Raw genomic sequence first — 56,519 nt, 5'->3', positions numbered from 1 at the left:
CCGGCCGCAGGCAGACCACGCCCACGCTGGCGCCGCCGTAGTCCAGCGTCTTGCCATCGGGCAGATCGACCTGGAAGGCCGAGGCATCCGACAGGCGCTGCTGCAGTTCACGCGCCACGGCATCGGCCTCGCTGCCGAACAAGGGCCCCACGCCGATGAAGACGAACTCGTCCCCGCCAAAGCGAGCCAGCATGTCGGCGCTGCGCAGGTGGGCGGACAGGCGTTCGCCCATGGCACGCAGCAGCGCGTCGCCGGCCTCGTGGCCGTACTCGTCGTTGACGTTCTTGAAGCGGTCCAGGTCGATGAAGCCGACCACCACGCATTCCTGGCTGCGTGCGCAGCGCGCAATGAGCCGGCCCAGCTCATCGGTGAGGCAGCGCCGGTTGGGCAGGCCGGTCAGCGGGTCCAGCAAGGCCAGCGCCGCCAGCTCCCGGTTGGTCCGGTTCAGGCTGGCGATGAGCTGCTCGCGCTCCACGCGCTCGGCAATCAGGTTGGCGAACAGGCGCAGCATGCCTTCGGCCTCGCTGCTCAGGGCCTGCGAGGATTTGCTGGCCGCGCACAGCGTGCCATAGAGCTGGCCATCCGAAAAACGCACGGGCGCGCTGGCGTAGGTGCGTATGCCCAGTTCACGCGCGGCCTCGGAGTCTCCCCAGCAGTCGCCCACATCGGGCGTGTACATGCGGCCCTCGTCCAGGGCGCGCTTGCACAGCGTGTCGCCCCAGGGAACGACCAGGCCCTCGGGAATCTGCATCTCGCTGGCGTTACGTGCGTAGAGCACGCGCTGCTGGCCCTGTTCTTCGTTGATGGTGGTGAGATAGGTGGACTCCAGATGCGTGCTCTCTTCGAGCATTTGCAGCAGGGGCCGCGTCAACTCTTCCAACGAATGCGCCTGGGTCACGGACTGGGACAGGCGCTGGACAAGGGACTCCATGAAATACCTCTCGAAATAACTACGGATGCAGACTGCCCGCGCGCCTGATGAGGGAATGGGAAGGCAGGCGGGCCGGCACCAATTTGGGGATTGTGACCCGGCCGGACGCAAGCGGGAAGCATTCCCGCCGCGCGCTACATGCTGATACGTCTGCGCGCCACGGCCGCTGTCAGCGGCCCGACACGGGCGGCCACATCACCTGCACGCGCAGGCCGCCCAGCGTGGGCGAGCGGTCCAGCACCAGGCGAGCACCGTGGCGCTCGGCAATGGTCTGCACAATGGCCAGGCCCAGGCCGCTGCCCTGCGCCTGCTGGCCCGCTGAAGCCGCTGAAGCCGCTGAAGGTCCACGCACAAAGCGCCGCAGCACCAGTTCGCGCTCGCTTTCGGCAATGCCGGGGCCCGAGTCCTCGACCACCAGGGCGCGGCCCTGGGCATCGCTGCGCCAGCCGACATCGACGCGGCCGCCTTGCGGAACGTACTTGACGGCGTTGTCCAGCAGGTTGCGCACCAGCATCTGCAAGGACTGTGCGTCGCCCGCCACGGCAAAGGACTGCCGCAGTTGCGGGGACTCGCTCAGGCCCATGTCCAGGCCGTGCTGCTGGGCGGCCACGGCCTGGTCTGCCAGGGCCTGCTCCACCACTTCGCGCAGGTCCACGTCGGCAGGTGCGGCCGCGGCAGCGTCGTGCTGCCCCTGCATGCCTTGCACGCCTTGTGCCGTGCCTTGTACCGTGCCTTGGGCTTCCTGCCGCGCCAATGTCAACAATTGTTCGACGAGCCGTGTGGCCCGGTCTATGCCGGCCGAAAGACGCTGCACGGCCTCGTCATGCGCGGCCGCATCGGGCGCGCGCTGCAAGGCCACCAGTTGCAGCTTGAGCGCGGCCAGCGGAGAGCGCAGCTCGTGCGCGGCGTCGGCCACGAAGTGCTGCTGCGCCTCGAAGGCCTGGCCCACGCGCTGCAGCAGCGCGTTGAGCTCGGCCACCAGGGGCCGCACCTCGTCGGGCAGGCCCTCGGCAGGCACGGGGGCCAGGTCCTGCGGGCGGCGCGTGGCCAGCTCGCGGCGCACGCGCTGCACGGGCGCCAGCGAACTGCGCACCACCCACCACACGGCCAGCGCCAGCACGGGCGCCAGCAAGGCGATGGGCAGCAGACTTTGCCAGGCGGCATCGCGCGCCAGGGTGCGGCGCACGCGCATGTCCTGCGCCACCTGGATCACCTGCGAGCGCGTCTGCAGCGAGAACACGCGGTAGACGGTGCCGCGCGCAGGCACATCGGCAAAGCCCAGCACGGCCATCTGCGGCAGCGCGGCGCCCAGGGCGGATTCAAAAATACGCAGGCCTTCGTTGGTCCAGACCTGGACGATGAATTCGTGGTTCTCATCCTCGGGCGGCGTGCCCTGGGGCCTGCCGCGCGCATCCACCGGCAGGCCGGCGCGCAGCGCAAAGGCGGTCTGCTGCATCTGGTAGTCGAACAGGGTGTCGGTCTGCAGCAGCGCATTGCGGTAGGCCAGCAGGCCCTGCAGCAGCGCCGTGAGCACGATGGCCGCCCCCAGGAACAGGAGCAGCCGCGTGCCCAGTGCGCCGGGCAGGCGGCCGCGCGCCCGGGCGATAAGGGAGGAAACAAGGGAGGAAGCCGGCGCCTTCATGGCTTGGGCACCATGTAGCCCACGCCGCGCACATTGAGGATCAGCCCCGCACCCAGCTTCTTGCGCAGGCCGTGGATGTAGACCTCGATGGCGTTGCTGCTGACCTCGTCGCCCCAGCCGTAGAGCTTGTCCTCGATCTGCTGGCGCGACAGCGTGCTGCCCGGGCGCGCCAGCAGCGTCTCCAGCACCGCCCATTCGCGGCCGGAGAGCACCACGTCGCGGCCATCGACGCTGGCCTCGCGCGTGGCGGGATTGAGCCGCACGCCTTCGCGCTCGTACAGCGGATCAACTGCGCCCGACGCCCGGCGCGCCAGCGCGCGCAGGCGCGCGAGCAGCTCGTCCAGGTCATAGGGCTTGACCACGTAGTCATCGGCCCCCGCATCCAGCCCGGCAATGCGGTCGCGCACGGCATCGCGCGCCGTGGCCACCAGCACCGGCGTGCGGTCGCGGCGCCCGCGCAGGCGGCGCAGCACCTGCAGGCCATCCTGCCCCGGCAGGCCCAGGTCCAGCAGCACCATGTCATAGCCATGGCCGCCACCCGGGCCGGGGCACAGGGCCGCATCGGCCTGCAGGCCGTCACGGACCCAGTCCACCGCATGGCCCTCGCCGCGCAGCAGGGTCTGCACGGCCTCGCCGATCATGGCGTCATCTTCAACAAGCAGTAAGCGCATGGTTGAAGAATAGCTCCCTGGAAGGCTGGCTCAGTTGGCGACTCAGGGGGTGAGCGGCGGCTACACCGCCGCTTCAATCTTCGGCATGGCCATCCGGGCCTTGGTCAAGGCCATGCCCAGATTGGCGGTGCGGCGGCAGACGAAGACGGCCACGTAGTCGGGCATGAGCTTGCCGCGCAGGAAGACGTGGATGAGGTTGTCGCTGTTGACGATGAGCTCCTGGAAGTAGTGGTGGCCGTCGTCCTTGAGACCGCGCGACTTCTTGAACAGGCTCTCGATCATCGAGACATTGGGGCCGTTGAACAGGTCGGCCGTGGCCGCGGCCACGAGGTCGATGACTTCGCGCGGATGCGAGTCCACCGTGCGGATGGCCAGCAGCATGCCGGAGGCGGCATCCACGTAGCCGATGGCCAGGCACTCGGGCACGGACCCGGCCACCTCGCTCAAAACGTTATCCAGGCTCATTGCAGCTTTCCTTTTATTGTGAATGGATGTGATCGGTCAGCCCATCTTCAGCAGCAGTGCCACTTCGTACGCGTAGAGCAGGTCCTCCTGGGCCTGGGACTGCACGTACTGGGCGTCGATGAGGCGCACGCGGCGCAGCGCCTCGTCGGCGGTGAGGCCCTCGCGCACCAGCCATGCGGCCAGCACCGTGCCCGTGCGGCCCAGGCCGGCCAGGCAGTGCACGGCCAGCACCTCGCCCGCGCGCAGCATGGCCGACATGCGCGCCAGCAGCATCTGGATCTGGGCCACCGTGGGTGATTCGTGGTCGCGCACCGGCAGGTGCAGGTTGCGCAGGCCGTGCTGCTGCAGCGGCTCTTGCGGCAGGTCGTTTTCGGTCAGCGTGATCAGCACGGTGACGCCGCAGCCGCGCAGGGCCTTCAGGTCAAAGTCCATGGACTGCACCACGCCGGGCTGCGGCGCACCGGCCAGCCGGCCCGGCACCAGCCAGGCAAAACCGTTGGGGCCGCGGCTGGCGGGCACGGCCTGCGGGTCGGCGGCCAACGGCTGCCAGTCCACCAGCACGGCGGGATTGACGGCGCGCGGCCGGGCAGCGGCAGCGGGTGTCGGTGCGGGTGCGGGTACCGGCGCAGGCACGGGCACGGGCTCAGGTGCAGGCATGGGCTCGGATGCAGGCTCGGCGGCCACTGCATCCGACAGAAACTCGGAGATCGCGGCCACGGCCGCTGCAGGCAGGGGTGGCGGCAGAGGCACGCCCTCCTCCAGGTCTTCGGCCCGCGCATCGGGAGAGGCCACGGCACAGCTGCCGGTGCGCAAGAACTGCTGGCCCGCCAGCGACAGCGGCGCACGCTGAAAGGCTTCCATGGATTGCGCCTCGGCGATGCGGCCGCCGGCCAGCAGCAGCATGTCCTGCGCCACGGCCTGTGCGTGCTGCTGCTGGTGCGTGCTCATCAGCACGGCGGTGCGCTGACCCACCTGGCGCAGCAGTTCCAGCAGCACGAAGGCCTCGTAGCCCTCCAGCTCGGCCGTGGGCTCGTCCACCATCAGCAGCGCCGGCTCGGCCAGCGCCTCGCGCAGGATGGCCACGGCCCGCTGCTGCACGGGGGACAGCTGCAGCGCCGGCTGGTCGAACATCAGCGCAAGCTCGGGGAAGCCGAAGGCCTGCACCTGGGCGCGGCACCAGTCGCGCAGCTCATGCGGCACCAGCTTGAGACGGGGGCGCGCCAGCTCCACGATGGCATCGAAGGTGCTGGCCATCATCAGCCTGGCCTGCTGCTGCACCAGGCGCGGCGCCTGCATGCCGCTGCTCCATGGCTGGCCCGCGTAGCGCGTGCTGCCCCAGCGGCGAAAACGCGGATTGGCGGCATTGAGATCGGCCAGCGTGCGCAGCAGGGTGGATTTGCCCGATCCCGAAGGCCCCAGCAGAACGGTGACGCCCCGGGCGGGCAGTGCGAAGTCCACCTCAGCCAGGATGACGCGCGCACCGAACGATGCGCCCAAACCCGCCACCTGCAAGCTGTAGTCCTGATTCAAAGCCGTGCCTTTCCTGTGATGCGTTGCGCCCCCAGGGGCCGTATTCCGTGAATCAAGACGGTCAGCGCACGCCTCGATGGGCCGGCAGTCTAAGCGGTTTCCCTTACATCAATCCGTCACAAAAAGAAACATTACTAACGCAAACGGGCGTTATTTCACACGATACAACCATCACATTGGCGTACCGATCCTTGGACCGCTGGCATTTTTCTCTGGGTTTTCCCAAAGCGATAGCCCCGGCGCATTCACGCCGGGGCCGTGCGATCAATCAAGTGTGTGGATACTTCTGGTCCCTTACCTCCTTTCACTTACCCGAGACGTACGGGGACAAAGATCCTGTTGCCATCGCGCCAGATCAGCACGGCCACGGTCTTGCCGGCCTTGGCCATGGCGGCACGCACGGCCTCGATATCACCGGCAGGCGAGCCGTTGATGGACAGCAGCACATCGCCCTGCGTGATGCCGGCCTCGGCCGCCGGGCCTGCGGCGTCGGCCACGACCAGGCCGTCCTTCACGCCGATCTGCTGCTTTTCCTCGGGCTGCAGCGGGCGCAGGGCCAGGCCCAGCTTGCCCTTGCCGGCGTCGGGCTTGTCCTTGGCCACCTTGGCGGCCTTGTCGCTGGCATCGCCCAGCACGGCGCTGAGCGTGCGGGCCTCGCCGTTGCGCCAGATCTCCAGCGTGACCTTCTGGCCCGGCAGCGCCTGGCCCACAAAGGCCGGCAGATCGCCCGATCCCACGATGGGCTGGCCATCGATCTTGCGCACCACGTCGCCGGGCTCCAGGCCCGCCTTGGCGGCGGGGCCGCTCTTGTCCACGCTGGACACCAGGGCGCCTTCGGGACGGTCGAGCTTGAAGGAGTCGGCAAAGGCCTGGTTCACCTCCTGCACGGCCACGCCCAGCCGCGCATGCTGCACCTTGCCCGTGGCCACGATCTGCTGCTGCACGCGCGTGGCCACCTCGATGGGAATGGCGAAGGACACGCCCTGGTAGCCGCCCGAGCGCGAGTAGATCTGGCTGTTGATGCCCACCACCTCGCCGCGCGCATTGAACAGCGGGCCGCCCGAGTTGCCGGGGTTGATGGCCACGTCGGTCTGCAGGAAGGGCACGAAGGAGTCATCAGGCAGAGTGCGGCCCTTGGCGCTGACCACGCCGGCCGTCACGCTGCTCTCGAAGCCGAAGGGCGAGCCGATGGCCAGGACCCAGTCGCCCACGCGCAGATCGGCCGTCTTGCCCAGCGAGACGGTGGGCAGGTTCTTCGCCTCGATGCGCAGCACGGCCACGTCGGTCTTGGGATCGGCGCCCAGCACCTTGGCGCTGAACTCGCGCCGGTCGGTGAGCTTGACGGTCACTTCCTTGGCGCCACGCACCACGTGGGCGTTGGTCAGGATCAGGCCGTCGCTGGAGACGATGAAGCCCGAGCCTTCGCCGCGCGTGGGCACATCGCGCTGCGGCTGGCCCTGGCCCATGCCCGGCATGCCGGGCACGCCGAAGCGGCGGAAGAATTCAAAGAACGGATCGTTGGGGTCCATGCCCTGCAGGCCCTGACCTTGGCCCTGGCCCTGCCGTGCAGCGGCCTCGTCGCCATCCTCGCCCATGGCACGCGAGCTGCCGACCACGCTGATATTGACCACGGCCGCGCCGTTGCGCGCCGTGATGTCGGCAAAGTTGGGCGCCACCACGGCGGCGGCGGGAGAAGCTGGAGAAGCGGTAGAAGCAGGCTGTGCTGCGGGCGCAAACAGCGACGTGGCGGCACGCGCATCGCCATGCACCACACCAACCAGACCGGCGCCCGTGGCGCCCAGGGCGCCGATGGCACCTGCGGCCACCAGGGCCAGCACCAGACGGCGGGGAGTGGACAGAATCTTGTTCATCGCAGACCTTTCCTCAAAAGCAGCGTTCCTTGCTGCGTTGAGGAGAAGTCTGAAGGGGCAGACTTAGGCGAGGCTTAGAACCCTCGCCGTGCATCTCAGATCAGCGCCAGCACCTTCTCCGGCGGACGGCACAGCGCTGCGCCCTTAGGGGTGACGACGATGGGGCGGTTGAGCAGCACCGGGTGCTCGGCCACGGCGGCGATGAGCTGCTCATCGCTGACGGATGCATCGCCCAGGCCCAGCTCGGCGAAGACGGCTTCCTTGCTGCGCAGCAGCTCGCGCACGGGCACGCCCAGCCGCCGGACCAGGGCCTGCAGTTGCGCAGCGTCCAGGGGCTGGGCGATGTAGTCGACGATGGTCGGCTCTATGCCGTTGTCGCGCAGCAGGGCCAGCGCGCCGCGCGAGTTGCTGCAGCGGTTGTTGTGGTAGATGGTGATGTCGGTGCGGGGTGCGGTGGTGTTCATGGGCCGCAGTGTAGGCCCATGAAAATGCGCATCAGGCCACGGCTTCCTCGGGATGGGCATCGACCTCGCGGCCGGGCAGCAGCAGGTTCAGCCCCACCGCGACCAGGGCGCCGACGGTAATGCCCGAGCCGAAGACTTCGCGCACGAAGGCAGGCATGCGGGCCAGCAGATCCGGGCGCACCGTGACCGCCAGGCCGCAGCCCAGCGAGACCGCGATGATCAGGCTGGCGCGCCGCGAGTGCTCGGCGCCGCTGAGCATGCGGATGCCGGCCGAAATGATCATGGCAAACATCATCAGCCCCGCGCCGCCGAGCACGGGCTGCGGAATCGTCACCACCAGTGCGCCCAGCACTGGAAAGAGGCCGGCCAGCAGCAGCATGACGCCTGTCAGCATGACCACGTGGCGGCTGGCCACGCCGGTCAGCGAGACCACGCCCACGTTCTGGGCGAAGGTGGACAGCGGAGGGCTGGACATCACGGCGGCAAAGGCCGAGCCCACGCCGTCGCACAGCATGCCGCTGGACAGGCGCTTGCCGTCGATGCGCGTCTGCGTGGCCGCGCCCAGGGCCATGAAGGTGCCCGTGGTCTCGACGATGGTCACCAGAAAGGCGATGGACATGGCGACGATGCCGGCCACCGGGAACGTCATGCCGAAGGTCAGCGGCTGCGGGATGGCGAAGACCGCGGCCTCGCTCACCTGGGTGAAGTCGATCAGGCCCAGCGCCAAGCACAGCACATAGCCGCAGGCGATGCCCAGCACCACGGCCGAGGCAGAGACGATGCCCCTGCCCCACTGCACGAAGCCGATCACCAGCACCAGCACGAAGCCGGCGATGGCCAGGTGGCCGATCGCGCCGTAGTCGCTGCGGCCCACGCCGCCCGCAGCCCAGTCCACGGCGACGGGGGTCAGCGACAGGCCGATCATGGTCACGACCACGCTGGTCACGGTGTGCGGAAAGAAGCGGCGGATCACGGGCATGAAGTAGCTGCCCACGATCATCACCAGCGACCCTACCAGCGAGGAGCCCAGGATGCCGGCCACGCCATGCTCCAGCCCCACGCTGATGCCCGCGCCCACGAAGGCGAAGCTTGTGCCCATGACGCAGGGCAGCCGTATGCCCACGGGCCCCACCCCCCTGCACTGGACGATGGTGACCACGCCCGAGCCCAGCAGCGCTGCATTCACCAGGGCCACGATCTGGTCGGCCGGCAGCTTGAGCGCCCCGCCGAAGACCAGGGGCACGGCGATGATGCCGCCCAGCGCCGCCAGCAGGTGCTGCAGCGACAGAAGGACCGTGGTGATGAGCATCGGCGGTCGGTCTTCCACCTTGTAAAGCAGTTGTTCCATTGTCTTGTCTCCTTGTGTCCTGGCCGTCGGCCTCTTCAGAGGCACTTGTATGTATGTCGGGGCAGTGGTGCCGGAAAAGGGTGGGGGTCCTGAAAGTGCTGCCTGGGTCTTCGAGCCTCCTGGAGATGCTTCGGGGCAATGGCGCAGGGCGGCAGACCGGCACCCGCGATGGCCTGGGTGCCGGCCTGCCGCGCTGCAGGGAGATGTCAGTGGCCCGCTGCGCGCTCGAACAGCGTGCGGGCCAGCTCGCGGTGGCGGGTCAGCACGCGCGGCAGGTCGGCCGTGAGCAGGTGGCCGTCACGGACCACGACGCGGCCGTTGATGACGCTGGTGGACACGTCGGTAGGCGTGCAGAACACCAGCGCGGCCACGGGGTCATGGCCTGCGCCCGCGTAGCCCACGCCCGACATGTCGAAAGCCACGAAGTCGGCCGACATGCCCGGCGCCAGCGCGCCGATGTCGTCGCGCCCCAGCACGCGCGCGCCGCCCAGCGTGGCGATCTCCAGCGCCTCGCGCGCGCCCATGGCGGCAGGGCCGTGGCCCACGCGCTGCAGCAGCAGGGCCTGGCGCGCCTCGCCCAGCATGTGGGCGCCGTCGTTGGAGGCACTGCCGTCCACGCCCAGGCCCACGGGCACGCCCGCATCGCGCATGGTGCGCACGGGCGCAATGCCCGAGGCCAGGCGCATGTTGGAGCACGGGCAATGCGCCACGCCCGTGCCCGTGCGCGCGAACAGCGCAATGCCCTCGGCATCGAGCTTGACGCAGTGGGCATGCCAGACATCGGGGCCGACCCAGCCCAGGCTTTCGGCGTACTGCGCGGGGGTGAGGCCGAATTTCTCGCGCGAGAAGGCGACGTCGTTGTCGTTCTCGGCCAGATGGGTGTGCAGCGACACGCCGTGCGCACGCGCCAGCACGGCGGACTCGCGCATCAGCTCGCGCGTCACCGAGAACGGCGAGCACGGCGCCAGCACCACGCGCAGCATGGAGTGGCGTGCGCTGTCGTGGTACTGCTGGATCAGGCGCAGGCTGTCGCGCAGGATGGCTTCCTCTTCCTCCACCACCGCGTCAGGCGGCAGGCCGCCCTTGCTGCGGCCCAGGCTCATGGAGCCGCGCGCCGCATGAAAGCGCATGCCCATCTGCTGCGCCGCGGCGATGGAGTCATCCAGCCGAGCGCCATTCGGATACAGGTACAGGTGGTCGCTGGTGGTGGTGCAGCCCGACAGCATCAGCTCGGCCATGGCGGTCTGGGTGGAGACGTGGATCATCTCCGGCGTGAGGTGCGACCACAGCATGTACAGGTTGGTCAGCCACGAGAACAGCTCCGCATCCTGCGCGGCCGGCACGGCGCGCGTGAGGCTCTGGTACATGTGGTGGTGCGTATTGACCAGGCCCGGCATCACCACGCGGCCGCGCATGTCCAGCACCTGGGCCGTGCCGTCGTCCACCATGCGGCGGTACTGCGGCGGCAGATCGGCCGTGGCGCCCACCCATTGCACGGCCGGGCCGTCGGCCACCAGGGCGCCGTCGCGGATCTCGCGGCGCTGCGCATCCATGGTGACGAGTACATCGGCGTTCAGTGCGATCAAGGTCATGGCGTTCTCTTCTTCGAAATGGAAAAGCCGCCAGTCTAGGAAGGACAAGCCATTGCCGATAGCGCTGAATTCCGCCCGATGTGTCCACAAAAAGTGGACAGTGCCAAAGACTCACCGCCCCCCGGCAAACAGCCTTGCCAGCGCCTGGCCGATGGACTGGGCCATCAGCTCCCCCGCCGCGCTCAACTGCCCCCTGGCCCGGCCGGTCAGCACCAGCGTCTGCCGCCGCAGATGCGCATCGCGCAAAGGCACGAAGACCAGGGCATTGCGGCTGCGCTCCTCCATCACGTCCAGCGGGTTGAGCAGGGCAATGCCCTCGCCCAGCATGACCAGGCGCTGGATCAGCGCCATGGAGGTGGACTCGGCCACGGGCGTGACCTCGATGGCGTTGCGCGCAAAGGCTTCGTCCAGCAAGCTGCGGATGGACAGCGGCGGCGCGGGCAGGATGAGCGGATGGCCTATGCATTCGCTGAGCAGCACGGACGATTGGCGCGCCAGCGCATGCCGGGGCGGCACGATGGCGCCGATCTGCCATTCGCTGGTGGCCAGCGCGCGCAGCGCGGGGCGTTCGGACAGGTCGTAGGCCAGGCCCAGGTCGGCGTCGCCGCCTTCCACGGCGGCCGCGATGTCGCTCAGGGGCAGGTCGATGATGCGCACCACGATGCCCGGGTGGCGCTGGCGGAATTCATGCACCAGCGAGGGCAGCAGCGAGCCGGCCAGCCCCGTGGTCGCGGCCACGGTGATCTCGCCGCTGCGCGCGCCCTGCAGCTCGGCAATGCGCTCGCGCAGCGCAGCATGCTCGCGCAGCGTGGCGCGCACATGGGCCAGCACCATCTCGCCCGTCGGGGTGAGGCGCAGGCGCTTGTGGATGCGCTCGAACAGGGGCGTGCCCAGCTCGGCCTCCAGGTCGAGGATCTGGCGGTTGACGGCCGTGGGGGCCACGTGCAGATGTTCGGCCGCCTTGCGGATGGAACCGCGGCGGACCACTTCGTCGAGATAGCGCAGGACTCTGGCGTGCATGGCGCGAGCGTAGCGGGGTTTGCCGGGCCGCGCTTTGCAGCACCCGGCAGCCCAGGCTCAGCGGGCCGTGCCCGGGCGCTCGGCGCGCAGCGTGCGGCTGAGCATGATCACGGGGATCAGGCCCACCAGCACCAGGGCCAGCGACGGCAGGGCGGCCTCGCCCAGGCGTTCGTCGCGCGCGAGCTGGTAGGCCACGACGGCCAGGGTGTCGCTGTTGAAGGGGCGCAGCACCATGGTGGCAGGCAGCTCCTTCATCACATCGACGAAGACCAGCAGCGCCGCCGCCGCCGTGGAGCGCCTGAGCAGCGGCCAGTGCACGCGCGACAGCATGCCCCAGGCACCCGTGCCCAGCATGCGGGCCGAGTCGTCCAGGCTGGGTGCGATGCGCGCATAGCCGCTTTGCATGGACTGCAGGGCCACGGCGCAAAAGCGCACCAGGTAGGCCCAGACAATGCCCACGGCGGTGGCCGTGACCAGGCCGGCAAAGCCCCATTCGGGCCGCACCTGCTGCACCCAGCCCACGGGCAGCAGCAGGCCGACGACGACGACGGCGCCCGGCACCGCATAGCCCAGGCTGGCCAGTTGCACCACGCCGCGCGTGACGGCCGACTCCTTGTGGCGGCGCACGGCAAACGCCAGGGCCACGGCGATGATCACGGCCAGCACCGAGGTGATGGTGCCCAGGCGCACGCTGTTGAGCGCCCAGTCGAGGAAGCGGTCCCAGGGCAGCACCGACCAGTCGGCTGCCAGCGGGCGCAGCATGAAGAACACGGGCGCGACAAAGCCCATGAGCACGGGCAGCAGGCACGCCAGCCAGGCCAGCGCGCAGCGCCAGCCGCGCAGGCGCAGCGGCTGCGCCTCGGCAGAGCTGGCGCGGCCCGTGCTGCCGGTGACGAAGCGCATGCGCCGCTGGGCGCGCAGCTCCAGCTGCAGCAGCAGCACCACCAGCACCAGCAGGAAGGTGGCCAGCTGCGCGGCGGCAATGCGGTTGTCCATGGACAGCCAGGCCTTGTAGATGCCCGTGGTGAAGGTCTGTATGCCGAAGTAGCTGACCACGCCGAAGTCGGCCAGCGTCTCCATCACCACCAGGGCCACGCCAGCGGCCACGGCCGGGCGCGCCAGCGGCAGCGCCACCGACCAGATGCGCCGCGATAGCGGCGCGCCCATCAGGCGCGCGGCCTCCATCAGGTGCGCGGCGCGCTCGCCCAGCGCGGTGCGCGCCAGCAGGTAGACATACGGGTAGAGCGAGAAGATGAAGACCCAGACCGCGCCGCCGAGGCTGCGCACCTCGGGCAGGAGCCGGCCTTCCAGGCCATAGGTGTCGCGCAGCCAGGTCTGCAGCGGGCCGCTGAACTGCAGGAAGTCGGTATAGGCATAGGCCGTGACATAGGCCGGCATGGCCAGCGGCAGCAGCAGCAGCCATTCGAGCTGGCGCCGGCCCCGGAAGTCGAACAGCGTCACGGCCGCCGCCGTGCCCGTGCCCACGATGGCCGCGCCCAACGCCACCAGCAGGCCCAGCCAGACCGTGGTCCACAGGTAGCCGGGCAGCACGGTAGCCGCCATCTCGCGCAGGATGGAGCCGGCCAGGGCATCGCCCTGCCCCACGGGCAGCCAGGAGCCGAGCACGGCCAGCACGGGCAGCATCAGCACCAGGGCCAGCAGGAGCAGGGGAAGGGAGCGGAGTACGGACGACAGACGGCGCAAAGCGGAGGTCTCGGCTAGAGGATGAGGGGGAGGATCTGGCTGCCGGGCTATGGAACGGGCCGGGATCTGCGGCTGCCACCGGCCTGTGGGCCGATGTGCCGCCGAGACCGGACGTGCCTGCAGGCTGCTGGAGTCGGCGGGCTCCGGGCATGCCCCTGGCCCGCCAATGCAAATGCGAATTCTATTCATTTGCGCGGTTCTACAATCGCCGCATGTTTTTGACCGTCTCCCAACTCGAGGTGCGCTACCCGGGCCGCGACAGGCCTGCCGTGCAGGGCGTCACGCTGAATCTGGCCGCTGGCGACATCGGCGTGCTCATCGGCCCCTCGGGCTGCGGCAAGACCACGCTGCTGCGTGCCGTGGCGGGCCTGGAGCCCGTGAGCGGCGGCGAGATCCGCATCGACGGCCAGCTCGTGGGCAGCGCGGATTTCTCGCTCCCTCCCGAGCAGCGGCGCATCGGCATGGTGTTCCAGGACTATGCGCTGTTCCCCCATCTGAACGTGGGCCGCAACGTGGCCTTCGGCATCCACCATCTGCCCAAGGCGCGCCAGGCCGAGCGCGTGGCCGAGGTGCTGGAGCTGGTGGGCCTGGCCGGCAGTGCAGGGAGGTTTCCGCATGAGCTGTCAGGGGGCCAGCAGCAGCGCGTGGCGCTGGCCCGCGCACTGGCGCCCAGCCCGCAGCTGATGCTGCTGGACGAGCCCTTCTCCAACCTCGACGTGGACCTGCGCGAGCGCCTGGCGCACGAGGTGCGCGGCATCCTCAAGGCTGCAGGTGCCACGGCCCTGTTCGTCACGCACGACCAGCTGGAGGCCTTTGCCATCGGCGACATGATCGGCGTGGTCCACCAGGGGCAGCTTCAGCAGTGGGACGATGCCTATTCGCTCTACCACCGCCCTGCCACGCGCTTCGTGGCGGACTTCATCGGCCACGGCGTCTTCGTGCCGGCCACGCTGGCGCAGTCGGGTGCCGGCGGCGTGGTGGCGCGCACGGCGCTGGGCGATCTGGTCGATCCGGCCACCTGCCCGCTGCCCGCGCAGTTTCCGGGCGGCGAGTGCGATGTGCTGCTGCGCGCCGACGATGTGGTGCACGACGATGCCTCGCCCGTGCAGGCACGCATCCTGCGCAAGGCGTTTCGCGGCTCGGAGTTCCTCTATACGCTGGAGCTGGCCAGCGGCCACAGCGTGATGGCCCATGTGCCCAGCCACCACGACCATGCGGTGGGCGAATGGGTGGGAATCCGGCTCGACATGAATCACGTGGTCGCCTTCCCGCGAGAAACACAGGGCGCCCCGCAGTCCGCTGCAGCCTGAACCAGCGGCGTCCGCCGCGCCGTCCGGGCTTTGTCATTCGACGGTCACGGGTGGAACCCAGAATCAGTCACATCTTGTGACAATTCAAGGCCACCCATGTTTGCTCTGGACCCCTCCTCCACGCAGCACCCCGCAGCGGATCAGCTACCTGACCCTGCACCCGTTCCCGCGCTGGCCCCGGCGCCCGCCGCACCGCGCCTTGTGGCCCGTGCGGGCCAGCTCAGCCAGCCCACGGCACCGATCGCGCCCGAGGCCAGCAACGAGGATGTGCACCGGCTGTTCAGCGAGCAGCCCCTGCTCGAAACCCTGGCCGTGGTGGGCGATGACCGGCCGCTGGGCCTGATCAACCGCCAGCGCTTCATGGAGCAGTACGCGCGGCCCTTTGCGCGCGACGTGTTCGGCCGCCGCAGTTGCCTGGTCTTCACCGACACCGCGCCCATGGTGGTGGCGGCCGGCCTGCCCATCGACCAGCTGGTGCAGCAGGCGCTGGCCAGCGGCAGCCGCGTGCTCAAGGACGGCTTCATCACCGTGGAGGAAGGCCGCTACGCAGGCATAGGCACGGGCCACGCGCTGATGGCCGCCATGTCCGACATCGAGGCCGACAAGACGCGCCAGCTCATGGCCAGCATCGACTACGCCAGCCTGATCCAGCGCTCGCACCTGGTCGAATCCGACCGCGTGCTCGCCAGCCAGCTTGCAGACCACGGCCTGCTCTGGGAGCCGCGCGACGTGGTGGGCGGCGATGCGTATTTCTTCCGCGCCACACCGCAGGGCCTGCTGGGCTGCATGTTCGACTGCACGGGCCACGGCGTGCCGGGCGCCTTCATGACGCTGATTGCGCTGTCCTTTCTCGAACAGGCCGTGGCGCCTGCAGGTATCGGCACCAGCGCCGCCATCGACCCCGGCACCCTGCTGGGCCAGATGAACCGCTACATCAAGCGCGTGCTGCAGCAGCGCAGCCGCGACGTCCAGCCCGCCTGGGGCGCACCGGCAGCGCCCGCCGATGGCCTGCCCGCCGAAAAAGCCTCCAGCGACGGCCTGGACGCCGCGCTGTTCCTGCAGTCGCCCTGCGGCACGCAACTGCGCTTTGCCTCGGCCCGGCTGGACCTGCTGGTGGCGCCACCCGGCGTGCAGGAGGCGGCCCAGGTACAGATCCATGCCGGCGACAAGCTGGGCGTAGGCTATGCGACCACGCCCGACGACGCAGCCTGGAGCACGCAGGAGCTGGAGGTCGCGCCCGGCTCGCTGCTGATGGTGGCCACCGATGGCGTCATCGACCAATTGGGCGGCCCGCGCCAGATCGCCCACGGCAGAAAGCGCCTGGCGCGCTTCCTGCACGAGCAGCACGACCGCCCCGCCGCCCAGGCCTGCGCCGAATTCCGGCAGGCCTTTGCCCAGTGGCAGGGCACGCAGCGCCGCCGCGACGATGTCTCGCTGCTGGTGTGGCGCAACCAGGCCCTGCAGCCATGAGCCCGTCCGAATTCGCGCACCTGCGCGCCCAGGCCGAGCACAACGGCCTGCTGCTGTACTACGCGGGCACCTTCAACCCCAATGTGATCCAGGCGGCAGCCGACACGCTCAAGTGCCGGCTGGCCAGCGAGGACGGATCGAGCAGCGCCAAGCGCAAGCTGTTTTCCACCTTCATCGAGATGGCGCAGAACGTGCTGCACTACGCGGCGCCGCTGCCTGCCTCTGACGCCGGAGCCAGCCAGGCACTCGGTGAACCCGTGGCACAGGGCGCCATCGGCGTGGGCCGCATCGATGCACCGGCCGGTGCCCCGGACGCGGGGGCCGATCAGGCACAGGCGCGCTTCTGGATTGCCTGCAGCAACGCCGTGCGCCGCGAACATGTGCCGCGCCTGGCCGCCAAGCTGGATGCCGTGCGCGCCATGAGCCACCCCGAAATCAAGGCCGCCTACAAGGCCCAGCTGCACAACACCGACCACAGCGCCAGCGATGACATCAGCCGCGGCGCGGGCCTGGGCTGGCTGACCATTGCGCGCGACGCCTCGGCACCGCTGCAGTACCACATCGCCACGGGAGAGGACGCCGCAGATACCGCGCCCCATGCCGTGTTCCACGTCAAGGCGCTGATCTGAGCGCCGGGACCCCTTCCCGAATCCGAATGACGCCGCCATGCAAGCACTGAAATCCGAACGCACTTCCGTCACGCCCGAAGTGGTCTTCTCGCCGGCCGAGCAGCTTTTGCGCATCGAAGGCGAGTGCTATCCCGAAAACCCGCTGCCCTTCTTCAACTCCCTGCTGGCCATGCTGGGCCAGTACTTCGAGGCCAGCCAGCCCGCACGCTTCGTGGCCGAGGTGAAGCTGCAGTACATCAACAGCGCATCGACCATGGGGCTGCGCTCGCTGTTCGAGCTGCTCGACCATGCAGGCAGCAAGGGCACGGACATCCGCGTGATCTGGGCCTTCGACGAGGAAGACGACGCCATCGAGGAACTGGGCGCCGACCTGGTGGAGGACTTCGCCAACCTGGTGCTGGAGCGACAGCCCTACAGCAACTGAGGGCGGGCCTGCTTCGCGCCGGCCTTCAGGCCAGCGGCTTGCCCATGAGCACCGTGGTCAGGCCGCAATCCCATTCCTCGTCGGGATAGGTGTCCAGCGTGGCATAGCCCTGCGCCGTGTAAAAGCCCAGGGCCTGGGTGTTGAAGCTGTCGGTCTCCAGGCGCACCTGGGCGTGGCCGGCGGCGCGCAGAGCCTGCTCGGCATGGGCCAGCAGGGCACGGCCCACGCCGCGCCCCTGCCAGGCCGGCAGCACATGCAGGGCGCCGATGAAGTCATCCACCCAGTCCACGAAGCCGGCGACTACGCCGTCGCACTCGGCCACCCAGAACAGGTGGCCGCGCGACTGCACGTACTGCCCGGTCTTGCCGGAGGCGCAGAACTGCGCATGCTTGTCCGCCGTCAGCTGGGGCTTCCAGGTGCTCTCGTAGGTGGCCCAGAGCACGGCGTTCAGGGCGGGAAGGTCATCAGGCCGCGAGGGCCGGAGCGTGAGAGTGTCAGTCATGTCGCTGGCAGCGTTCAGGCCTGGCGCAGCCGGTCCACCTCGGCATGCAGGTCCTGCGACCAGACGCGGCGGTCGCGGCCTTCGGCCGTCTGCGGCTGGCCATAGTGGACGACGGCCACCAGGTCGTCGGCGCACAGCGTGCGCCAGATGGAGCCCAGCAGGGTTTCATCGCCCTCGTAGCTGGGCGCGTGGCTGATCTGGCCGGTGGCGCCGTCGATGAAGCGCAGGCCCACGGGCAGCACGGGCGCATCGATCTGCACGGCCGCTTGCAGCAGGTTGGCATGGAAGGGCAGCAGCTTGCGGCCGTCGCCCGTCGTGCCTTCCGGGAAGATGGCTAGGATCTCGCGGCGCTGCAGGGATTCCTCCATGCTCTGCACCATGCGCCGGGCATCGCGGCGCGAGGTGCGCTCGATGTACAGCGTGCCCGCCGCCGTGGCCAGCGTGCCGATCAGCGGCCAGCCCTTGACGTCGGACTTGGAGATGAAGCGGCAGTGCCGCGCCGCATGCAACACGGGAATGTCGAGCCAGGAAATATGGTTGCTGACCATGAGCATGGGGCCCTGGCGCGGCGGCTCGCCCTGGATCTCCAGGCGCACGCCCGCATGGGCCAGCAACTGCAGGGCCCAGGCCTGCACATGGGCGTGCTGGCGCGCCTCGGGCAGCTGCGGAAAGCGCAGGGCCACGATCCACAGCCCCTTGCACACATGGCCGAACAGGCGCGCTGCGCGCAGCGTGGCGCGCCCTCCCCTGCGCAGACGGCTCATGTTCAGCGGCGTTCGAATGCCACGCGGCCGTCGACCAGCGTGCAGCGCACGCGGGCTGGCAGCTCGTAGCCGCCGAAGGGCGTGCTCTTGCCCTGGCTGGCCAGTTCCTGGGGCTTCACGGTCCAGGCCGCCTGCGGATCGACGATGCACAGGTCGGCCACGCCGCCCTCGGCCAGACGGCCCAGTTGCTCCTGCAGCTCGCCCAGCGCCGATCCCAGCACCTGCACGGGCGATGCCGTGATGGCGGCCAGTGCGCGGCTCAGGGGCACACCGCTTTCCTGCGACCACTTGACGGCCAGCGACAGCAGCAGCTCCACGCCCGTGGCGCCGGGCTCGGCCTCGGCAAAGGGCAGGACCTTGGCGTCTTCATCGACGGGCGTGTGGTCGGAGACCAGGGCGTCGATGGTGCCATCGGCCAGCGCGGCAGACAGCGCATCGCGGTCGCGCTGCTGGCGCAGCGGGGGCGTGACGCGCGCGCTGCTGTCGAAGTAGCCGATATCGGTGTCGGTCAGGTGCAGCGAGTTGATGGACACGTCGGCCGTGACCTGCAGGCCTTCGGCCTTGGCACGGCGCACCAGTTCCACGCCTGCGGCGCTGGACAGGCGGCACAGGTGCACGCGCGCCTGGGTGCCGCGCATCAGCTCGAAGATGGTGTGCAGGGCAATCGTCTCGGCCGCCACGGGCACGCCGGACAGGCCCATGCGCGTGGCCAGCGGGCCGCTGGCGGCCACGCCCTTGCCCAGGTACAGCTCCTGCGGGCGCAGCCACACGGTGTAGCCGTAGGTGGCCGCATACGCCAGCGCGCGCTGCAGGGTCTGGGTGCTGGTCATGGGCACTTCGGCCTGGCTGAAGCCGATGCAGCCGGACTCGGTCAGCTCGGCCATCTCGGTCAGCACTTCGCCCTTGAGGCCCAGCGTCAGCGCGCCCAGCGGGAACAGGCGCGACTGGTGCAGCTTCTCGGCGCGGAACTTGAGCATCTCCACCAGGCCCTGCTCGTCGAGCACGGGATCGGTATCAGGCGGGCAGACCAGGCTGGTCACGCCACCGGCCACCGATGCAGCCATCTCGGACTGCAGCATGCCTTCGTGCTCGTGGCCGGGCTCGCGCAGGCGCACGGCCAGATCGACCAGGCCCGGCAGCACCCAGCAGCCGGCGGCATCGATCTCGCGTTCTGCGGCAAATCCCTCGGGCGCCTTGCCGATGGCCAGCACCTTGCCGCCGTCGATGGCCACGTCGGCCTGCTGGTCCAGGCCCCGTGCCGGGTCCATCACTCGGCCGTTGCGGATGAGTATCTTCATGGTTTGCTACCCCGTAGACCGCAGGCGGCGCATGGGCTGCGGCCTGCGGCGATCAAAAACATATGAGTGTGTGCAGGCTCAGGCTTCGTTGCCGGCCACTATCGACATGACGGCCATGCGCACGGCGATGCCGAACGAGACCTGCGACAGGATCACGGCCTGCGGGCCATCGACCACTTCGGAGTCGATCTCCACGCCGCGGTTGATGGGTCCCGGGTGCATGACGATGGCGTCCGGCTTGGCCAGGCGCAGCTTCTCGGCCGTGAGGCCGAAGCTCTTGAAGTATTCCTGGCTGGACGGCAGCAGGGCGCCGCTCATGCGCTCGTTCTGCAGGCGCAGCATGATGATCACGTCGCAGTCCCGGATGCCCTCTTCCAGCGTGTGGAAGACGCGCACCCCCATCTGCGACAGGTCCGGCGGCACCAGGGTGCGCGGGCCGACGACGCGCACTTCGGCCGCGCCCAGCGTGGTCAGCGCATGGATGTCGGAGCGCGCCACGCGCGAGTGCAGCACATCGCCCACGATGGCCACGCGCAGATTGGCGAAGTCCTTCTTGTAGTGGCGGATGGTGTACATGTCCAGCAGCCCCTGCGTGGGGTGGGCGTGGCGGCCGTCGCCGGCATTGACCACGTGGACATGGGGCGCCACATGCTGGGCGATGAGGTAGGGCGCGCCCGACTCGCTGTGGCGCACGACGAAGATGTCGGCGGCCATGGCCGAGAGGTTGGCGATGGTGTCCAGCAGCGACTCGCCCTTGCTGGCCGAGCTGCGCGCGATGTCCAGGTTGAACACGTCGGCCGACAGGCGCTTGGCCGCGATCTCGAACGTGGTGCGCGTGCGCGTGCTGTTCTCGAAGAACAGGTTGAACACGCTCTTGCCGCGCAGCAGCGGCACCTTCTTGACCTCGCGGTCATTGACGCTGACGAAGTTGGCCGCCGTGTCCAGGATGTGGGTGAGGATGTCCTTGGACAGTCCTTCGGTGGACAGCAGGTGGATCAGTTCGCCGTTCTTGTTGAGCTGGGGATTGCGCTTGTACAGCACGGTCAGGCCTCTTGGATGCGGAATTGGAAGACGCCGGCGTCATCGCGCGCCAGCGACAGCAGGCGGTCGGCCGGCAGCGCGATGCGCGCGGCGGCAAAGTCGGCCTGGAAGGGCAACTCGCGCCCGCCCCGGTCCACCAGCACCGCCAGGCGCACGCAGGCCGGGCGGCCGTAGTCATAGAGTTCGTTGAGCACGGCGCGCACGGTGCGGCCGGTGTAGAGCACGTCGTCCAGCACCAGGATGTCGGCGCCGTTGACGTCAAAGTCGATCTGCGTCTGGGCGCTGGTGGCCATGCCGCGCTGCGCGAAGTCGTCGCGGTGCAGGGCCGAGGACAGCACGCTGGGGTTGCCGGGCAGGTTCAGGTCCTTGTGCAGGCGCTCCACCAGCCAGGCGCCGCCCGAGGTGATGCCAGCCAGGCGGGTTTCAGGCCCCATGAGGCTGCGCACGCCGCGCAGCAGTTCGCGGTACAGGGCCTCGGCGTCCAGCACCAGGCTGCCGGCTCCCGCAATGGATTCACTCATGGAAGACTCCTCAAAAACTGTTCAAGAATGATGCAGGCCGAGGCCGCATCGGCATCCCTTGCGCCACCGGCCAGGGCCTCGGTGGTGCTATAGCGCTCGTCCACCTCGTAGACAGGCAGGCCGAAGCGGCTCTTGAGCTGGCGGCCGAATTTCTTCGCCCGCGCCGTGTTCTCGTGCGCATTGCCGTCGGGGTGGTAGGGAACGCCGATGACCAGCGCATCGGGCTGCCACTCCTTGATGCGCTCGCCGGCCTGGGCCAGGCGGGCCTCGCCTGCCTCGGCGCGGATGGTAGGCAGCGGGTTGGCCGAGCGCAGCAGGCGCGTGCCCACGGCGCAGCCCGTGCGCTTGGCCCCGAAGTCGAAGGCCACGAAACTCTGGAAATGGGAGGGAACGGTGGGCGGCACGGCCGTGCCGGCTGCCGCTGCTGCCTGGGACTCGGGAGCGGGCAGGCTCATGCGCGCCCCGCCTCGGGCGAGATCATCCAGCGCTGCAGGCCCAGCAGGCCCAGGGCGCGGTCATAGCGGTCGTCGACCGGGGTATCGAAGATGACGTTGGCGTCGGCGCCCACCGTGAGCCAGGCGTTTTCGGCCAGCTCCGACTCCAGTTGTCCCTCGCCCCAGGACGCATAGCCCAGGGTGACCAGCAAGCGCTTGGGGCCTGCGCCGTCGGACAGAGCTTCGAGCACGTCCTTGGAGGTGGTCATCTCCAGGCCGCCGGGAATGGTCATGGTCGAGGCGTAGGCGGACTCGTCGTCGGGCGCGCCTTCGATGACCATGGGATCGTGCAGCACAAAGCCGCGATCGGTCTGCACGGGCCCGCCGTTGAAGACACGGTTGCCGCGAAGGTCCTCGCGGCCCAGGGCCAGATCCACCTTTTCCAGCAAGCCTTCCAGCGTAAGCTGCGAGGGCTTGTTGATAATCAGACCGAGCGCACCGCGCTCGCTGTGTTCGCACAGGTAGATCACACTGCGCGAGAACGCTTCGTCTTCCAGGCCAGGCATGGCAATCAGGAAGTGGTGCGTCAGATTGATAGGCGCAGTTTCAGCAGACATAACCACGGATTTTACCGGCGATCCATGCCACCTTCTTACCCTGTGGGCTTGGTCTGGCTGCGGCGCGACCTGCGCCTGGCCGACCATGCTGCCCTCTACCATGCGCTGCGCCAATGTCGGCAGGTGCATTGCGTGTTCGTGTTCGACGACGACATCCTCGCCCCCCTGCCCCGTGCAGACCGGCGCGTGGAGTTCATCTGCCAGAGCCTGAGCGGGCTGGACGATGCGCTGCGCGAGGCCTCGGGCCGCGCCGACACCGGCCTCATCGTGCGCCGCGGCCAGCCCGCAGAGCAGATCCCGGACCTGGCCCGGCAGCTCGGCGCCCAGGCCGTGTTCTGCAACTGGGACGACGAGCCCGACGCCCTGGCCCGCGACGCCCGCGTGCGCCAGGCCCTGGCCTCCGAGGGCGTGGCCCTGCACAGCTTCAAGGACCACATGGTCTTTGCGCGCGACGAGGTGCTGACCCAGGCCGGCGCGCCGTTCTCGGTGTTCACCCCGTACAAGAACGCCTGGCTGCGCCAGATCACGCCCTTCTTCCTGTCCGCCTATCCCAGCGAGCGCGACCTGCCCGAGCGCCTGGCCCCGCGCCCCGAAGGCGAGCGCCGCCCCGTGCCCACCGCGACCGACCTGGGCTTTGAGGCCGGCACGCTGGACGGCCTGCGCCTGCCCACGGGCTGCGCTGGCGCCGAGGAACTGCTGGCCGACTTTCTGCCGCGCCTGCCGCGCTACAAGCAGGCGCGCGACTTTCCCGCCGTCAAGGGCCCCAGCTACCTGAGCGTGCACCTGCGCTTTGGCACGGTCTCCATCCGCCGCCTGGCAAGGCTGGCCTGGGAGCAGACGCAGAGCCAGCCCCATGATGCCGAGGGCGCCGCCACCTGGCTGTCCGAGCTGATCTGGCGCGACTTCTATTTCCAGATCCTGGCCCACCATCCGCACGTGGTGCACGCCAGCTTCAAGCCCGCCTACGACGCCATCGTGTGGGATACCGGCCCTGAGGCCGATGCGCTGTACGCCGCCTGGTGCGAGGGCCGCACCGGCTATCCGCTGGTCGATGCCGCCATGCGCCAGCTCAACACCACGGGCTACATGCACAACCGGCTGCGCATGGTGGCGGCCAGCTTCCTGGTCAAGGATCTGGGCATAGACTGGCGCCGGGGCGAAGCCTGGTTTGCGCGCCAGCTCAACGACTTCGACCTGGCGGCCAACAACGGCGGCTGGCAGTGGGCGGCCTCCACGGGCTGCGACGCCCAGCCCTGGTTCCGCATCTTCAACCCCATCACGCAAAGCCAGAAGTTCGATGCCGACGCGCGCTTCATCGAGCGCTACGTGCCCGAGCTTGCCCGCCTGCCCGCCGCGCTGCGCCACGCGCCCTGGCAGGCCCGGCCGCTGGAGCTGGCCGAGGCTGGCGTGGTGCTGGGCACGGACTACCCCCATCCCGTGGTGGACCACGCAGCCGCGCGCGAGCGCACGCTGGCCCGCTACGGCGTGGTCAAGCAGGCCAGCTGAAAAACCTGCTGGAGTAAAAAAAGAGCAGCGGATGCTGCTCTTTTTTGTTCAGGCCACCAGCCTTCAGGCCCCTTCGCCCAGGGGCTCGCTGTCCGCCTGCTGCGCCTGCAGCGACTGCGGCGCCAGCGGGCCGCCGCTGATGCTGCCGCCCTGCAGGGAGTAGTGCTGGATCAGGCCCAGCAGTTCCTCGTCCGAGTAGGGCTTGCCCAGGTAGTGGTTGGCGCCCAGCTGGCGCGCCATCTCGCGGTGCTTCTGGGCGATGCGCGAGGTGATCATGACCACGGGCAGGTCGCGCAGGGCCTCGTCGGCGCGGATGTTGCGCAGCAGGTCGAAGCCATCCATGCGCGGCATCTCGATGTCGGACAGCACCAGGGTCGGGCGCTCCTCGGCCAGGCGTTCCATGGCCTGCAGGCCGTCGGCCGCCAGGGCCACGCGGTAGCCTTCGCGCTGCAGCAGGCGCTGGGTGACGCGGCGCACGGTGATGGAGTCGTCCACCACCAGCACCAGCGGCACCGAGGCCGGCCCTGCGCTGGCCAGCACGGCTTCGCCGTCGCCCTGGCCTGCGGCGCGCTCGGCCTCTTCGGTCCGGGCGCGCACCTCGTCGCCATAGACGTTGGCCAGCGCCACGGGGTTGTAGATCTGCACCACGGCGCCCGAGGCCAGCACCGACATGCCGGTCAGGCCGGGCAGGCGGGCCAGCTGGGGGCCGAGGTTCTTGATCACCACTTCCTGGTTGCCCAGCACTTCGTCCACGTGCAGCGCGATGCGCTGCGCCGCGCTGCGCAGGATGACCACGGGCCGGGTGCGGCCCACGGTTTCCTCGCTGCGCAGCGAGGACTGCCACAGCGCGCCGGCCCAGTAGAAAGGCAGGGTCTCGCTGCCGTCTTCGAAGCTGTGGCTTGCATAGGCCTGCTGCAGCAGCTCCAGCGGCGCGCGGCGCACGATTTCCACCAGGCTGGCGGGCACGCCGACCAGCAACTGGCCCGCGCGCAGCATGACCACCTGGGTGACGGCGGTCGTCAGCGGCAGCACGAGGCGGAAGGCACTGCCCCGGCCCGCCTCGCTGTGGGTTTCGATGCGGCCGCCCAGCGCGTTGACTTCGGAGCGCACCACGTCCATGCCGATGCCGCGCCCGGCCACGCCGGTCACCTCGGTGGCCGTGGTGAAGCCGGGCTCGAAGATCAGGCGGCCGGCGTCCTGCTCCGTCAGCGTCTGGTCCTCGGGCCACAGGCCCTGGGCCACGGCCTTGTCGCGGATGCGCTGCAGGTTCAGGCCGGCGCCATCGTCCTCCACCGACAGCGCCACGTCGTTGCGCTCCTGGCTCAGGATGATTTCAATGGTGCCCATGGCGGGCTTGCCTGCGGCGGCACGCTGCTCGGGCGACTCGATGCCGTGGGCCACGCAGTTGCGCAGCAAGTGCTCGAAGGCCGGCATCATGCGGTCCAGCATGCCCCGGTCCATTTCAATGGTGCCGCCCAGGATGTTCAGCCGCACCTGCTTGCCCATCTCCTTGGAGGTCTGGCGGACCACGGCGTACAGGCGCTCGGCCAGGGAGTCGAACTCCACCATGCGCGTGCGCAGCAGGTCGCGCTGCAACTCGCGGGCCTGGCGGCCCTGGGCGACCAGGTCGTCCTCGGCGCCGGCCATGTCACGCTGCAGGTTGCGCTGCACGGTGGCCACGTCGTTGACCGACTCGGCCATCATGCGGGTGAGTTCCTGCACGCGCGTGAAGCGGTCGAACTCCAGCGGGTCGAAGCCCACGGCCGAGTCCTTGGACAGGGCCAGGCGCGACTGCATCTGGCTCTCGGCCTGGACCTCGATGTCGCGCAGCTGCATGCGCAGGCGCTCCAGGTTGCCGGCCAGCTCGTCCAGCGAGCCACGGGCCTGGGCCAGGCGCGCATCGACACGCGAGCGCGCAATCAGCACCTCGCCGGCCTGGCTGATCAGGCGGTCCAGCAGCTGGGCGCGCACGCGCACCGTCTGCTGGGCACCGGCGCGCAGCGGCGCAGTGACAGGCGCTGGCACAGGGGCCGCAGCCGCCGGTGATCCAGCCGCTGCCGATGCGTCGGAGGCCGCAGCCGCTGCGGGTTCGGGGTGGGAGATTTCATCGCCCAGGTCCAGCGGCGCTTCCTGCGCCTGCTCACCGGCCACGCGCAGCACGTCGAAGCCGGCCTGCAGCGCGTCGAAGTTGCCCAGCAAGGGCTCGATCTGCTCGGCGGTCGGAGATTCGCCATCGACCCGCTCCACGGCAGATTCAAGGCGGTGGGCCATCTCGCCCAGGCGCATGGCGCCCGCCAGCCGGGCACTGCCCTTGAGCGTGTGCAGGGCGCGCAGGGTTTCGTGGCGCGCCTCGTCCAGCGAGGGCCGGCCATGCCAGCGGCGCAGCGCGGCGCCCAGGCGGGGCAGCAGCTCGATGGCCTCTTCCTCGAAGATGGGGAACAGGTCGGGATCGACCTCGTCCAGCGCATCGATGTCATCGTCCAGGTCGCTGCCCACGGCCACGGCATGGGCGATGGCCTCGTCGATGCGGCGCTGCAGCTCGGCTTCGTGGCGCGCATCGTTGACCAGGGGGCGCATGGAGTAGGCCAGGGGCGCCACCGACGGTGTCTGCGCCTGGGCACCGGCGTCGAGCACGGCGTCCGTGCCATGGCTGGCTTCCTGAGGCTCCAGTTGGTCCAGTTGGTCCAGCTGCTCCAGCGCGTCCAGGCGGCTGTCCGGCGCGTCTGCGGCCTCGATGTCCAGCGCCAGCAGGGCCTGCAGGGCCTCTTCCACGCCCGGCTGGGGCGTCTTGAGGAAACCGGCGGCGAACTGGTGCAGCAGGCGCTGCACTTCGTCGGAGGCCGCCACGCAGGCGGCAACCTGATCGGGCGTGCCACAGCGCTGCGGCTGCAGATGGGTCAGCGTATGTTCCAGCAGGCGCGCCAGGTCCGACAAGGCCTTGAAGCCCACGGTGGCCGAGCTTCCGGCCAGCGAATGCGCAAAGGCGACGGCGTCGTCGGGCACGGGCTCGCCGGGCTCGGTCGCCCATTGCTGCAGCGTCAGGTCCAGGCGGCGCGACCATTCGTCGGCCTCGTTGAGGTAGACGTTGTACAGCGGCGCGCTGATGCGCAGGCCATCCACGACCTTGAAGCCATCGGCGTCGATGCCGGACAGATCCTCGTCGCCGGACTCTTCGGCCTGCGGGGTTTCTGCCTCGGGCACCTCGGGCACCTTGACCGACTCGACTGCGTCGGATGCTTCAACCGCTTCTGGCGCTTCGACCGCTTCAACCGACTCAACCGTTTCTGGCACCGCGATCATCTCGATCGCTTCGGCGGGTGCCGCTGCCGGTGTCAGGCCCAGATCCAGGTCCAGCCCCTCGAAAGGCGCCAGGGGCACGGCGGCTTGCGGTGCTTCAGTTTCAGTTTCAGTTTCAGTTTCAGTTCCAGCTTCGGCCTCGATGGCTTCGGCTTCAATGGCGGCGGCCTCGGGCAGCGCGGGCGGGTCGCCCGCGACGACGGCCAGGGCCTCCTGCTCGCTGTCGCGCATGGCGGCTTCGAAGGCCGCAAAGTCCAGTTCCTCGACGGCGTCGGTGGCCAGTTCGGCAGGGGCCTCAGCGGCTTGCGGCGTCAGTGTCTCCAGCGACTCCTGCGGCGCGGCGGCCGAAGGCTGGGGGTCCGGCTCCAGCAGGTCGAAGTCCAGCGCAAAGTCCAGCTCGCCAGAGGTCTGGACGGGCTGGGCGGGCGTGGCCTGCTCGGGCGCATCCAGGTGTTCTGCCTGCGGCTCCTGGGCCACGGGCGCGAATTCCTCGATTGCGGCGGGTGCGGGTGCGGGTGCGGGCTCGAGTTCGGGTTCGGGCTGTGCGAGGGGCTCGGCACGCGGTGTGCGCGGCACCAGGGCCACGTCGGCGCGCAGGCCTTCCAGGCGCATGGCATCGGCCGCAGCGCGGAAAGGCGTGGCCTGCCAGGCGTCGGCCTGGTGGCGCTCTATGGCCGAGGCCCAGGCGCCAAAGGCGCGCAGCGCATCGCTGGCCAGCTCCTGCATGGGCTGGGGCATGGCCTTTTGCTCGGCCAGCCAGGCGTTGAGCATCTGCTCCATGGCCCAGCCGGCTTCGCCGAATTCATCCAGGCCCACCATGCGCGAACTGCCCTTGAGCGTATGGAAGGCGCGGCGCAGCGTGGTCTGCTCGCTGAGGTTGCCCGGCTCGTCGGCCAGGGCGCGCAGGGCCTGCAGGCCGTTGTCCACCACCTCGCGGGCCTCTTCCAGGAAGATGCCCAGCAGTTCGTCGTCCGAGTCTTCTTCCGAGACCGACAGGCCGGCCGGCGGGGGCACGGGCTCGGACACGGATGCAGAGACGGATTCAGAGACGGTTTCAGGCGCAGATTCGGCTGCGGGCTCTGGCTCGGCCAGGGACTGGTCCAACTGGAAGACCGGCTCGGCCGGCGCTTCGAGGGCCTTGGCGAATTGCGCCAGTTCCGCGGCATCGGCCAGCGCGTCCTGCTCGGCGGCCGTGGGCTGCGCCAGCGGCTCGGTCGCGATGTCCACGGGAGCCGGGGGCGGCGGGGGCGGCGTGGAGGGCGCGGCAGATTCCGGCTCGGCGATGGCGTCCTGCGGCACGGGCAGCGGCTGGGCCACGGCAACGGCTTCGCGCTGCGGCGGCACGGCAGCGGTATCCAGGGCGGGCAGTTGCTCGGGCGCCTTGCCCGCATCATCGGCCCGGTGGCCGCGACGGCCCATGAGGATGCGCAGGCCGCCTTCGGCCTCGTCATAGACGAAGAGCTTGCGCGCCATGCTGCGCTGGTAGCTCAGCATGTCGATCAGAAAGCCCATGGCGCCCAGGCTGTTGCCCAGTTTCTCGAACACCTGGGGACGTTCTGCGTCGTCGATCTCACCCAGCACCAGCCGTTCCACGGTCTCGCGCATGCGCTGCATGGCCTGCGTGGCCTGGTCCAGGCCCAGCACGGACAGCACGCCGCGCATCTGCGCCATCTGGCCCGAGACGGGTGCCAGCACGGTGGCATCGGCGGGGTTGCGGAAATACTGGTCCAGGTGCCGCTCGGCCTCGGCCAGCGTGGCACGCAGCTCGCCCACGACCGAGCCCATGGTCTGGTGGTCGCTGGCCTGGCGGTACAGCTCCTCCATCCAGGGCTCCAGCGGACGCGCGGGCGCGCCCTGCAGGGATTCCTCCAGGCGCTGGACCAGGTTGGCGGACTGCTCGGCCAATTCCTCGTCGCCCATGTCCATGGTGGCAAAGGCCGCCTGCAGGTAGAGCACGGAGGTGGCCACTTCCATGGCCAGTTCGGCCGGTGGCGGCTCGCCGATGCGGGCCACGGTTTCGGCCACCTTGATCAGCATGCGCGCCAGGCCATGGCTGGCCGGATGCAGCTTGACCAGGGATTCGGCCACCTGGGCGAACTGGTCCACCACGGTCTTGGTGCGGGCACGATCGCCGCCGGCAAGGGCGGACCAGGTATCGGCTGCCGTGGTGATGCGCTTGCGCGCCTGCACCAGCACCGCCGGGTCGTAGCGGCCAAAGCGTGTCTGCTGGTAGTCCACCTGGGGCTGGGCCTGCATGCCATAGGCCTGGCGCACCGCCTGCAGGGCGGCGCCAGCCTGCTCGGCAGGGCGGGCCTGGGCGCAGAAGAACAGCAGGTCCTGCAGCAGCCGCGCAGGCGGCGTGCGGTCGCCCTTGGCCATGGCCGCGTACTGCATGAGCACGCGCGAGGCCATGCGCTTGACGTACAGGTCGACCACGATCATCCCGCGCGACTGCGCGTCGAAGAAGCCGGCCGCCACCTTCCAGAAGCTGCGCGCGGTGACATCCTCGGTCTGGCCCACGGCAAAGCGCAGGCACAGGTCGCGCATCTGGGCGGCGGCCTCGCGGTCGTCGCTCTTGACCATGCGCAGCACCACGCCGTCGAGCAGGGCCCGGGCATCGGGGCCGTAGGCCAGCGGCTCGGGCTGGCGCGCCCACTCGGGCTCGCGCGCGCGGCGCTCGGCAGGCCACAGGTCGGCCGGGTGCACCTTGTCATTGCCGGCCAGCGCCTGGGTGTCGCGGTATTGGGGAAACAGGGCCACGGCCGAGACGGTCTTGCCGGCCAGCACGGTTTCCAGGTATTCGATGAGCGCGAAGCTGGCGCGCTCCAGCGTGGCGGCAGCCTGGTCGGTGCACAGCTCGGGGCGCTGCACGAAGCGCTGCACGGCGCTTTCCATGCCGCGCAGCACCAGGGCCGGAGAGCCCAGGCCCACCATTTCGAGGGCGCCGCAGGCCTGGTGCAGTTGCTGGCGGGCGATGCGCAGGGCCGAGGTGTCAAGCTCCTCAAGGTCCGAGGCGCGTGCCGCATCGGCATCGCGCACGAAACGGGCCACCGCCTTGCTCGCCCCTTCCAGCGACTTGCGCAGCTCATCGAGCACCCAGGCCAGCGGGCCCAGGTCCTGTTCGGTGTGCGCGGCCTGCGCCGCGCCCGTTTGCGATTCGTCAACCACTGACATGGACAGTTCCCCAAGCCCCTAGGGCCTGTGCATAGCTATGTTGGACCGGGTCAGGCAATCTTGAAACGCGCCACCGACTGGCGCAGTTCCTCGGCCATGTGCGAGAGTTCGCGCACCTGCTGTGCCGTGGTGCGCGTGCCTTCGCCCGTCTGCTCGGTCACCGCGAAAATGTGCTGGATGTTCTCGGCCACGTCGTTGGCCAGAACGGCTTCGCGCGAGGTGGACGAGGAGATCAGCTCGATCAGCTCGGCCAGATGGCGCGACACGGAGTCGATCTCGGTCAGCGCGGTGCCGGCGGAGTCGGACAGGCGGGCCCCCTCGACCACACCCTGGGTGGAGCGCTCCATGGCGGCCACGGCATCCTGGGTGTCGGTCTGAATCGCCTTCACCAGCGCCGCGATCTGGCGCGTCGCGTCGGCCGAGCGTTCGGCCAGGCGCTGCACTTCTTCGGCCACCACCGAGAAGCCGCGACCGGCTTCACCGGCCGATGCGGCCTGGATGGCGGCGTTCAGCGCCAGCACGTTGGTCTGCTCGGTAATGTCGGAAATCAGCTCGGTGATTTCGCCGATCTCCTGCGAGGATTCGCCCAGCCGCTTGATTCGCTTGGAGGTTTCCTGGATCTGGTCGCGGATGGAGTTCATGCCGCCGATGGCGTTCTGCACGGCCTTCAGGCCCAGGTCCGCAGCTTCCAGCGACTGGCGCGCCACCTGGGCAGATTCCTGCGCCTGGGTGGAGACCTCGTTGATGCGGCCGGCCATGTCCAGCACGGAGCGGCCGGTTTCGCGGATCTCGCGCAGCTGTTCGGTCGATGCGGCCAGCAGCTCGGTGGAGTTGGCATCCACCTCGGCCGTGGTCTGCGCCACGCGCGTTGCCGTGTTCTGCACGCTGCCCACCAGGGCGCGCAACTCTTCCACCGTGTAGTTCACCGAGTCGGCGATGGCGCCGGTGATGTCCTCGGTCACGGTGGCTTCCTGCGTCAGATCGCCCTCGGCCACCGACTGCAGTTCGTTCATCAAACGCAAAATGGCGGCCTGGTTGGCGTCGTTGATGCGCTTGGCTTCATGCTCCTGCACGCGCGACTCTTCCTGGCGGCGTTCGGCAGCTTCCTGGCGCAGGCGGCTGTCGAGCAGTTGCACGCGGGACAGGCCCACGCCGCACAGCAGCACCAGCACGGTGGCCAGGGCCAGCAGGCCCATGGGCAGCGAGCCGATGCCGGCGCCGCTTTGCAGCTTGGTCTGCAGGTCTTCCAGCTGGCGGCGCAGCGGTTCGCTGTCGGCGTTGATGGCGGTCTGTGCCTCGCGGGCGGAGACCAGGCCCTGCAGGTTGCCCAGAATGGCGCTGGCCTCGGTGCGGGTCTCTTCGTAGAGCTTGATCAGTGCCTCGATCTGCTCGCGGGTCTGGGCGTCGCGCGTGGGAGGCAGGCGCAGTTCGCTGCTGCCGCCCAGCAGGCTTTCGGAGATTTCCTTGAACGAGTTCAAGTCCTTGCCCAGCAGGAACACGGCCTCGGGGCTCACGCCTTCGGCGGTCTGGAATTCGTTGGCCGACTTGCCGATACGCTGGGTCAACATCACCAGCTGGCCTGCGGCCGAGATCTCGGCGGGGCTGGCGCCCTGCTGCAGCTTGAGCGAGGAGATGGTTTCGGCGATCTCCAGCAGGTCCGAGGACTGGCGGTTGATGGTGCGCAGCGCGTCGCCGACCTGGGTCAGGATCTGCTTTTGCTCCATCACCACCTTGGCGCTTTGCTCGGCGCGTTCCATCAGCGGCATGATCTGGCCCAGCTCGTCGGCGTAGGCGCCGCCCAGCGGGCGCACGCCCATGGAGTCATCGCCCGCGGTGATGGCGCGCACGTTGCGCGCCAGCACGCCCGCACTGTCTTGCACGTCCGCAAACGAAGGTGCCGCGCCGGTCAGCGCCTGCGACACCGACTTGGCAAGGCGCTGTGACTGCATCAGGGCCTGGCCGGTGGCGGCCAGTTGCTGTGCCGAGCCGTCCGCCTGGCGCAGCGCCCATGCCGCCGCCAGCACCAGGGCCAGCACGGAAACGCCCAGCAGCGTGGACAGCGTGCGCTGGTGGCGCGCGGCAGGCGCGCGGCCCAGCAGCGGCAGGACCACCGTTTCCTGGTCCAGGACTGCGCCGGCGTCGCCCGGCATGGCGTCGGGCGCGCCCTGCACGGTCATGGACGCATCGAGTGCGTACATATCCTGGGAGACGGTGTCTCCGAGCATGCTGTTGTCCGCGCCCGAGCCGGAGTCGGCCGGCTTGCGTTGGAAGCGATTTGCAAGACGTTGCAAGAATGACATGGGACGACCTTCAGAAACTCAGGCGCGAATGCTCAGAAACTCGGAGGTTTGGGACAGGCGCTGCAATTGCAGCTCCTGCCAGCGGTGGCCCGCTTCATCGATATGCACAGGGCCGAAAAAGGCGGGGGATTGCTCGGGCGCGGGCTCGGTGCGCACAAAGGCGTCGGCGCTGCGCAGGCCCTGCAGGCGATCCACCAGCAGGGAGGCGTTCACTTCCAGCGCGGCATTGAAGGCCAGCAGGCTGGACTCGGCCAGCGCCGGTTCGCTGCGCGCCACGCCATGGCCCAGCAGGCTGGCCAGGTCGATCACCCCGGCCAGGGTGCCGCGCAGGTTGGCAATGCCCAGGAACCAGGGCTTTGTATAGGGCACGGGCTGTACGCCGGCCCAGGGAAAGATCTCGCCGGACTGGCCCAGCGGCATCAGGTAGTTGCGCCCGCCGGCCTGGACGGCCAGCCAGGCCGCCACCTTGACGCCTTCGCTGCGTGCGGCCTGGAGACGGCCGGCCAGACGGGATTGCAGATCGCGCAGTGCTTCACGGTTCGCCATGGCCAGCGCACCGCGTCAGTTCAGCGCCGCGATCTTGGCCTGCAGCTCGCCTGCATCCACCGGCTTGGTGATGTAGTCACGCGCGCCCTGGCGCATGCCCCAGACCCGGTCGGTTTCCTGATTCTTGCTGGTGCACATAATGATGGGCAGGTCCGCGTACAGCGGGTCGCGCGTGATGGCGCGCGTGAGCTGAAAGCCGTTCTGGCCGGGCATGACCACGTCCATCAGGATCAGGTCGGGCCGGTCTTCGGCCAGGCTGCGCAGGGCTTCTTCGCCGTTCTCGGCCGTACGTACCTGCAGTCCCTGCTTTTGCAGCATGTCGGACAGAAACATCAGTTCGGTCTTGGAATCGTCCACGACCAGGACTTTGCGGATGGGCATCAAAGTGCTCCTATGGTTTGCTTGCCGAACTGCTCCACGGCCTGCAGCAGCTGGTCTTTGGTGAAGGGTTTCGTGAGGTAGTCCTGGCAGCCCACCATGCGCCCGCGCGCCTTGTCGAATACGCCGTCCTTGGACGAGAGCATGACCACGGGCGTATCGGAGAAGCGCGCGTTGCGCTTGATGATGGCGCAGGTCTGGTAGCCGTCCAGCTTGGGCATGAGGATGTCGCAGAAGATCAGCTGGGGCTGATAGTCGTTGACTTTGGACAGTGCGTCGAAGCCGTCGTCGGCCAGGAGCACTTCGTGCCCGCCCTGTTTGAGGAAGATTTCTGCGCTGCGGCGGATGGTATTGCTGTCATCCACCACGAGTACGCGCAAGGGTGCGCCCGATGTCGTCACTGAGAAACCTCCCGGAAATGTATGAGTCGGCGCGGGTGGTCCCGCGCTCAGATTTCGACCATCTCAAAGTCTTCTTTACGTGCACCGCATTCGGGACAGGTCCAATTCATGGGCACGTCATCCCAACGCGTCTGGGGTGCGATGCCATGCTCGGGGCAGCCTTGCGCCTCGTCATAGATCCACCCGCAGATCAAGCACATCCAAGTTTTAGGGTCGGTCACAGCTTAAAGGGCCTTCACATAGAATGCAACGATTGTATCTAGTCATAACCACCCGCCACGGCCTTCGCTGGCGGGGCGCAAACTGGGCTGAGCCATGGCATTGAACCCCTCCAACTCCCCCAGTCCCGACACCGAATTGGTGGACGAAACCGCTCCCGTATGCGTGCTGGTCTTCAACGCCAGCGACCCCAGCGGAGCAGGTGGCCTGTCGGCCGACATCGCCACCATCGCCTCGGTCGGCGGTCATCCGCTGCCCGTGGTCACGGGTGCCTACGCACGCGATTCGGCCAAGATCTTCGAGCATTTTCCCTTTGACGACGAGGCCGTGGCCGAGCAGGCGCGCGCCGTGCTGGAGGACATACCCGTGTCCGCCATCAAGGTCGGCTTCGTGGGCAGTCCCGGCAACCTGGCGGCGATCGCCGAGATAGCTTCCGACTATCCCGACATCCCCATCGTCTGCTACATGCCGGACCTGTCGTGGTGGGAGGAAGACCCGCTCGACCAGTACATGGACGCGCTCAAGGAGCTTGTGCTGCCGCAAACCTCGGTGTTGGTTGGAAGCCACAGTACGCTGTGCCGCTGGCTGCTGCCCGACTGGAGCAACAGCCGCAGCCCCACGGCGCGCGACATCGCCATGGCGGCCGAGGCCCTGGAAGTGCCCTACGTGCTGGTCACCGGCATCCCCCTGCCCGACCAGTTCGTGGACAACGTGCTGGCCACGGCGCAGTCCGTGCTGGGCAACAGCAAGTACGAGATGTTCGACGCCACGTTCACCGGCTCGGGCGACACCCTGTCGGCGGCGCTGGCGGCCCTGGTGGCCAGCGGCAACGACCTGGGGCTGGCCACGCAGGAGGCGCTGGAGTACCTGGACCGCAGCCTGGACAGCGGCTTTCGCCCCGGCATGGGCCACTTCATCCCGGACCGCATGTTCTGGGCCCAGCCCGAGCCCGAGGACGAAGACGCCGAGGCCGCCGAGCCGCTCACCGAGCTCGACGCCGACACCCAGGCCATCGAAGGCTTCGTGATGCCGCCCCATGACACCAAGCATTGAGGCAGGCCGCCCCTGAGCGGCTGCGCCCTTGCTTGGCGCCTCTGGCTTGTACCCCGCACATGGCAGACTCCTGCACTATGACCACTGACCTGAATATTCCCCTGTTCGAACGCGCCAAGGCCGTGATCCCCGGCGGCGTGAATTCACCCGTGCGTGCCTTCAACGCCGTGGGCGGCACGCCGCGCTTCGTGCGCCGTGCGCAGGGCGCGCATTTCTGGGACGAGAACGCCCAGCAGTTCACCGACTACATCGGCTCCTGGGGTCCGATGATCCTGGGCCACGGCCACCCCGAGGTGATGGCCGCCGTGCAGGCCGCCGCGCTGGAAGGCTTCTCCTTCGGCGCGCCCACGGAGCGCGAGGTCGTGCTGGCCGAGAAGATCCTCTCGCTCATGCCCTCCATGGACATGGTGCGCATGGTCAGCTCGGGCACCGAGGCCGGCATGAGCGCGCTGCGCCTGGCGCGCGGCTTCACGGGCCGCAACAAGATCATCAAGTTCAACGGCTGCTACCACGGCCATGCCGACGCGCTGCTGGTCAAGGCCGGCTCGGGCCTGGCGACCTTTGGCGCCTCCTCCTCGGCCGGCGTGCCGCAGGACGTGGTCAAGGACACCGTGGTGCTGGAATACAACGACGTGGGCCAGCTCGAGGAGGCCTTCGCCCAGTTCGGCGACCAGATCGCCTGCGTGATCATGGAGCCCATTGCCGGCAACATGAACTTCGTGCGCGCCAGCGTGCCCTTCACGCGCCGCATCCGCGAACTCACGCGCGAGCATGGCGCGCTGATGGTCTACGACGAGGTGATGACCGGCTTTCGCGTGGCCCTGGGCAGCGCCCAGAGCCTGTATGCCCAGCAGATCGAAGGCTTTGCGCCCGACATCACCGTGCTGGGCAAGGTCATCGGCGGCGGCATGCCCATGGCGGCCTTCGGCGCGCGCCGCGAGATCATGGAAAAGCTCTCGCCCCTGGGCCCGGTCTACCAGGCCGGCACGCTGTCGGGCAACCCCATTGCCACGGCCTGCGGCCTCAAGACGCTGGAGCTGATCAGCGAGCCGGGCTTCCACGATGCCCTGCACGCGAAGACCGGCCGCCTGATGGCCGGCTTCAAGGCCGAGGCCGACGCGGCCGGCGTGCCCTTCAGCGTGGACCACCAGGGCGGCCTGTTCGGCTTCTACCTGCTGCCCGAACTGCCCAGCACCTGGACCGAAGTCATGAAGACCGATGGCGCACGCTTCAACCGCTTCTTCCACGGCATGCTGGAGCGCGGCCACTACTTTGCGCCCGCCCTGTACGAGGCCGGCTTCGTGAGCGCCGCGCACACGGACGCGGACATCGACAAAACCATCGAAGCCGCGCGCGAAGTGTTCAAGACGCTCTGATATCCGCAGATATCTTCCCTTGCACGCCAACGCCACCAACGCCGTGATCCGGCGCTGGCGTGCAGGTCACATCACTCGTCGTCGCCCTGGTCCACGAACTCCACCAGCTCCGGCAGCATCTCCAGCTGCTGGATGGCGTCCTTGAGCCGCAGGCCAAAGCGTGACTGAGGCCGCCCGAAGGCGCCCTGCGCCAGCCGCAGCGCCGCCGTTGCCTTGATCCACTCCACCTCGAAGGCATAGCGGTCCGCGTGCTGCTGGACACCCATGCGCTTGATGTGCTCCAGCGCCAGCTCCACGACGCAGTCCACATCGATTTCACTGTCGTCCCTGTCGGGATCGTCGGTCATCAGCTCGATCAACTGCTGCAGCGTGCTGTGCACCAGGCCCAGCGAAGCATGCATGGCCTGCTGCCAAGTGGGAAGAAGGGGTGGTTGGGGAGAGTTCGCCTGTACGGCGGTGAGAGGGTGCATGTCTTGGCTCCTACTTGCGCGCACGAACGCGCCAGCCCCAGAAATCTGGGTACAACAGAACCCCACTTTTCGCTGGGGGTCACAAACGCTGTTGAAAAGATGCTTCGACACACCGGGCCTTTCGGCCTTCCGCAAGTGTAGTAGCTGGATGTTTTCAAAACCAGGCCGAGCGCAGCGACGGCCCGCCTCCACCCCCCGTATGTCAGCGCCTGCGTCGGGCCGCCTGCGGGGTTGCAGTCCTGCCGAAGGACAGGACTGCTTCGTCAACTGACTCGCCGTGATTGTTTGAACGGAGCGCGCAGCGCGAAGTGAGTTTCACGGCGAACCCCGCAGGCGGCCCGACGCAGGTTGCCCCGCAGCGCAGCGAAGGGGTCGCGGACATTCGGGTCGTCTTTCTTTTGCCTCCTTTTCTTCGGCCGGCGTACCGGTGACGAATCAAAGAAAAGGAGGTCGGCCGCCGGGCCGAAACCCGGCCTCGAAAAACAACCACCCGGCAGGGTCAAAAAGAAACCCCAGCCCTTATCGAGCGAAGGCGGAAAACGCAGCACGCGCCCGCTCCACCTCACCCCTCACCACACACTCCAAAGCATGGTCATTGACCAACCCCATGGCCTGCATGAACGAGTAGACAGTCGTAGGCCCCACGAACTTCCAACCGAGCTTCTTCAGCTCCTTGGACAGCGCCCGAGACTCGGCCGTCTCGGACACGGGCCCGCCACCGGTCACGGGTGCAGGCGCATGGCGCCAGAAGAAGGCTGACAGCGAGCCTTCCGCCTCCACCATCTCCAGCGCCCGCTGCGCGTTGTTGACCACGGCCTCGATCTTGCCGCGATGCCGCACGATGCCCGCATCGCCCAGCAGCCGCAGCACGTCGTCTTCGGTGAAGCGCGCGACCTGGTGGAAGTCGAAGCCCGCAAAGGCCGCGCGGAAGTTCTCGCGCTTGTTGAGGATGGTCAGCCAGCTCAGGCCGGACTGGAAGCCTTCGAGGCTGAGCTTCTCGAACAGGCGCCGGTCGTCGGTGACGGGAAAGCCCCATTCACGGTCGTGGTAGGCCAGGTAGTTGTCCGTGGCGGCGCACCAGTGGCAGCGCGGCCGGCCGTCGGGGGCGGTGAACAGGCGGGACATGGTCAGGATTTCCCGGGCTCGGGAGAGGGGAGGGACAGCAGCCAGGCCGCCATCTGCAGGGATTGCGCCGTATCGAGGTGCGGGTGGCGCGGCATGATGGCGCGGCCCCATTCGCCGGCCCCGCCCTCGCGGATCTTGCGCGCCAGGTAGTCGGCGGCATCTTCGCGGCCACGGTAGCGCTCGGCGATCTGCTGGAAGGACGGGCCCACGTAGTTGCGCACCAGGCCATGGCAGCGCAGGCAGTCATTGCCTTCCACCAGGGCCTTGCCGGCGGCCAGCTGCGCGTCGGCTGTCACGGCAGCGGCGGCCGGCTCGGCATTGGCCGCCGCCGTGGTGGCCCCGACAGCCGGCCCGCGCATGATGCGCCAGCCGATGTTGAAGACACCCAGAGCCACCAGCAGCATGAAGACCACGAGCGCCCAGCCCAGCCAGCGGGGCCGGTGGGGGGCGTCGTCGCCCTCGTCGTCTGCGCCAGGAGGCAGTTGGCCGGCCATCAGTGGCGGAAGTGGCGCACGCCGGTGAAGACCATGGCGACGCCGCGCTCGTTGGCGGCGTCAATGACTTCCTGGTCGCGCATGGAGCCGCCGGGCTGGGCCACGCAGGTGGCGCCTGCGTCAACGACCACGTCCAGGCCGTCGCGGAAGGGGAAGAAGGCATCGCTGGCCACGACCGTGCCCTGCAGGCTCAGCTTGGCGGCCTCGGCCTTGATGGAGGCGATGCGTGCCGAGTCCAGGCGGCTCATCTGGCCTGCGCCCACGCCCATGGTCATGCCGTTCTTGCAGAACACGATGGCATTGCTCTTGACGTACTTGGCGACCTTCCAGGCGAACAGCAGGTCCTGCAGTTCTTCGGGGGTAGGCTGCTTGACGGTGACGACCTTGAGGTCGGCCAGGGCCAGCTCATGGTTGTCGGCGGTCTGCAGCAGCAGGCCCGAGCCGACGCGCTTGGCGTCCATGGCGTTGCGGCCCTGGTCCCAGGCGCGCTCTCCACCGGCCGGCAGGGCGATCTTCATCAGGCGCACATTGACCTTGGGCTTGAAGATTTCCAGCGCCTCGGCCGTGAAGTCAGGGGCCATCAGCACCTCGACGAACTGCTTGACCACGGCCTCGGCCGCTGCCTTGTCCACAGTGCGGTTGAAGGCGATGATGCCGCCGAAGGCGCTGGTGGGGTCGGTCTGGAAGGCCTTGGCATAGGCTTCGTGCGCGTCCTTGCCCACGGCCACGCCGCAGGGGTTGGCGTGCTTGACGATCACGCAGGCAGGCTGCTCGAAGCTCTTGACGCATTCCCAGGCGGCGTCGGCGTCGGCGATGTTGTTGTACGACAGCTCCTTGCCCTGCAGCTGCTCGCCCGTGACCAGGGAGCCGGGAGCCGGATACAGGTCGCGGTACAGGGCGGCCTGCTGGTGGCTGTTTTCGCCGTAGCGCAGGTCCTGCACCTTGGTGAAGTGGCCGTTGCTCTGGCCGGGGAAGGGGCTGCGCTCGGGCACGTAGGTTTCGGAGAGCTTCTCGTCCTCGAACTTCACGCTGGACAGGTAGTCGCTGATGGCGCCGTCGTACTGGGCGATGCGGTTGAAGGCGGCCACGGACAGCGCAAAGCGCAGCTTGTCGGACAGCTTTCCGTTGGCCTTGAGTTCACCCAGCACGGCCTCGTACTGGCCGGCGTCGGTGATCACGCCCACGTCGGCCCAGTTCTTGGCGGCAGAGCGCACCATGGCCGGGCCGCCGATGTCGATGTTCTCGATGGCGTCGGCCAGCGTGCAGCCGGCCTTGGCCACGGTGGCCTCGAAGGGGTAGAGGTTCACCACCAGCAGGTCGATGGTGTCGATGCCGTGCTCCTTGAGGGCCGCCATGTGGGCGGGCAGCTCGCGGCGCGCCAGCAGGCCGCCGTGGACCTTGGGGTGCAGGGTCTTGACGCGGCCGTCCAGCATTTCAGGGAACTGGGTGACTTCGGCCACCTCGGTCACGGGCAGGCCGGCCTCGGCCAGCAGCTTGGCGGTGCCGCCGGTGGACAGCAGCTTGATGCCCAGGGCGTGCAGGCCTTGGGCGAATTCGACGATACCGGTCTTGTCAGAGACGGAGAGCAGGGCGTTCATGGGCGTCAGTGCAGGGAGTTTGAAAAAATGGAGATTCGTGCCGCTCAGAGCATGTCGTGCTCGAGCAGCTTCTTGCGCAGCGTGTTGCGGTTCAGGCCCAGCCAGTCGGCAGCGCGGGACTGGTTGTTGTCGGCCTGGGTCATCACCACTTCCAGCAGCGGCTTTTCGACCAGGTGGATCAGCATGTCGTACATGCCGTTGGGCTTTTCGCCGTCGAGATCGCGGAAATACCCCTCCAGGCTTTCACGCACGCATTGTTCGATGTTCTGGTTGCTCATACTGTCATTCCTGCGGGCTCTCCGAATTCGGCGCTTGTGGCGCCGGCATCGATGGCGGCCGGTATCCGGTCCATCTGTGCGCCCAGGGCGTCCAGATAGTCGGCCACGGCCTGCCATTGCACCGCGCAGTCCTCGATGGTGTTGATGTGTTGTCTGAATGCTTCACCGCCCGGCAGGCTGCGCAGGTACCAGGCGATGTGCTTGCGCGCGCTGCGCACGCCGGTGCCCTCGCCGTACAGGCTGTAGTGGTCCTGCAGGTGGTCCAGCAGCAGCCGGCGCAGCTCGGCCACCAGCGGCGGGGCCATGTGCTCGCCCGTGGCCATGAAGTGCGCGATCTCGCGGAAGATCCACGGCCGGCCCTGGGCCGCGCGGCCGATCATCACGGCATCGGCGCCCGTGTAGGCGAGCACGTCGCGCGCCTTCTCGGGGCTGGTGATGTCGCCATTGGCCACAACGGGCACGCGCACCGCCGCCTTGACGGCAGCGATGGTGTCGTACTCGGCAAAGCCCTTGTAACCCTGCTCGCGCGTGCGGCCATGCACGGTGAGCATCTGTATGCCCACCTCCTCGAAGCGGCGGGCCAGCACCACGGCGTTCCTGTGCGCGTCGCACCAGCCGGTGCGCATCTTCAGCGTGACGGGCACGCCGTGCGGGGCGCAGGCCTCTACAACAGCCTGGGCAATCTCCACGGCCAGGGCCTCGTTCTGCATCAGGGCCGAGCCGGCCCACTTGTTGCAGACCTTCTTGGCCGGGCAGCCCATGTTGATGTCGATGATCTGGGCGCCGCGGTCCAGGTTGTAGCGCGCGGCCTCGGCCATCATCTCGGCGTCCGTGCCCGCGATCTGCACCGCGATGGGGCCGGGCTCGCCTTCATGGTTGGCGCGGCGCGAGGTCTTGAGGCTGTTCCACAGGTCCTTGCGCGATGTCACCATCTCGCTGACCGCGTAGCCCGCGCCCAGGGCCTTGCACAGCTGGCGGAACGGCCGATCCGTCACCCCGGCCATGGGGGCGACGAACAGGCGATTGGCCAGGGCATGGGGGCCTATGGACAGGGGTGGGGAGGACATCGGAAAAGCCGGAGAAAATGCGCGCGCCGAGCACAAAACGGGCGGCAACAAAGGACCAAGATTGTACCTGCCCAAATTTTCAGCAGGGCTAAAACCGGGCCGTCAAGACGGCCAAGCAGCGAAAACAAGACAGTGCGCAGTTTTCATGGTGTGGGCACGAAGGTGCGCACCTGGCCCGGAACGGCCTGCAGCCCGTAGGCACCGAGCCGGCCCTGCCACCAGCGGCGGTTGAATTGCACGTCGGGAGAGACCTGGTCGTCGGGCATGGGGCGCAGGCCGACCTTCTGCAGCCCGGCTTTCGGCTGCCCGGCTGCCTGCGGCCCAGCTGTCTGCAGCCCAGCCTCCAATCCCAGGTCCAGCGCCTCGCCGTCGGCCAGCGGGCCGCGCACCACGGCCATGGCCTTGCGCCCGTCGGTCACCCAGGCGTCCAGCACCAGGGCCGGGCCGGGCTCGGACCCGGCCAGGCTCACGCAGCCTTGCAGACGCGGCTCCAGGCCCAGCGGCTCCAGCTCGCGCTGCAGCTGCTCCAGCCTGTCGCCCACGGCCGGGTCCGGCAGGGTGCAGCCCTTGGCCTGCAGCGCCTTGCTCCAGGCGGAGGGCGGTGCAGCCTCCTGGGTGGGCGGCGCCTGGGCAGTGGCCTGTGCCACCACGGTGGTGTCCTTGCCTGGCGGTGGCTGCAATGCAGCGCAGCCGGCCAGGCCGGCTGCTGCCATTCCCAATGCCGCCCATCCTGCAATCCGCCCTGTCTGCATGACGCCCCCTGTGCTTGTGGTTCTGGAACGGGTTCCACGATAGCTTCAGGCCGACAAGGCGTCAGCCAGCGCAGACCTACACTTACAGCACCTATGGAAGTCTGGATGCATCAACTGCTGGGCTGGCTGGCGCTGCCGCAGTTCGGCCTCAGTACCGTGTTCATCGTGGCCCTGATCTCGGCCACGCTGCTGCCGCTGGGCTCCGAGCCTGCGGTGGTCGGCCTGCTGCAGCTCAACCCCGATCTGTTCTGGCAGACGGTCTTCGTGGCCACGGCCGGCAATACGCTGGGCGGCGCCATCAGCTGGTGGATGGGCCTGGGTGCGCACAAGGCCTGGCGCGCGGCCCGCGAGCGCCGGCGCGCCGGACTGCCCGAGGATCTGCGGGCCAAGCCGCCCCGCGCCCTGTCCCGTCACGAGCGCCGCGCCCGCGTCTGGCTGCGCCGCCTGGGCGCCAAGGCCTGCCTGCTGAGCTGGCTGCCCGTGGTGGGCGATCCGCTGTGCGCCGTGGCCGGCTGGCTGCGCCTGCCGTTCTGGCCCTGCGTGTTCTACATGGCCATCGGCAAGTTCCTGCGCTATGTGGTGATGACGGTGGTGCTGCTGCAGCTGCTGCCGGCCTCCTGGGCCAGCTGAGGCCGAAGCCCTCCCACCGAAGCCCTCCCCTTTAGCGATCTACGCCTGCGGCTCACGCGCCCAGGGCGCCAGCGCGAAGTGCGCGGCCAGGAAATCGATCAGCGCCTGCACGCGCGCCGGCCGGGCACGCCCGGGTGGCGTGACGATGTGCAGGGCGATGGAGGGCACCTGCCAGTCATCCATGCAGGTCTGCAGCGCACCCGATTGCAAATCTTCCCAGGCCAGGAATTCGGGCTGCAGGGCCAGGCCCAGCCCGGCGCGCAGGGCCGGCGCCAGGCCCTCGGCATTGTTCACGCGCATGGCCGTGGGAACGACCTGGGCGAACTCGCCGCGGCGCGCATGCACGAAGCGCCAGGCCTCGCCCAGGCGGCTGTGCACATAGCGCAGCGCCCGGTGCTGAGCCAGCTCGCGCGGATGGGTGGGGCGGCCGTGGCGCTCGAAGTATTCGGGTGATCCCACCAGCAGCAGGCGCACCGTGCACAGGCGCCGCGCCAGCAGGCTGGAGTCGGGCAGCGAGGAGATGCGCAGCGCGATGTCGAAGCCCTGGGCCACGACGTCGATCAGTTCGTCGCTGAAGTGCAGGTCCAGCGTGACTTCCGGGTGCTCGGCCATGAAGGCGGGCACGGCCGGCGCCAGGTGCGAGATGCCGAACGACATGGGCGCCGCAATGCGGATGGGGCCGCGCAGGCTTTTGGACTGCTCGCTGATCTCGGCCTCCACGGCCTCGCCCTCGGCCAGGATGCGCGCGGCGCGCTCCAGCGAGGCCTGGCCGCTGGCCGTCAGCGACATGCGCCGCGAGGTGCGGTGGAACAGGCTGGTCTTGAGCCGCGTCTCCAGCCGCGTGATGGCCTTGGAGATGGTGGGCTGGGAGACGCCCAGGTCGGCGGCGGCCTTGGCGAAGGAGCCCGTTTCGGCCACCTTGGCGAAGACGGCCCAGGCTTCGAGGTCAGGAAGTCTTGGCATGAAAGTTTTGGAATAGATGTCTTTGCATATTTTCTATTCTCTTCTTGATCGGCAAAACATAAAGTTCATCCATCGCAACACACAACGCAGCAGGAGAACACCATGATCGAACGCCGTCCCTTCCAAGCCCTTGGCGGTGCCAACCACGGCTGGCTCGATGCCAAGCATCACTTTTCCTTCGCCGGCTACCACGATCCGGCCCGCATGGGCTGGGGCGCGCTGCGGGTGTGGAACGACGACACCATCGCCGCCGGCACGGGCTTCCCGCCCCATGCCCACGCCAACATGGAAATCATCACCTACGTCCGTGAAGGCGCCATCACCCACCAGGACAGCCTGGGCAACAAGGGCCGTACCGAAGCGGGCGATGTGCAGGTGATGAGCGCGGGCACCGGCATCCGCCACTCGGAATACAACCAGGAAAAGGACACGACGCGGATCTTCCAGATCTGGATCATGCCCGACGAGCGCGGCCAGCAGCCCCCGTCCTGGGGTGCCAAGCCCTTCCCCAAGGGCGAGCGCTCGGGCAGCTTCGTGGCCCTGGCCAGCGGCCTGCCCGGTGACGAGGACGCCCTGCCCATCCGCACCGCCGCCCGGGTGCTGGGCGCCACGCTGAAGGCCGGCGAGAGCACGGAGTACCGCATCGGCCGCGACCGCCTGGGCTACCTGGTGCCGGCCAGCGGCTCGGTGCAGATCGACGGCGTGACGCTGCAGGAGCGCGACGGCGCCGCCATCAGCGATGTGGACAGCTTCCGTGTGACGGCCCTGGCCGACACCGAGCTGGTGCTCGTCGACACGGCGCGCTGAAGCGCCCTGCCCGCCTCTTCCCAAGAAAACATTTCCCGTACCCCGTCCAACCCCTCACAGGAGATCACCATGACCGACCGCAAGTACCTCGAAGTCCTGACGCCCGCCAACAGCCAGATCATCTTCATCGACCAGCAGCCCCAGATGGCCTTCGGCGTGCAGTCCATCGACCGCCAGGTGCTCAAGAACAATGTGGTGGGCCTGGCCAAGGCGGCCAAGGCCTTCGGCATCCCCGCCACCATCACCACGGTGGAGACGGGCAGCTTCTCCGGCCACACCTATCCCGAACTGCTGGCCGTGTTCCCCGAGCACCAACTGCTGGAGCGCAGCTCCATGAATTCCTGGGACGACCAGAACGTGCGGGACGCACTGGCCAGGAACGCCGCCCAGGGCCGCAAGAAGATCGTGGTCTCCGGCCTGTGGACCGAGGTGTGCAACACCACCTTCGCCCTGTCGGCCCTGCATGACACGGACTACGAGATCTACATGGTGGCCGACGCCTCGGGCGGCACGTCGCTGGACGCGCACAACTACGCCATGGACCGCATGGTGCAGGCCGGCGTGGTGCCCGTCACCTGGCAGCAGGTGCTGCTGGAATGGCAGCGCGACTGGGCCCGCCGCGAGACCTACGACGCGGTGATGGACATCGTGCGCGAGCATTCCGGCGCCTACGGCATGGGCGTGGACTATGCCTACACCATGGTGCACAAGGCGGCCGAGCGCGTGCAGCATGGCGAGACCGTGGGCCCGAACCCCGCCAAGGTCTGAGCACCAGCGCCGCTGCCGGCCCCGTCCACGGAGTGACACCATGAAGCTCTACGCACTTTCCCTTGGGGCCGGCCTGCTGGTCGGTGTGGTCTACAGCCTGCTGCAGGTGCGCTCGCCCGCACCGCCGCTGGTGGCCCTGGTCGGCCTGCTGGGCATCCTGGCCGGCGAGCAGATCGTGCCCGTGGGCCGGCATCTGCTGCAGGGCATGGACCTGCGCAGTGCCTGCAGCAAGACGCAGGCCACCGAGCATGTGCTGGGCCAGCTGCCCGGCCGCAAGAACGCCGATGCCGATGCCGATCGGCAACACGGCTGACACCTCCCCCTCTCTCCAAGAAAACTGCACCATGACCACGCGCAGAAAAGTCCTGGGCTCCGCCGCCACCCTTGCCATGGGTGGACTGCTGGGTTGCACCACCAACGCTCGCCAAGGAGCCTCCATGTCCGATTCCACGCCGGAAGTCATCTTCCACAACGGCCGCTTCACCACGCTGAACAAGGCCCAGCCCACCGCCACCGCCGTGGCCGTGAAGGACGGCCGGTTCATCGCCGTGGGCTCGGACGCCGAGGTGCTGGCCCTGGCCGGCAGCGGCACGCGCCGCATCGATCTGCAGCGCCGCAGCGTGCTGCCCGGCCTGTTCGACAACCACACGCACGTGATCCGTGGCGGCCTGAACTTCAACCTGGAGCTGCGCTGGGACGGCGTGCGATCGCTGGCCGACGCGCTGGACATGCTCAAGCGCCAGGTGGCCATCACGCCTGCGCCGCAGTGGGTGCGCGTGGTCGGCGGTTTCACCGAGCACCAGTTCGTGGAAAAGCGCCTGCCCACCATCGACGAGATCAACGCCATCGCGCCCGATACGCCGGTGTTCCTGCTGCACCTGTATGACCGCGCCCTGCTCAACGCGGCCGCCCTGCGCGCCGTGGGCTACACCCGCGACACGCCCCAGCCCGCAGGCGGCGAGATCACGCGCGATGCCAACGGCAACCCCACGGGCCTGCTGCTGGCCAAGCCCAACGCCACCATCCTCTACAGCACGCTGGCCAAGGGCCCCAAGCTGCCGCTGGACTACCAGGTCAACTCCACGCGCCACTTCATGCGCGAACTCAACCGCCTGGGCGTGACCGGCGTGATCGATGCGGGCGGGGGCTTCCAGAACTACCCCGACGACTACGACGTGATCCAGAAGCTCAGCGACGCCAACCAGATCACCGTGCGCCTGGCCTACAACCTGTTCACGCAAAAGCCCAAGGAGGAGAAGGCCGACTTCCTCAACTGGACGCAAAGCGTGAAGTACAAGCAGGGCAACGACTATTTCCGCCACAACGGCGCGGGCGAGATGCTGGTGTACTCGGCCGCCGACTTCGAGGACTTCCGCCAGCCGCGCCCCGACATGCCGCCCAGCATGGAGGGCGACCTGGAGGAAGTGGTGCGCGTGCTGGTGCAGAACCAATGGCCGTGGCGCCTGCACGCCACCTATGACGAGACCATCTCGCGCGCGCTCGATGTGTTCGAGAAGGTGCACCGCGACACGCCCATCGACGGCCTGAACTGGTTCTTCGACCATGCCGAGACCATTTCGGACAAGTCCATCGACCGCATTGCGGCGCTGGGCGGCGGCGTGGCCGTGCAGCACCGCATGGCCTACCAGGGCGAATATTTCACCGAACGCTACGGCGCACGCGCCACCGAGGCCACGCCGCCCGTCAAGAAGATCCTGGAGCGCGGCGTGAAGACCTCGGCCGGCACGGACGCCACGCGCGTGGCCTCCTACAACCCCTGGGTGTCGCTGTCGTGGATGGTGACGGGCAAGACCGTGGGCGGCCTGCAGATGTACCCCCAGCGCAACCTGCTGGACCGCGAGACCGCGCTGCGCATGTGGACCGAAAACGTGGCCTGGTTCTCCAACGAGGAAGGCCTGCGCGGCCGCATCCAGGTGGGCCAGCTGGCCGACATGATCGTGCCCAGCAAGGACTACTTCGCCGTGCCCGAGGACGAGATCTCCTTTCTCACCTCCGACCTCACCGTGGTGGGCGGCCGCGTGGTCTATGGCGCAGGTCCCTTCCAGCAGCATGACGACAACCCGCTGCCGCCGGCCATGCCCGACTGGTCGCCCGTGCGGCGCTTTGGCGGCTACGGCGCCTGGGGCGAGCCCGAGGGCGCGGGCAGGAACTCGCTCAACCCCGCGCGCTACCGCAGCCTGGCGGCGGCCTGCGGCTGCGGCACCAGCTGCGGCATGCACGGCCACAGCCATGCCGACGCCTGGGCATCGAACGTGCCGACCTCGGACCCCCGAAGCTTCTTCGGCGCGCTGGGCTGCTCCTGCTGGATGGCCTGAGGACGACACGCATGACACCCGCCATGACCCAAGCCAGTACGTTCTCCGGCCGCCTTGCGGCCACCGCACGCCCGGTGTTCGGCAGCCAGGCCGTGCGCCTGGTGGCCTACCTGGGCCTGTGCGCCGCCTATCTGCAGGGCGGCCTGGTCAAGCTAACCGACTTTCCCGGCGCGCTGGGCGAGATGGCCCACTTCGGCCTGTCGCCGGCACCGCTGTTCGCGGTCCTGGTGATCGCGCTGGAGCTGGGCGCCTCGGCCATGATCATCACCGGCCGGCTGCGCTGGCTGGGCGCCCTGGCGCTGGCCGCGTTCACGCTGCTGGCCACCTTCGTCGCGCTGCGCTTCTGGGAGCTTCCTGCAGGGCAGGAGCGCTTCATGGCGGCCAATTCCTTCTTCGAGCATCTGGGCCTGGTTGGCGGCTTTCTGTTCGTCGCCTGGCATGACCTGGGAGAGCGCCATGACCGCTGATTCGACCCGGCCCGCAGCCACTGCCTCCGGCAGCTTCGCGCCGCTGCGCCAGCCCGTGTTCGCGGTGCTGTGGGCGGCAACGGTGCTGGGCAACATCGGCAGCTTCATGCGCGATGTGGCCAGCTCCTGGATGGTGACCGAGCTGTCGGCCAGCCCGGCTGCCGTGGCCCTGATCCAGACGGCGGCCACGCTGCCCATCTTCCTGCTGGCGATTCCGGCCGGTGTGCTGTCCGACATCCTGGACCGCCGGCGCTTCCTGATCGGCATCCAGATCCTGCTGGCCGCCGTCAGCGCCAGCCTGCTGCTGCTGGCACGCACCAACACGTTGACGGTGGAGTACCTGGTGGCGCTGACCTTCGTGGGCGGCATAGGCGCGGCGCTGATGGGGCCGACCTGGCAATCCATCGTGCCCGAGCTGGTGCCGCGCAGCGACCTCAAGAACGCGGTGGCGCTGAACTCGCTGGGCATCAACATCGCACGCGCCCTGGGCCCTGCGGCCGGCGGCCTGCTGCTGGCCAGCTTCGGCGCGGCGGCGGCCTACGGTGCAGACGTGGCCAGCTACGTGTTCGTGATCGCCGCGCTTGTCTGGTGGAAGCGCCCCAAGGCCGAGGCCTCGGCCCTGAACGAGCAGTTCTTCGGCGCCTTCCGCGCAGGCCTGCGCTATGCCCGCTCCAGCCACGAGCTGCATGTGGTGCTGCTGCGCGCCGCCGTGTTCTTCCTCTTCGCCAGCTCGGTGTGGGCCCTGCTGCCGCTGGTGGCGCGGCGCATGCTGGGCGGCTCGGCAGGCTTTTACGGCGTGATGCTGGGCGCCGTGGGCGCAGGCGCCATCCTGGGCGCCCTGCTGCTGCCGCGCCTGCGCCAGAAGCTGGATGCCGACGGCCTGGTGCTGCTGTCCTCCGTGCTCAGCGCCGCCGTGATGGCCGCGCTGTCCACCGCGCCGGCGCAATGGGCCGCCGTGCTGCTGATGCTGGTGCTGGGCCTGGGCTGGATCATTGCGCTGACCACGCTCAACGGCGTGGCCCAGGCGGTGCTGCCCAACTGGGTACGCGGCCGCGGGCTGGCCATCTACCTGATGGTGTTCAACGGCGCCATGGCGGGCGGCAGCCTGGCCTGGGGGCTGTTCGCGCAGGGCGTGGGCATTCCCATGGCGCTGCTGATCGGCGCGGCGGGCCTGGTGGCCATCTCGCTGGTGTTCCACCGCATCAAGCTGCCCACGGGCGAGGCGGACCTGCAGGCCTCCAACCACTGGCCCGAGCCGCTGCTGGCCGAACCCGTGGCCCATGACCGTGGCCCGGTGATGATCCAGGTGGAGTACCAGGTGCGCCGCGACGACCTGCCAGCCTTCATCGAGGCCATGCAGCATGTGGCGCGCGAGCGGCGGCGCGACGGCGCCTATGCCTGGGGCATTGCCGAGCACACGGGCGAGCCGGGCCGGGTGATCGAGTGGTTCCTGGTGGAGTCCTGGGCCGAGCATCTGCGCCAGCACCAGCGCGTGTCCAAGGCCGATGCCGATCTGCAGGCCCAGGCGCTGCGCTTTCACATCGGCCCCGGGCGGCCCGTGGTCCACCACTTCCTGGCGCTGGATGCCGCCAGTGCCGCAAGCGGGCCTGCGCAGGCACCGGCGCACGGCCACGCCCACTGAAGCGTTGCGGCAGGCCTGCCCCTGGCATGCGCCCGGCCTGCCAGGACACCTCAGCGGATATCCAGCCGCTCCAGCGCACGCACCAGGTCGGCCAGCGTGCGCACCTGCATCTTGCGCATGGCCTGGCCACGCCGCACCTTCACCGTGATCTCGCTCACGCCCAGGTCTGCCGCGATCTGCTTGTTCAGCAGGCCGCGCACCACGCCCACGACCACTTCCTGCTCGCCCGGCGACAGCGATTGCCAGCAGGCGCGCAGCGCCTGTTCGCCGGCCTCCAGCGCGCGGCGCTGGCGGTCCAGGGCAATGCCCTGCTGGATGGCGTCCAGCAGGTCCTGGTCGCGGAAGGGCTTGGTCAGGAACTCGATGGCGCCGGTCTTCATGGCCTCCACGCTCATGGGAATGTCGCCATGGCCGGTGATGAAGATGGTGGGCAGCTTCAGGCCCATCTCCAGCATCTGGCGCCGGAAGTCCATGCCGCTTTGGCCCGGCATGCGGATATCCAGCACCAGGCATGCAGGCCCCGCGGGCGGCTGCCGCTGCCAGTGGTCCAGAAACTCGCGCGTGGCGCCGAAGGCGCGCACGCACAGGCCCACCGAGGCCAGCAGGTCCTCGATGGCGGCACGCACCGAGGCGTCGTCATCGACGATGTAGACAAGTGCCTCGGCTTCGGCCGTGGAGGGTTCAGCCATGGCGCAATCCCGTGGAAGACCTGTCGCCCGTGGCCGGGGCGCAGGCAATGGTGATGTGAAAGACCGTGCCGCCGCGCATGTCCTCGCGGTCCGTGGCCCAGATGCGGCCGCCGTTGGCCTCGGCCATGTGGCGGCAGATGTTCAGGCCCAGGCCCATGCCGTCGGACTTGGTGGTCCAGAAGGCATCGAACAGGTGGGTGCGGGCCAGGGGCGACAGGCCTTCGCCCGCATCGGCCACGGTCAGCACCAGTTGCTGGCCCAGGGCCTGGGTGGTGACGGTGATGCGCCGCTGCGCGGCGGGCGTGCCCTGCATGGCATCCATGGCGTTGAGCAGCAGGTTGGCCAGCACCTGCTGGATGTGCACGCGGTCGGCCCAGGCCGGCTGCAGCGCGGGCGCCAGTTGCAGGTCCAGGGCCACGCCGCGCCGGTCCAGCTCGGCGTCCGACAGGCGCGCCATCTCGCGCACGGCGTCGTTGAGGTCGAAGGACTGGCGGCTGGGCGCCTCGCCGCGCGCCATGCTGCGGATGCGGGCAATGACATCGCTGGCGCGCTGCGCATCGCCCAGGATGCGCTCCAGCGCCTGGCCGGCCTTGGCGAGATTGGGCGGCTCCTGGGCCAGCCAGCGCTGGCAGGCATTGCCGCTGGTGACGATGGCCGCCAGCGGCTGGTTGACCTCATGGGCGATGGAGGCCGTCAACTGCCCCAGGCTGGTGGTCTGGGTGATGCGCATCAGCTGGGTGCGCGCCTCATGGGCCGCGTTCTGGGCCGCCACCATCTTCAGGCCCAGATAGGCCGTGATGGCAATGGCCAGAATGCTGATCACCATGTTGATCAGTCCGGTGCGATAGGCACCGGCAGGCGTGAGCGCAAAGCTGGCCAGGGTCAGCACGATGCACAGCGCCGTGAGGCCGATGACCACGCGCGGGCTGAACCAGCGCACCGCCACCAGGATGATGGCGGTATGGAACACAGCGGCCGCCACGGCGTAGTCGGTCAGCGTGTCGAGCGCGAAGATCGCGGCCATGGCGACGCCCATGGCCGCCAGGATCAGGGCCCGGGGCCAATGGGGAAAGCGGCGCAGAGCGGTGGTCATGGCGTGCAGGGAAAAGGAATGGACTGTCAGCTGCCAATTCTCATTCAAGAAGCCGCTGCACCTGAATGCAGGCTATACCCGAACCGTACGATACTGGCGCGACCCAAAACAAGGGACACCGAGGAAGGGACGCCCCGCACCGAAGGTGTCGTCCCCCTCCCGCGTAGCGAGAGAGGGGGAAGCCGCGCAGCGGCTCAGGGGGTTCACAACACTGGCCGGCGTCCCACGCTAAGTTGGAGTTCCACGGTGGCCTTGGCCAGCTCGGTCTCGGCCTCCAGCGATCCCAGGTAAGCCTCGTCGGCCGAGCGCTGGGCGGACAGCAGCTCCAGCAGCGAAGCCTCGCCATGCCGGTAGGACAGGCGTATGCCCTCGAGCACGCGCTGCGCATCGCGCAACACGCCGTCGCGGTAGCGCTGCACGTTCTCGCGCGCGGCGGTCAGGCGAAAGCGCGCGCCGCGCACATCGGCCTCGGCCCGGTTCTGGGCCTGCTGCAGGGCCAGCATGGCCTGGGTCACGGCCGCCTCGGCCTGCACCAGATCGCCCCGGTCCAGGCGCGACAGCGGCAGCGGCACGCTGACCGAGACCGACAGCGTGCGCGAGCGCCCGCCGCCATCGAAGGGATCGCCCTGGGCATCGGTGCCGGCCGCCGTGGACGGCACGGCGGCCATGCCCACGGCCAGCGTGGGATTGACCCAGCGGTTGGCCCGGGCCAGGCCCGCGTTGTCGCGCGCATGCTCCAGCGCCGCCTGGGCGATGCGCACCTCGGCGCGCGACTGCAGCGCCTGGGCGACGAGGGCATCGGCATCTTCCAGCCCCGAGTCTTCGGCCAATTCCATGAAGCCGCATTGCAGCGTGTCGCTGGCAAAGACTTCGGACAGGCGGCGCCCCAGCGGGACGGACAGCGCCAGCCGCGCGGTCTGCGCCTCGGCGCGCGCCTGCACCACCTCAGCCTGGAAGCGGTCGCGCTCCACGCGCGACTGCAGCCATTCCACGCCGCCGATGTCGCCGGCCTTGCGCCGCAGTTCGTTGGCCTGCACCACATCGCCCAGCGCCTTCAGCGTCTGCTGCTTGCGCTCCAGCGCCAGCGAGTCGCGGCAGGCCTGGGTGTAGTCCTGGGCGGCATCGGAGAACAGCTGGCTGCGCACGCCTTCAAGGCCGGCCTCGGACAGGCGCACCTGGCTGCGTGCGGACTGGATGCGCGCGGCGCGCTTGCCGCCCGTCTCCAGCTCCATGCTGATCTCGTAGTTGCGCGTGGTGGGCCTGGGCTGGCCGGTGCGCACCTGCTCGCGCGAGGCGCCCAGCGTGAGGTTGGGGTCGGGGCGAATGCCGGCGATGCCGATGCCGGCACGCGCGGATTCCACGCCCTGTTCCTCCGAGCGCAGCAGGGGGCTGTGCTGCTCCACGGCGTTGAGGTAGTCGGAAAAGCGCAGGCCGGCGGACGGCGCCGTCTGCGCCTGGGCTGCGGCGCCAAGGCACAGCAGCAGGGCCAGGGCCTGCCTGGGGAAAAAAAGGGTCGTTTGCATGGCGACTCGCATCAATGGGGTTGGCTCGTTGCGGTGCGATGCCCGCCCTCGTCCTCGGCGGCATCCAGATCGCCGCTCTCACCGCGTTCAGCGGCGCGGCGCTGGCGGCGTTCGGCCGCGCGGGCGGCACGGGCCTCGATCACGTAGTAGAGGTTGGGCAGCAGCAGCAGGGTCAGCAAGGTGGCGCTGAACAGGCCGCAGACGACGACGGTGGCCAGGGGCCGCTGCACGTCGCTGCCCAGGCCCGTGGCCAGCATGGCCGGCGTGAGGCCGAAGGCCGCGACGGTGGCCGTCATCAGCACAGGGCGCATGCGGCTGGAGGCGCCTTCGAGCACGGCTTCGCGCAGGCCCAGGCCGTCCTCGCGGCGCAGCCGGTTGATCTGCGAGACCATGAGCACGCCCGAGAGCACGGCCACGCCGAACAGCGCGATGAAGCCTACGGCGCTGGAGACGTTGAGCGTCATGCCGCGCAGGTGCAGGCCCGCAAAGCCGCCGATCATGGCCAGCGGCACCACGCCCAGCACCAGCAGCGGCTGGCGCAGGTTGCCGAACTCGCCGAACAGCAGCACCAGCATGATGCCCAGCGTCAGCGGCAGGATCATGAGCAGCCGCGCCTCGGCACGCTGCAGGTTCTCGAACTGTCCGCCCCACTCGATGTGCAGCTTCTGGCGGTCGTAGTCCAGGTGCTGGTCGATGGCGGTGTGCGCATCCTTGAGGAAGCCCGCCAGGTCGCGGCCACGCACATTGAGCTTGACGAGGATGTGGCGCTCGCCGCCCTCGCGCACGATGACGCTCTGGCCCACGGTGGTGGTGATGCGCGCCACGTCGGCCAGCGGCACCTGGGCGCCATTGGCCGCCGACAGGCGCAGCGCGCCGATGGCCTCGGGGCTGCTGCGCGTGTCGGGCGTGAAGCGCACGGCCATGTCGTAGCTGCGCTCGCCCACGTAGAGCTGGCCGATGGAGGCCCCGCCCACGCCGGTGGAGATGAGCTGCGCCACGTCGGAGGCATTGATGCCGTAGCGCGCGGCAGCGGCGCGGTCCAGCGCAATGCGCAGGTTGGGCAGCGGCGGCTCCACGTCCACGGCCACGTCGGCCGCGCCGGGCACTTTCTCCAGCACGGCCACCAGGGCATCGGCCACGCGCCGGTCTTCGGCCAGGTCCTGGCCGAAGACCTTCACCGTGAGGTCGCTGTGCGCGCCGGACAGCTTGTCCTGCACGCCGTCGATCATGGGCTGCATGAAGCCCACGGAGTAGCCGGGCAGCTGGTCGAAGCGCGCGGCCATCTTCGCGATCAGCTGCTGCTTGGTCAGGCCCGACTTCCATTCGCCATAGGGATGCAGGCCCACGCTGGCCTCGATGTGCGAGGGCGTCCAGTAGTCGGTGCCGTCATCGTTGCGCCCGGTCTGGGTGACGATGTAGGAGACCTCGGGGAACTCCAGTGCGGCGCTGCGCAGCGCGTCGGCCATGTCGCGCGCCTTGTCCAGCGTGATGCCGGGCGGCATCTGCACCTGCAGCCAGATGGAGCCTTCGTCCAGGTACGGCAGGAAGTCGCGGCCCATGGTGCCGGCCAGCACGCCCAGCGCCAGCAGCGATGCCGCCACCGCCCCCGCCAGCCAGCGCACGCGGCCCACGGCCACGCCCAGGAAGCGGTCATAGGCCGTACCCAGCCGGTGCAGCACGGGGTTGTGGAAAATCCTGCGCGGCCTGCGGAAAGCCAGCCAGGCCAGGGCCGGCGTGAGCAGCAGGGCCACGGCCAGCGCCCCCACCAGGGCCGCGCCCACGGCGCTGGCCATGGGCGAGAACAGCTTGTACTCGATGCGCTCGAAGGCGAACAGCGGCAGGTAGGCAGCCGCGATCACGCACATGCCGAAGAAGATGGGCCGCGCCACCTGCAGCGTGGCCGTGATGGCGTCCCTGGGCGTGAGCGGCCGGTTCTGGTCGGCCTCGCGGCGCCGCAGGATGTTCTCGACCACGACCACGGCGCCATCCACCAGGATGCCGAAGTCGATGGCGCCCAGCGACAGCAGGTTGGCCGGAATCTTCGCGTGGTGCATGAAGATGAAGGCCAGCAGCAGCGCCATGGGAATGGTCAGCGCCACGATCAGCGCCGCGCGCGGGCTGCCCAGGAAGACCAGCAGCACCAGGGTCACGACGATCAGGCCTTCGGCCAGGGTCTTGCCCACGGTGTGGGTGGTGCGCTCGATCAGCGTGGTGCGGTCCAGGTAGGGCACGACCTTCACGTCGGGCGGCAGCAGCTTGCCGTTGAGCTCCTCCACGGCGGCGTGGATGCCCTCCAGCGCCTGCGAGGGGTTGGAGCCCTTGAGCAGCAGCACGATGCCCTGCAGGGTGTCGGAGTTGCCGTCCTTGCCCAGGATGCCGCGCCGCTCCACGTTGCCGTAGGTCAGCCGACCCAGGTCCTTGACCAGCACGGGCGTGCCGCTGTCAGTGGTCTTGACGACCACGTTGCCCATGTCGTCCAGCGAGCCCAGCAGGCCCACGCCACGCACCACATAGGAGACATCGCCCCGGTCGATGACGCTGCCGCCGCCGCTGGCGTTGTTGGCATTGATGGCCTCGATCACCTGGGACAGCGCCAGCCCGTACTGCAGCAGCCGCGCCGGGTCCAGCTCCAGCATGAACTGCGTGGTCAGGCCGCCGAAGTTGGTCACGTCCACCACGGACTGTGCCTTCTTCAGGCGCGGGATCACCACCCATTGCTGCAGCTCGGACAGCTCGCGCAGGCTGCGCACGGGGCTTTCCAGCGTGTAGCGGTAGACCTCGCCCGTGGGCGAGCTGTAGGGGTCCAGCCCGGCGCGGGCACCATAGGGCAGCGTGACCTCGTCGATGCGCTCCTTCAGGCGCTGGCGCGCCCAGTAGCCGTCCACGCCGTCCTCGAAGACCACGGTGATCAGCGACAGCGCGAATAGGCTGCGCGAGCGCAGCACGTGCATGCCGGGCGTGGCCAGCAGCGCGCGCTCCAGCGGAATGGTGATCTGCTGCTCTATCTCCTCGGCCGCAAGGCCTGGCACCTGCGTGACGATCTGCGAGGTCACGTCGGCAATGTCGGGGTAGGCCTCCAGCGGCAGCTGCTTCCAGCTGAACACGCCATACAGGGCCGCGAAGCAAAAGACCAGCCAGACCACGCCGCGGCGCGAAAAGCCGATGTTGACGATGCGCTCGATCATTGCAGCAGCACTCCCCCGTTGACCACCACGCGCTCGCCGGCCGCCAGGCCCGAGAGGATCTCGGCCTGGCCGTCCTGCTGCGCGCCGACCTGCACGTCGCGCGGCTCGAAGCGCCATGCGCCCTTGTCCACGAA

51 protein-coding genes (2 of these 51 cut by a window edge) are annotated in these 56,519 nt (G+C 68.9%); 14 read left to right on the top strand and 37 right to left on the bottom strand.

From position 1 onward, the window contains the following. The 11 genes from LGR64_RS17195 to LGR64_RS17145 form a co-directional block, all read right to left on the bottom strand. Positions 1–931 carry the 5' portion of a GGDEF domain-containing protein gene (locus tag LGR64_RS17195; RefSeq protein ID WP_034390642.1) on the bottom strand. 101 nt of this gene lie to the left of the window's left edge, so 931 of the gene's 1,032 nt are visible here — the first part of the coding sequence; it begins with the start codon at positions 929–931; its stop codon lies off the left edge, out of view. Between the two features lie 169 nt (positions 932–1,100). Further along, complete coding sequence (locus LGR64_RS17190; protein ID WP_230356313.1) at positions 1,101–2,573, bottom strand: ATP-binding protein; 1,473 nt, start codon at positions 2,571–2,573, stop codon at positions 1,101–1,103. Beyond that, entirely contained in the window at positions 2,570–3,244 is a 675-nt protein-coding gene (locus tag LGR64_RS17185; protein ID WP_230356311.1) for a response regulator, read from the bottom strand. Before LGR64_RS17185 ends, LGR64_RS17190 begins: the two co-directional genes overlap by 4 nt. 60 nt (positions 3,245–3,304) lie before the next feature. Continuing rightward, the gene (locus LGR64_RS17180) at positions 3,305–3,709 is read right to left on the bottom strand and encodes a hypothetical protein (RefSeq protein WP_012203525.1); all 405 of its coding nucleotides are present in this window, start codon (positions 3,707–3,709) and stop codon (positions 3,305–3,307) included. 36 nt (positions 3,710–3,745) lie between these two features. Further along, on the bottom strand, positions 3,746–5,239 hold the full coding sequence (locus LGR64_RS17175; protein WP_230356308.1) for a phosphatase domain-containing putative toxin: 1,494 nt from the start codon (positions 5,237–5,239) through the stop codon (positions 3,746–3,748). 308 nt (positions 5,240–5,547) lie between these two features. Then, a complete protein-coding gene (locus LGR64_RS17170) occupies positions 5,548–7,110 on the bottom strand; it encodes a Do family serine endopeptidase (RefSeq protein WP_141830109.1) in 1,563 nt (520 codons plus the stop codon). A 95-nt stretch (positions 7,111–7,205) separates the two neighbouring features. After that, positions 7,206–7,574, bottom strand: coding sequence for an arsenate reductase (glutaredoxin) (arsC, locus tag LGR64_RS17165; RefSeq protein WP_141830111.1), 369 nt, complete (start codon positions 7,572–7,574; stop codon positions 7,206–7,208). Positions 7,575–7,605: 31 nt separating this feature from the next. Continuing rightward, complete coding sequence (locus tag LGR64_RS17160) at positions 7,606–8,922, bottom strand: nucleobase:cation symporter-2 family protein (protein WP_013804016.1); 1,317 nt, start codon at positions 8,920–8,922, stop codon at positions 7,606–7,608. A gap of 206 nt (positions 8,923–9,128) precedes the next feature. Then, entirely contained in the window at positions 9,129–10,514 is a 1,386-nt protein-coding gene (locus tag LGR64_RS17155) for an 8-oxoguanine deaminase (RefSeq protein WP_013804017.1), read from the bottom strand. A 111-nt stretch (positions 10,515–10,625) separates the two neighbouring features. Then, positions 10,626–11,534, bottom strand: a complete 909-nt coding sequence (locus LGR64_RS17150) for a LysR family transcriptional regulator (protein WP_012203519.1) — start codon at positions 11,532–11,534, stop codon at positions 10,626–10,628. A gap of 57 nt (positions 11,535–11,591) precedes the next feature. After that, positions 11,592–13,238, bottom strand: a complete 1,647-nt coding sequence (locus LGR64_RS17145; RefSeq protein ID WP_096915293.1) for an ABC transporter permease — start codon at positions 13,236–13,238, stop codon at positions 11,592–11,594. A 212-nt stretch (positions 13,239–13,450) separates the two neighbouring features. Between LGR64_RS17145 and LGR64_RS17140 the strand changes: the two genes are divergently transcribed. From LGR64_RS17140 to LGR64_RS17125, 4 genes are all read left to right on the top strand, one after another. Beyond that, the gene (locus tag LGR64_RS17140; protein ID WP_043783243.1) at positions 13,451–14,548 is read left to right on the top strand and encodes an ABC transporter ATP-binding protein; all 1,098 of its coding nucleotides are present in this window, start codon (positions 13,451–13,453) and stop codon (positions 14,546–14,548) included. 96 nt (positions 14,549–14,644) lie between these two features. Then, positions 14,645–16,018: a SpoIIE family protein phosphatase gene (locus tag LGR64_RS17135; RefSeq protein ID WP_230356306.1), complete on the top strand. Its 1,374-nt coding sequence runs from the start codon at positions 14,645–14,647 to the stop codon at positions 16,016–16,018. Further along, entirely contained in the window at positions 16,015–16,647 is a 633-nt protein-coding gene (locus LGR64_RS17130; protein WP_034390625.1) for a DUF6272 family protein, read from the top strand. Before LGR64_RS17135 ends, LGR64_RS17130 begins: the two co-directional genes overlap by 4 nt. Positions 16,648–16,684: 37 nt before the next feature. Further along, a complete protein-coding gene (locus tag LGR64_RS17125) occupies positions 16,685–17,071 on the top strand; it encodes a DUF1987 domain-containing protein (RefSeq protein ID WP_230356304.1) in 387 nt (128 codons plus the stop codon). 25 nt (positions 17,072–17,096) lie between these two features. Here the strand turns inward: LGR64_RS17125 and LGR64_RS17120 are convergent, their stop codons facing one another. From LGR64_RS17120 to LGR64_RS17090, 7 genes are all read right to left on the bottom strand, one after another. Beyond that, positions 17,097–17,573 carry a GNAT family N-acetyltransferase gene (locus LGR64_RS17120; RefSeq protein WP_230356302.1) on the bottom strand — a complete coding sequence of 159 codons (477 nt, stop codon included), beginning with the start codon at positions 17,571–17,573 and terminating at the stop codon, positions 17,097–17,099. A 14-nt stretch (positions 17,574–17,587) separates the two neighbouring features. After that, entirely contained in the window at positions 17,588–18,337 is a 750-nt protein-coding gene (locus LGR64_RS17115; protein WP_034390619.1) for a lysophospholipid acyltransferase family protein, read from the bottom strand. Between the two features lie 2 nt (positions 18,338–18,339). After that, positions 18,340–19,635, bottom strand: coding sequence for a dihydroorotase (locus LGR64_RS17110; protein WP_063327162.1), 1,296 nt, complete (start codon positions 19,633–19,635; stop codon positions 18,340–18,342). Between the two features lie 78 nt (positions 19,636–19,713). Then, positions 19,714–20,676 (bottom strand): aspartate carbamoyltransferase catalytic subunit, encoded by a 963-nt coding sequence (locus LGR64_RS17105; RefSeq protein ID WP_013804026.1) that lies wholly within the window; start codon positions 20,674–20,676, stop codon positions 19,714–19,716. A gap of 2 nt (positions 20,677–20,678) precedes the next feature. Beyond that, complete coding sequence (pyrR, locus tag LGR64_RS17100; RefSeq protein ID WP_013804027.1) at positions 20,679–21,197, bottom strand: bifunctional pyr operon transcriptional regulator/uracil phosphoribosyltransferase PyrR; 519 nt, start codon at positions 21,195–21,197, stop codon at positions 20,679–20,681. Continuing rightward, positions 21,194–21,652, bottom strand: coding sequence for a Holliday junction resolvase RuvX (gene ruvX / locus LGR64_RS17095; protein ID WP_016447930.1), 459 nt, complete (start codon positions 21,650–21,652; stop codon positions 21,194–21,196). Before ruvX ends, pyrR begins: the two co-directional genes overlap by 4 nt. Continuing rightward, positions 21,649–22,248 (bottom strand): YqgE/AlgH family protein, encoded by a 600-nt coding sequence (locus LGR64_RS17090; RefSeq protein WP_012203507.1) that lies wholly within the window; start codon positions 22,246–22,248, stop codon positions 21,649–21,651. The genes ruvX and LGR64_RS17090 overlap by 4 nt, the downstream gene beginning before the upstream one ends. Positions 22,249–22,272: 24 nt before the next feature. Here LGR64_RS17090 and LGR64_RS17085 point away from each other — a divergent pair, with 24 nt between their 5' ends. Beyond that, on the top strand, positions 22,273–23,754 hold the full coding sequence (locus LGR64_RS17085) for a cryptochrome/photolyase family protein (protein WP_230356300.1): 1,482 nt from the start codon (positions 22,273–22,275) through the stop codon (positions 23,752–23,754). 63 nt (positions 23,755–23,817) lie between these two features. On the opposite strand, the gene LGR64_RS17080 is transcribed toward LGR64_RS17085, so the two are convergent. Genes LGR64_RS17080 through LGR64_RS17055 form a run of 6 tightly spaced genes read right to left on the bottom strand, consistent with a single transcriptional unit; the run spans position 23,818 to position 34,050 of the window. Then, positions 23,818–30,225, bottom strand: coding sequence for an Hpt domain-containing protein (locus tag LGR64_RS17080; RefSeq protein ID WP_230356298.1), 6,408 nt, complete (start codon positions 30,223–30,225; stop codon positions 23,818–23,820). Positions 30,226–30,275: 50 nt separating this feature from the next. Further along, positions 30,276–32,525, bottom strand: a complete 2,250-nt coding sequence (locus tag LGR64_RS17075) for a methyl-accepting chemotaxis protein (RefSeq protein WP_034390611.1) — start codon at positions 32,523–32,525, stop codon at positions 30,276–30,278. Positions 32,526–32,543: 18 nt separating this feature from the next. Then, positions 32,544–33,071, bottom strand: coding sequence for a chemotaxis protein CheW (locus tag LGR64_RS17070; RefSeq protein ID WP_012203503.1), 528 nt, complete (start codon positions 33,069–33,071; stop codon positions 32,544–32,546). A gap of 15 nt (positions 33,072–33,086) precedes the next feature. Further along, the gene (locus LGR64_RS17065) at positions 33,087–33,452 is read right to left on the bottom strand and encodes a response regulator (protein ID WP_013804030.1); all 366 of its coding nucleotides are present in this window, start codon (positions 33,450–33,452) and stop codon (positions 33,087–33,089) included. Continuing rightward, positions 33,452–33,850 carry a response regulator gene (locus tag LGR64_RS17060; RefSeq protein WP_012203501.1) on the bottom strand — a complete coding sequence of 133 codons (399 nt, stop codon included), beginning with the start codon at positions 33,848–33,850 and terminating at the stop codon, positions 33,452–33,454. The genes LGR64_RS17065 and LGR64_RS17060 overlap by 1 nt, the downstream gene beginning before the upstream one ends. 47 nt (positions 33,851–33,897) lie before the next feature. After that, positions 33,898–34,050 carry a rubredoxin gene (locus tag LGR64_RS17055; protein ID WP_013804031.1) on the bottom strand — a complete coding sequence of 51 codons (153 nt, stop codon included), beginning with the start codon at positions 34,048–34,050 and terminating at the stop codon, positions 33,898–33,900. 115 nt (positions 34,051–34,165) lie between these two features. Here LGR64_RS17055 and thiD point away from each other — a divergent pair, with 115 nt between their 5' ends. Further along, a complete protein-coding gene (gene thiD / locus LGR64_RS17050; protein ID WP_012203499.1) occupies positions 34,166–35,122 on the top strand; it encodes a bifunctional hydroxymethylpyrimidine kinase/phosphomethylpyrimidine kinase in 957 nt (318 codons plus the stop codon). Positions 35,123–35,181: 59 nt separating this feature from the next. Next, positions 35,182–36,498 carry a glutamate-1-semialdehyde 2,1-aminomutase gene (hemL, locus tag LGR64_RS17045; protein WP_373681038.1) on the top strand — a complete coding sequence of 439 codons (1,317 nt, stop codon included), beginning with the start codon at positions 35,182–35,184 and terminating at the stop codon, positions 36,496–36,498. 71 nt (positions 36,499–36,569) lie between these two features. On the opposite strand, the gene LGR64_RS17040 is transcribed toward hemL, so the two are convergent. The 7 genes from LGR64_RS17040 to LGR64_RS17010 all read right to left on the bottom strand — a co-directional run bounded on the left by LGR64_RS17040 (position 36,570) and on the right by LGR64_RS17010 (position 42,282). Beyond that, complete coding sequence (locus LGR64_RS17040) at positions 36,570–36,968, bottom strand: hypothetical protein (RefSeq protein WP_230356296.1); 399 nt, start codon at positions 36,966–36,968, stop codon at positions 36,570–36,572. Between the two features lie 519 nt (positions 36,969–37,487). Beyond that, the gene (locus LGR64_RS17035; protein WP_230356294.1) at positions 37,488–38,093 is read right to left on the bottom strand and encodes a DNA-3-methyladenine glycosylase I; all 606 of its coding nucleotides are present in this window, start codon (positions 38,091–38,093) and stop codon (positions 37,488–37,490) included. A 2-nt stretch (positions 38,094–38,095) separates the two neighbouring features. Then, positions 38,096–38,587: a c-type cytochrome gene (locus tag LGR64_RS17030; protein ID WP_230356293.1), complete on the bottom strand. Its 492-nt coding sequence runs from the start codon at positions 38,585–38,587 to the stop codon at positions 38,096–38,098. Further along, positions 38,587–40,185, bottom strand: coding sequence for a bifunctional phosphoribosylaminoimidazolecarboxamide formyltransferase/IMP cyclohydrolase (gene purH, locus LGR64_RS17025; protein ID WP_034390602.1), 1,599 nt, complete (start codon positions 40,183–40,185; stop codon positions 38,587–38,589). Before purH ends, LGR64_RS17030 begins: the two co-directional genes overlap by 1 nt. 44 nt (positions 40,186–40,229) lie before the next feature. Continuing rightward, on the bottom strand, positions 40,230–40,463 hold the full coding sequence (locus LGR64_RS17020) for a Fis family transcriptional regulator (protein ID WP_013804037.1): 234 nt from the start codon (positions 40,461–40,463) through the stop codon (positions 40,230–40,232). Further along, positions 40,460–41,530, bottom strand: a complete 1,071-nt coding sequence (dusB, locus tag LGR64_RS17015; protein ID WP_013804038.1) for a tRNA dihydrouridine synthase DusB — start codon at positions 41,528–41,530, stop codon at positions 40,460–40,462. The genes LGR64_RS17020 and dusB overlap by 4 nt, the downstream gene beginning before the upstream one ends. Before the next feature lie 143 nt (positions 41,531–41,673). Beyond that, a complete protein-coding gene (locus LGR64_RS17010; RefSeq protein WP_328511980.1) occupies positions 41,674–42,282 on the bottom strand; it encodes a hypothetical protein in 609 nt (202 codons plus the stop codon). Positions 42,283–42,387: 105 nt separating this feature from the next. On the opposite strand from LGR64_RS17010, the gene LGR64_RS17005 reads away from it, so the two are divergent. Further along, positions 42,388–42,912 carry a YqaA family protein gene (locus LGR64_RS17005; RefSeq protein ID WP_013804040.1) on the top strand — a complete coding sequence of 175 codons (525 nt, stop codon included), beginning with the start codon at positions 42,388–42,390 and terminating at the stop codon, positions 42,910–42,912. 39 nt (positions 42,913–42,951) lie between these two features. Here LGR64_RS17005 and LGR64_RS17000 read toward each other — a convergent pair whose 3' ends face one another. After that, positions 42,952–43,875 carry a LysR family transcriptional regulator gene (locus LGR64_RS17000; RefSeq protein WP_034390596.1) on the bottom strand — a complete coding sequence of 308 codons (924 nt, stop codon included), beginning with the start codon at positions 43,873–43,875 and terminating at the stop codon, positions 42,952–42,954. A 102-nt stretch (positions 43,876–43,977) separates the two neighbouring features. On the opposite strand from LGR64_RS17000, the gene LGR64_RS16995 reads away from it, so the two are divergent. From LGR64_RS16995 to LGR64_RS16970, 6 genes are all read left to right on the top strand, one after another. Continuing rightward, on the top strand, positions 43,978–44,682 hold the full coding sequence (locus tag LGR64_RS16995; protein WP_012203489.1) for a pirin family protein: 705 nt from the start codon (positions 43,978–43,980) through the stop codon (positions 44,680–44,682). Between the two features lie 69 nt (positions 44,683–44,751). Continuing rightward, positions 44,752–45,450, top strand: coding sequence for a hydrolase (locus tag LGR64_RS16990; RefSeq protein ID WP_034390594.1), 699 nt, complete (start codon positions 44,752–44,754; stop codon positions 45,448–45,450). Positions 45,451–45,490: 40 nt separating this feature from the next. Further along, on the top strand, positions 45,491–45,763 hold the full coding sequence (locus LGR64_RS16985; protein ID WP_141830140.1) for a XapX domain-containing protein: 273 nt from the start codon (positions 45,491–45,493) through the stop codon (positions 45,761–45,763). A 124-nt stretch (positions 45,764–45,887) separates the two neighbouring features. Next, positions 45,888–47,786 carry an amidohydrolase gene (locus LGR64_RS16980; RefSeq protein WP_202759530.1) on the top strand — a complete coding sequence of 633 codons (1,899 nt, stop codon included), beginning with the start codon at positions 45,888–45,890 and terminating at the stop codon, positions 47,784–47,786. A 23-nt stretch (positions 47,787–47,809) separates the two neighbouring features. Further along, on the top strand, positions 47,810–48,253 hold the full coding sequence (locus LGR64_RS16975) for a DoxX family protein (RefSeq protein WP_174549386.1): 444 nt from the start codon (positions 47,810–47,812) through the stop codon (positions 48,251–48,253). After that, entirely contained in the window at positions 48,243–49,895 is a 1,653-nt protein-coding gene (locus LGR64_RS16970; protein ID WP_230356289.1) for an MFS transporter, read from the top strand. The genes LGR64_RS16975 and LGR64_RS16970 overlap by 11 nt, the downstream gene beginning before the upstream one ends. 50 nt (positions 49,896–49,945) lie before the next feature. On the opposite strand, the gene LGR64_RS16965 is transcribed toward LGR64_RS16970, so the two are convergent. The 5 genes from LGR64_RS16965 to LGR64_RS16945 all read right to left on the bottom strand — a co-directional run. Continuing rightward, positions 49,946–50,584 (bottom strand): response regulator transcription factor, encoded by a 639-nt coding sequence (locus tag LGR64_RS16965; RefSeq protein WP_013804046.1) that lies wholly within the window; start codon positions 50,582–50,584, stop codon positions 49,946–49,948. Continuing rightward, positions 50,577–51,677 carry a sensor histidine kinase gene (locus LGR64_RS16960; RefSeq protein ID WP_230356287.1) on the bottom strand — a complete coding sequence of 367 codons (1,101 nt, stop codon included), beginning with the start codon at positions 51,675–51,677 and terminating at the stop codon, positions 50,577–50,579. Before LGR64_RS16960 ends, LGR64_RS16965 begins: the two co-directional genes overlap by 8 nt. Before the next feature lie 203 nt (positions 51,678–51,880). Continuing rightward, positions 51,881–53,200 (bottom strand): TolC family protein, encoded by a 1,320-nt coding sequence (locus LGR64_RS16955; protein ID WP_230356285.1) that lies wholly within the window; start codon positions 53,198–53,200, stop codon positions 51,881–51,883. Positions 53,201–53,211: 11 nt separating this feature from the next. Further along, a complete protein-coding gene (locus LGR64_RS16950) occupies positions 53,212–56,385 on the bottom strand; it encodes an efflux RND transporter permease subunit (RefSeq protein ID WP_230356283.1) in 3,174 nt (1,057 codons plus the stop codon). Then, positions 56,382–56,519, bottom strand: partial view of an efflux RND transporter periplasmic adaptor subunit gene (locus LGR64_RS16945; protein ID WP_230356281.1) — the 3' end only. Its footprint extends 1,083 nt past the window's final position; the window shows 138 of its 1,221 coding nt (coding positions 1,084–1,221); its start codon lies beyond the right edge, outside the window; it ends in the stop codon at positions 56,382–56,384. The genes LGR64_RS16950 and LGR64_RS16945 overlap by 4 nt, the downstream gene beginning before the upstream one ends.

Origin of the sequence: Delftia sp. Lp-1, from assembly GCF_020523835.1 — a bacterium.
Classification (GTDB): Bacteria; Pseudomonadota; Gammaproteobacteria; order Burkholderiales; family Burkholderiaceae_C; genus Comamonas; species Comamonas acidovorans.
The sequence above is the reverse complement of the archived record's forward strand: the minus strand, read 5'-3'. Positions and strand labels throughout refer to the sequence as shown.

Coding starts and splice junctions, on each gene's coding strand:
- LGR64_RS17000 (WP_034390596.1), bottom strand. CDS start 43,875: ATGCCAAGACTTCCTGACCTCGAAGCCTGGGCCGTCTTCGCCAAGGTG.
- LGR64_RS17010 (WP_328511980.1), bottom strand. CDS start 42,282: ATGCAGACAGGGCGGATTGCAGGATGGGCGGCATTGGGAATGGCAGCA.
- LGR64_RS16970 (WP_230356289.1), top strand. CDS start 48,243: ATGACCGCTGATTCGACCCGGCCCGCAGCCACTGCCTCCGGCAGCTTC.
- thiD (WP_012203499.1), top strand. CDS start 34,166: ATGGCATTGAACCCCTCCAACTCCCCCAGTCCCGACACCGAATTGGTG.
- LGR64_RS17130 (WP_034390625.1), top strand. CDS start 16,015: ATGAGCCCGTCCGAATTCGCGCACCTGCGCGCCCAGGCCGAGCACAAC.
- LGR64_RS16995 (WP_012203489.1), top strand. CDS start 43,978: ATGATCGAACGCCGTCCCTTCCAAGCCCTTGGCGGTGCCAACCACGGC.
- pyrR (WP_013804027.1), bottom strand. CDS start 21,197: ATGAGTGAATCCATTGCGGGAGCCGGCAGCCTGGTGCTGGACGCCGAG.
- LGR64_RS16980 (WP_202759530.1), top strand. CDS start 45,888: ATGTCCGATTCCACGCCGGAAGTCATCTTCCACAACGGCCGCTTCACC.
- hemL (WP_373681038.1), top strand. CDS start 35,182: ATGGCAGACTCCTGCACTATGACCACTGACCTGAATATTCCCCTGTTC.
- LGR64_RS17160 (WP_013804016.1), bottom strand. CDS start 8,922: ATGGAACAACTGCTTTACAAGGTGGAAGACCGACCGCCGATGCTCATC.
- LGR64_RS16985 (WP_141830140.1), top strand. CDS start 45,491: ATGAAGCTCTACGCACTTTCCCTTGGGGCCGGCCTGCTGGTCGGTGTG.
- LGR64_RS17140 (WP_043783243.1), top strand. CDS start 13,451: ATGTTTTTGACCGTCTCCCAACTCGAGGTGCGCTACCCGGGCCGCGAC.
- LGR64_RS17055 (WP_013804031.1), bottom strand. CDS start 34,050: ATGTGCTTGATCTGCGGGTGGATCTATGACGAGGCGCAAGGCTGCCCC.
- LGR64_RS17180 (WP_012203525.1), bottom strand. CDS start 3,709: ATGAGCCTGGATAACGTTTTGAGCGAGGTGGCCGGGTCCGTGCCCGAG.
- LGR64_RS17040 (WP_230356296.1), bottom strand. CDS start 36,968: ATGCACCCTCTCACCGCCGTACAGGCGAACTCTCCCCAACCACCCCTT.
- LGR64_RS16955 (WP_230356285.1), bottom strand. CDS start 53,200: ATGCAAACGACCCTTTTTTTCCCCAGGCAGGCCCTGGCCCTGCTGCTG.
- LGR64_RS16950 (WP_230356283.1), bottom strand. CDS start 56,385: ATGATCGAGCGCATCGTCAACATCGGCTTTTCGCGCCGCGGCGTGGTC.
- LGR64_RS17085 (WP_230356300.1), top strand. CDS start 22,273: ATGCCACCTTCTTACCCTGTGGGCTTGGTCTGGCTGCGGCGCGACCTG.
- LGR64_RS17135 (WP_230356306.1), top strand. CDS start 14,645: ATGTTTGCTCTGGACCCCTCCTCCACGCAGCACCCCGCAGCGGATCAG.
- LGR64_RS17005 (WP_013804040.1), top strand. CDS start 42,388: ATGCATCAACTGCTGGGCTGGCTGGCGCTGCCGCAGTTCGGCCTCAGT.
- LGR64_RS17120 (WP_230356302.1), bottom strand. CDS start 17,573: ATGACTGACACTCTCACGCTCCGGCCCTCGCGGCCTGATGACCTTCCC.
- LGR64_RS17035 (WP_230356294.1), bottom strand. CDS start 38,093: ATGTCCCGCCTGTTCACCGCCCCCGACGGCCGGCCGCGCTGCCACTGG.
- LGR64_RS16990 (WP_034390594.1), top strand. CDS start 44,752: ATGACCGACCGCAAGTACCTCGAAGTCCTGACGCCCGCCAACAGCCAG.
- LGR64_RS17080 (WP_230356298.1), bottom strand. CDS start 30,225: ATGTCAGTGGTTGACGAATCGCAAACGGGCGCGGCGCAGGCCGCGCAC.
- LGR64_RS16975 (WP_174549386.1), top strand. CDS start 47,810: ATGACCCAAGCCAGTACGTTCTCCGGCCGCCTTGCGGCCACCGCACGC.
- LGR64_RS17155 (WP_013804017.1), bottom strand. CDS start 10,514: ATGACCTTGATCGCACTGAACGCCGATGTACTCGTCACCATGGATGCG.
- LGR64_RS17070 (WP_012203503.1), bottom strand. CDS start 33,071: ATGGCGAACCGTGAAGCACTGCGCGATCTGCAATCCCGTCTGGCCGGC.
- dusB (WP_013804038.1), bottom strand. CDS start 41,530: ATGTCCTCCCCACCCCTGTCCATAGGCCCCCATGCCCTGGCCAATCGC.
- LGR64_RS16965 (WP_013804046.1), bottom strand. CDS start 50,584: ATGGCTGAACCCTCCACGGCCGAAGCCGAGGCACTTGTCTACATCGTC.
- LGR64_RS17020 (WP_013804037.1), bottom strand. CDS start 40,463: ATGAGCAACCAGAACATCGAACAATGCGTGCGTGAAAGCCTGGAGGGG.
- LGR64_RS17125 (WP_230356304.1), top strand. CDS start 16,685: ATGCAAGCACTGAAATCCGAACGCACTTCCGTCACGCCCGAAGTGGTC.
- purH (WP_034390602.1), bottom strand. CDS start 40,185: ATGAACGCCCTGCTCTCCGTCTCTGACAAGACCGGTATCGTCGAATTC.
- LGR64_RS17185 (WP_230356311.1), bottom strand. CDS start 3,244: ATGCGCTTACTGCTTGTTGAAGATGACGCCATGATCGGCGAGGCCGTG.
- LGR64_RS17090 (WP_012203507.1), bottom strand. CDS start 22,248: ATGTCTGCTGAAACTGCGCCTATCAATCTGACGCACCACTTCCTGATT.
- ruvX (WP_016447930.1), bottom strand. CDS start 21,652: ATGAGCCTGCCCGCTCCCGAGTCCCAGGCAGCAGCGGCAGCCGGCACG.
- arsC (WP_141830111.1), bottom strand. CDS start 7,574: ATGAACACCACCGCACCCCGCACCGACATCACCATCTACCACAACAAC.
- LGR64_RS17065 (WP_013804030.1), bottom strand. CDS start 33,452: ATGCCCATCCGCAAAGTCCTGGTCGTGGACGATTCCAAGACCGAACTG.
- LGR64_RS17150 (WP_012203519.1), bottom strand. CDS start 11,534: ATGCACGCCAGAGTCCTGCGCTATCTCGACGAAGTGGTCCGCCGCGGT.
- LGR64_RS17030 (WP_230356293.1), bottom strand. CDS start 38,587: ATGGCCGGCCAACTGCCTCCTGGCGCAGACGACGAGGGCGACGACGCC.
- LGR64_RS17115 (WP_034390619.1), bottom strand. CDS start 18,337: ATGAGCCGTCTGCGCAGGGGAGGGCGCGCCACGCTGCGCGCAGCGCGC.
- LGR64_RS17110 (WP_063327162.1), bottom strand. CDS start 19,635: ATGAAGATACTCATCCGCAACGGCCGAGTGATGGACCCGGCACGGGGC.
- LGR64_RS17075 (WP_034390611.1), bottom strand. CDS start 32,525: ATGTCATTCTTGCAACGTCTTGCAAATCGCTTCCAACGCAAGCCGGCC.
- LGR64_RS17170 (WP_141830109.1), bottom strand. CDS start 7,110: ATGAACAAGATTCTGTCCACTCCCCGCCGTCTGGTGCTGGCCCTGGTG.
- LGR64_RS17190 (WP_230356313.1), bottom strand. CDS start 2,573: ATGAAGGCGCCGGCTTCCTCCCTTGTTTCCTCCCTTATCGCCCGGGCG.
- LGR64_RS16960 (WP_230356287.1), bottom strand. CDS start 51,677: ATGACCACCGCTCTGCGCCGCTTTCCCCATTGGCCCCGGGCCCTGATC.